Annotated in this window: 58 protein-coding genes and 1 pseudogene (1 of these 59 only partly in view); 36 read left to right on the top strand and 23 right to left on the bottom strand. The window is 43.4% G+C overall.

Features of this window, described 5'->3' with window-relative positions:
* The first annotated feature begins 164 nt into the window (after positions 1–164).
* Positions 165–1,892, top strand: coding sequence for a ribosomal protection-like ABC-F family protein (abc-f, locus tag AS030_RS02400; RefSeq protein ID WP_061967972.1), 1,728 nt, complete (start codon positions 165–167; stop codon positions 1,890–1,892).
* A 25-nt stretch (positions 1,893–1,917) separates the two neighbouring features.
* On the opposite strand, the gene AS030_RS02405 is transcribed toward abc-f, so the two are convergent.
* Positions 1,918–2,409 carry a hypothetical protein gene (locus tag AS030_RS02405; RefSeq protein WP_061967974.1) on the bottom strand — a complete coding sequence of 164 codons (492 nt, stop codon included), beginning with the start codon at positions 2,407–2,409 and terminating at the stop codon, positions 1,918–1,920.
* Between the two features lie 187 nt (positions 2,410–2,596).
* Here AS030_RS02405 and AS030_RS02410 point away from each other — a divergent pair, with 187 nt between their 5' ends.
* The 8 genes from AS030_RS02410 to AS030_RS02445 all read left to right on the top strand — a co-directional run bounded on the left by AS030_RS02410 (position 2,597) and on the right by AS030_RS02445 (position 8,514).
* Complete coding sequence (locus AS030_RS02410; protein WP_061967977.1) at positions 2,597–3,148, top strand: tyrosine-type recombinase/integrase; 552 nt, start codon at positions 2,597–2,599, stop codon at positions 3,146–3,148.
* 44 nt (positions 3,149–3,192) lie between these two features.
* Complete coding sequence (locus AS030_RS02415) at positions 3,193–3,678, top strand: cation:proton antiporter regulatory subunit (protein WP_061967979.1); 486 nt, start codon at positions 3,193–3,195, stop codon at positions 3,676–3,678.
* 13 nt (positions 3,679–3,691) lie between these two features.
* Positions 3,692–4,918 (top strand): cation:proton antiporter, encoded by a 1,227-nt coding sequence (locus AS030_RS02420; RefSeq protein WP_061967982.1) that lies wholly within the window; start codon positions 3,692–3,694, stop codon positions 4,916–4,918.
* Positions 4,919–5,124: 206 nt separating this feature from the next.
* Positions 5,125–5,469 carry a PadR family transcriptional regulator gene (locus AS030_RS02425; RefSeq protein WP_240482193.1) on the top strand — a complete coding sequence of 115 codons (345 nt, stop codon included), beginning with the start codon at positions 5,125–5,127 and terminating at the stop codon, positions 5,467–5,469.
* Positions 5,456–6,436, top strand: coding sequence for an HAAS signaling domain-containing protein (locus AS030_RS02430; protein ID WP_061967987.1), 981 nt, complete (start codon positions 5,456–5,458; stop codon positions 6,434–6,436). The genes AS030_RS02425 and AS030_RS02430 overlap by 14 nt, the downstream gene beginning before the upstream one ends.
* A 312-nt stretch (positions 6,437–6,748) precedes the next feature.
* The gene (locus tag AS030_RS02435) at positions 6,749–7,240 is read left to right on the top strand and encodes a DUF2243 domain-containing protein (RefSeq protein WP_061967989.1); all 492 of its coding nucleotides are present in this window, start codon (positions 6,749–6,751) and stop codon (positions 7,238–7,240) included.
* Positions 7,230–8,042, top strand: a complete 813-nt coding sequence (locus AS030_RS02440) for a cytochrome c oxidase assembly protein (RefSeq protein ID WP_061967991.1) — start codon at positions 7,230–7,232, stop codon at positions 8,040–8,042. Before AS030_RS02435 ends, AS030_RS02440 begins: the two co-directional genes overlap by 11 nt.
* Before the next feature lie 34 nt (positions 8,043–8,076).
* Positions 8,077–8,514: a VOC family protein gene (locus tag AS030_RS02445; protein ID WP_240482194.1), complete on the top strand. Its 438-nt coding sequence runs from the start codon at positions 8,077–8,079 to the stop codon at positions 8,512–8,514.
* 37 nt (positions 8,515–8,551) lie between these two features.
* Here the strand turns inward: AS030_RS02445 and AS030_RS02450 are convergent, their stop codons facing one another.
* Positions 8,552–9,070 (bottom strand): DUF3231 family protein, encoded by a 519-nt coding sequence (locus tag AS030_RS02450; protein WP_061967994.1) that lies wholly within the window; start codon positions 9,068–9,070, stop codon positions 8,552–8,554.
* A 211-nt stretch (positions 9,071–9,281) separates the two neighbouring features.
* Between AS030_RS02450 and AS030_RS02455 the strand changes: the two genes are divergently transcribed.
* The gene (locus tag AS030_RS02455; RefSeq protein WP_061967996.1) at positions 9,282–9,590 is read left to right on the top strand and encodes a WGxxGxxG family protein; all 309 of its coding nucleotides are present in this window, start codon (positions 9,282–9,284) and stop codon (positions 9,588–9,590) included.
* Positions 9,591–9,631: 41 nt separating this feature from the next.
* On the opposite strand, the gene AS030_RS02460 is transcribed toward AS030_RS02455, so the two are convergent.
* From AS030_RS02460 to AS030_RS24635, 3 genes are all read right to left on the bottom strand, one after another.
* Positions 9,632–10,390, bottom strand: a complete 759-nt coding sequence (locus tag AS030_RS02460) for a MerR family transcriptional regulator (protein ID WP_061967998.1) — start codon at positions 10,388–10,390, stop codon at positions 9,632–9,634.
* A gap of 110 nt (positions 10,391–10,500) precedes the next feature.
* Entirely contained in the window at positions 10,501–11,448 is a 948-nt protein-coding gene (locus AS030_RS02465) for a nucleoside hydrolase (protein WP_061968001.1), read from the bottom strand.
* 339 nt (positions 11,449–11,787) lie between these two features.
* Positions 11,788–12,234 carry a CBO0543 family protein gene (locus tag AS030_RS24635; RefSeq protein ID WP_061968003.1) on the bottom strand — a complete coding sequence of 149 codons (447 nt, stop codon included), beginning with the start codon at positions 12,232–12,234 and terminating at the stop codon, positions 11,788–11,790.
* Positions 12,235–12,384: 150 nt separating this feature from the next.
* Between AS030_RS24635 and AS030_RS23390 the strand changes: the two genes are divergently transcribed.
* The gene (locus AS030_RS23390; protein ID WP_156412549.1) at positions 12,385–12,561 is read left to right on the top strand and encodes a hypothetical protein; all 177 of its coding nucleotides are present in this window, start codon (positions 12,385–12,387) and stop codon (positions 12,559–12,561) included.
* 550 nt (positions 12,562–13,111) lie between these two features.
* On the opposite strand, the gene AS030_RS02475 is transcribed toward AS030_RS23390, so the two are convergent.
* Positions 13,112–14,632, bottom strand: a complete 1,521-nt coding sequence (locus tag AS030_RS02475; RefSeq protein WP_061968006.1) for an FAD-dependent monooxygenase — start codon at positions 14,630–14,632, stop codon at positions 13,112–13,114.
* A 41-nt stretch (positions 14,633–14,673) separates the two neighbouring features.
* Entirely contained in the window at positions 14,674–15,873 is a 1,200-nt protein-coding gene (locus AS030_RS02480) for a YhgE/Pip domain-containing protein (RefSeq protein ID WP_061971456.1), read from the bottom strand.
* 168 nt (positions 15,874–16,041) lie between these two features.
* On the opposite strand from AS030_RS02480, the gene AS030_RS02485 reads away from it, so the two are divergent.
* From AS030_RS02485 to AS030_RS02525, 9 genes are all read left to right on the top strand, one after another.
* Entirely contained in the window at positions 16,042–16,680 is a 639-nt protein-coding gene (locus AS030_RS02485; protein ID WP_061968008.1) for a TetR/AcrR family transcriptional regulator, read from the top strand.
* Between the two features lie 432 nt (positions 16,681–17,112).
* The gene (locus AS030_RS02490) at positions 17,113–18,999 is read left to right on the top strand and encodes a glycoside hydrolase family 3 protein (RefSeq protein ID WP_205728265.1); all 1,887 of its coding nucleotides are present in this window, start codon (positions 17,113–17,115) and stop codon (positions 18,997–18,999) included.
* Positions 19,000–19,135: 136 nt separating this feature from the next.
* Positions 19,136–19,510, top strand: a complete 375-nt coding sequence (locus AS030_RS02495) for a PaaI family thioesterase (protein ID WP_061968011.1) — start codon at positions 19,136–19,138, stop codon at positions 19,508–19,510.
* A gap of 231 nt (positions 19,511–19,741) precedes the next feature.
* A complete protein-coding gene (gene gndA, locus AS030_RS02500; RefSeq protein ID WP_061968014.1) occupies positions 19,742–21,157 on the top strand; it encodes an NADP-dependent phosphogluconate dehydrogenase in 1,416 nt (471 codons plus the stop codon).
* A 180-nt stretch (positions 21,158–21,337) separates the two neighbouring features.
* On the top strand, positions 21,338–22,357 hold the full coding sequence (locus AS030_RS02505; protein ID WP_061968016.1) for an ROK family transcriptional regulator: 1,020 nt from the start codon (positions 21,338–21,340) through the stop codon (positions 22,355–22,357).
* 13 nt (positions 22,358–22,370) lie between these two features.
* Positions 22,371–23,603, top strand: a complete 1,233-nt coding sequence (locus tag AS030_RS02510) for an MFS transporter (RefSeq protein ID WP_061968018.1) — start codon at positions 22,371–22,373, stop codon at positions 23,601–23,603.
* An 85-nt stretch (positions 23,604–23,688) separates the two neighbouring features.
* Complete coding sequence (locus tag AS030_RS02515; protein ID WP_061968021.1) at positions 23,689–26,856, top strand: DEAD/DEAH box helicase; 3,168 nt, start codon at positions 23,689–23,691, stop codon at positions 26,854–26,856.
* Between the two features lie 270 nt (positions 26,857–27,126).
* On the top strand, positions 27,127–28,374 hold the full coding sequence (locus tag AS030_RS02520; protein ID WP_176716372.1) for an MDR family MFS transporter: 1,248 nt from the start codon (positions 27,127–27,129) through the stop codon (positions 28,372–28,374).
* A 113-nt stretch (positions 28,375–28,487) separates the two neighbouring features.
* Positions 28,488–29,264 carry an alpha/beta fold hydrolase gene (locus AS030_RS02525; protein WP_061968026.1) on the top strand — a complete coding sequence of 259 codons (777 nt, stop codon included), beginning with the start codon at positions 28,488–28,490 and terminating at the stop codon, positions 29,262–29,264.
* Positions 29,265–29,309: 45 nt separating this feature from the next.
* On the opposite strand, the gene AS030_RS02530 is transcribed toward AS030_RS02525, so the two are convergent.
* Positions 29,310–29,489 (bottom strand): hypothetical protein, encoded by a 180-nt coding sequence (locus AS030_RS02530; protein WP_061968028.1) that lies wholly within the window; start codon positions 29,487–29,489, stop codon positions 29,310–29,312.
* 108 nt (positions 29,490–29,597) lie between these two features.
* Entirely contained in the window at positions 29,598–29,849 is a 252-nt protein-coding gene (locus AS030_RS02535) for an anti-repressor SinI family protein (protein WP_241840666.1), read from the bottom strand.
* 540 nt (positions 29,850–30,389) lie between these two features.
* On the opposite strand from AS030_RS02535, the gene AS030_RS02540 reads away from it, so the two are divergent.
* Positions 30,390–31,052: an O-methyltransferase gene (locus tag AS030_RS02540; protein ID WP_061968032.1), complete on the top strand. Its 663-nt coding sequence runs from the start codon at positions 30,390–30,392 to the stop codon at positions 31,050–31,052.
* A 3-nt stretch (positions 31,053–31,055) separates the two neighbouring features.
* Here the strand turns inward: AS030_RS02540 and AS030_RS02545 are convergent, their stop codons facing one another.
* Entirely contained in the window at positions 31,056–31,577 is a 522-nt protein-coding gene (locus AS030_RS02545; protein ID WP_061968034.1) for a YfiT family bacillithiol transferase, read from the bottom strand.
* Positions 31,578–31,726: 149 nt separating this feature from the next.
* Here AS030_RS02545 and AS030_RS02550 point away from each other — a divergent pair, with 149 nt between their 5' ends.
* Positions 31,727–32,323 (top strand): kinase, encoded by a 597-nt coding sequence (locus tag AS030_RS02550; protein ID WP_061968036.1) that lies wholly within the window; start codon positions 31,727–31,729, stop codon positions 32,321–32,323.
* 14 nt (positions 32,324–32,337) lie between these two features.
* On the opposite strand, the gene AS030_RS02555 is transcribed toward AS030_RS02550, so the two are convergent.
* From AS030_RS02555 to AS030_RS02565, 3 genes and pseudogenes are all read right to left on the bottom strand, one after another.
* Complete coding sequence (locus tag AS030_RS02555) at positions 32,338–33,081, bottom strand: alpha/beta fold hydrolase (RefSeq protein ID WP_061968039.1); 744 nt, start codon at positions 33,079–33,081, stop codon at positions 32,338–32,340.
* A 323-nt stretch (positions 33,082–33,404) separates the two neighbouring features.
* Positions 33,405–33,723, bottom strand: a pseudogene (locus tag AS030_RS24890) (transposase); the annotation flags it as partial.
* Positions 33,724–34,157: 434 nt separating this feature from the next.
* Positions 34,158–35,483 (bottom strand): Nramp family divalent metal transporter, encoded by a 1,326-nt coding sequence (locus tag AS030_RS02565; RefSeq protein ID WP_061968044.1) that lies wholly within the window; start codon positions 35,481–35,483, stop codon positions 34,158–34,160.
* An 86-nt stretch (positions 35,484–35,569) separates the two neighbouring features.
* Here AS030_RS02565 and AS030_RS02570 point away from each other — a divergent pair, with 86 nt between their 5' ends.
* From AS030_RS02570 to AS030_RS02595, 6 genes are all read left to right on the top strand, one after another.
* Complete coding sequence (locus AS030_RS02570; RefSeq protein ID WP_061968047.1) at positions 35,570–35,959, top strand: hypothetical protein; 390 nt, start codon at positions 35,570–35,572, stop codon at positions 35,957–35,959.
* Between the two features lie 329 nt (positions 35,960–36,288).
* Positions 36,289–36,993: a GntR family transcriptional regulator gene (locus AS030_RS02575; protein ID WP_061968049.1), complete on the top strand. Its 705-nt coding sequence runs from the start codon at positions 36,289–36,291 to the stop codon at positions 36,991–36,993.
* Between the two features lie 66 nt (positions 36,994–37,059).
* Complete coding sequence (locus tag AS030_RS02580) at positions 37,060–38,157, top strand: amidohydrolase family protein (protein ID WP_061968052.1); 1,098 nt, start codon at positions 37,060–37,062, stop codon at positions 38,155–38,157.
* A gap of 37 nt (positions 38,158–38,194) precedes the next feature.
* The gene (locus AS030_RS02585) at positions 38,195–39,310 is read left to right on the top strand and encodes an amidohydrolase family protein (RefSeq protein WP_061968055.1); all 1,116 of its coding nucleotides are present in this window, start codon (positions 38,195–38,197) and stop codon (positions 39,308–39,310) included.
* Between the two features lie 7 nt (positions 39,311–39,317).
* Complete coding sequence (locus AS030_RS02590) at positions 39,318–39,755, top strand: Rieske (2Fe-2S) protein (RefSeq protein WP_061968057.1); 438 nt, start codon at positions 39,318–39,320, stop codon at positions 39,753–39,755.
* Between the two features lie 133 nt (positions 39,756–39,888).
* Complete coding sequence (locus AS030_RS02595) at positions 39,889–41,256, top strand: FAD-dependent oxidoreductase (RefSeq protein WP_061968059.1); 1,368 nt, start codon at positions 39,889–39,891, stop codon at positions 41,254–41,256.
* Between the two features lie 274 nt (positions 41,257–41,530).
* On the opposite strand, the gene AS030_RS02605 is transcribed toward AS030_RS02595, so the two are convergent.
* The 9 genes from AS030_RS02605 to AS030_RS02645 all read right to left on the bottom strand — a co-directional run bounded on the left by AS030_RS02605 (position 41,531) and on the right by AS030_RS02645 (position 50,799).
* Entirely contained in the window at positions 41,531–42,244 is a 714-nt protein-coding gene (locus AS030_RS02605; protein WP_061968064.1) for a haloacid dehalogenase type II, read from the bottom strand.
* Between the two features lie 73 nt (positions 42,245–42,317).
* Entirely contained in the window at positions 42,318–44,000 is a 1,683-nt protein-coding gene (locus AS030_RS02610; protein ID WP_061968067.1) for a thiamine pyrophosphate-dependent enzyme, read from the bottom strand.
* Positions 43,997–44,689: a GntR family transcriptional regulator gene (locus tag AS030_RS02615; protein WP_240482195.1), complete on the bottom strand. Its 693-nt coding sequence runs from the start codon at positions 44,687–44,689 to the stop codon at positions 43,997–43,999. The genes AS030_RS02610 and AS030_RS02615 overlap by 4 nt, the downstream gene beginning before the upstream one ends.
* Positions 44,690–45,169: 480 nt before the next feature.
* The gene (locus AS030_RS02620; RefSeq protein ID WP_141687009.1) at positions 45,170–46,507 is read right to left on the bottom strand and encodes a hypothetical protein; all 1,338 of its coding nucleotides are present in this window, start codon (positions 46,505–46,507) and stop codon (positions 45,170–45,172) included.
* Positions 46,508–46,770: 263 nt separating this feature from the next.
* Positions 46,771–47,196 (bottom strand): Rieske (2Fe-2S) protein, encoded by a 426-nt coding sequence (locus AS030_RS02625; protein WP_074440445.1) that lies wholly within the window; start codon positions 47,194–47,196, stop codon positions 46,771–46,773.
* Between the two features lie 36 nt (positions 47,197–47,232).
* A complete protein-coding gene (locus tag AS030_RS02630; RefSeq protein WP_061968072.1) occupies positions 47,233–48,303 on the bottom strand; it encodes an amidohydrolase family protein in 1,071 nt (356 codons plus the stop codon).
* Between the two features lie 316 nt (positions 48,304–48,619).
* Positions 48,620–49,600, bottom strand: a complete 981-nt coding sequence (locus tag AS030_RS02635) for a 2-hydroxyacid dehydrogenase (protein ID WP_061968074.1) — start codon at positions 49,598–49,600, stop codon at positions 48,620–48,622.
* A gap of 259 nt (positions 49,601–49,859) precedes the next feature.
* Complete coding sequence (locus AS030_RS02640; protein WP_162264538.1) at positions 49,860–50,519, bottom strand: phytoene desaturase family protein; 660 nt, start codon at positions 50,517–50,519, stop codon at positions 49,860–49,862.
* A complete protein-coding gene (locus AS030_RS02645; protein WP_061968078.1) occupies positions 50,446–50,799 on the bottom strand; it encodes an NAD(P)-binding protein in 354 nt (117 codons plus the stop codon). Before AS030_RS02645 ends, AS030_RS02640 begins: the two co-directional genes overlap by 74 nt.
* Positions 50,800–50,983: 184 nt before the next feature.
* Between AS030_RS02645 and AS030_RS02650 the strand changes: the two genes are divergently transcribed.
* Positions 50,984–51,247 (top strand): hypothetical protein, encoded by a 264-nt coding sequence (locus AS030_RS02650; protein WP_061968080.1) that lies wholly within the window; start codon positions 50,984–50,986, stop codon positions 51,245–51,247.
* Positions 51,248–51,312: 65 nt separating this feature from the next.
* A complete protein-coding gene (locus tag AS030_RS02655; protein WP_205728266.1) occupies positions 51,313–52,527 on the top strand; it encodes a dicarboxylate/amino acid:cation symporter in 1,215 nt (404 codons plus the stop codon).
* A 60-nt stretch (positions 52,528–52,587) separates the two neighbouring features.
* Here the strand turns inward: AS030_RS02655 and AS030_RS02660 are convergent, their stop codons facing one another.
* Positions 52,588–53,184, bottom strand: coding sequence for a YczE/YyaS/YitT family protein (locus AS030_RS02660; protein ID WP_061968083.1), 597 nt, complete (start codon positions 53,182–53,184; stop codon positions 52,588–52,590).
* 232 nt (positions 53,185–53,416) lie between these two features.
* Between AS030_RS02660 and AS030_RS02665 the strand changes: the two genes are divergently transcribed.
* From AS030_RS02665 to AS030_RS02685, 6 genes are all read left to right on the top strand, one after another.
* Complete coding sequence (locus AS030_RS02665) at positions 53,417–54,631, top strand: MFS transporter (RefSeq protein WP_061968085.1); 1,215 nt, start codon at positions 53,417–53,419, stop codon at positions 54,629–54,631.
* 138 nt (positions 54,632–54,769) lie between these two features.
* Entirely contained in the window at positions 54,770–54,949 is a 180-nt protein-coding gene (locus tag AS030_RS23910) for a hypothetical protein (RefSeq protein WP_061968087.1), read from the top strand.
* 124 nt (positions 54,950–55,073) lie between these two features.
* Positions 55,074–55,238, top strand: a complete 165-nt coding sequence (locus AS030_RS23395; RefSeq protein WP_156412550.1) for a hypothetical protein — start codon at positions 55,074–55,076, stop codon at positions 55,236–55,238.
* Positions 55,239–55,352: 114 nt separating this feature from the next.
* Positions 55,353–55,781, top strand: coding sequence for a VOC family protein (locus AS030_RS02675; protein WP_061968090.1), 429 nt, complete (start codon positions 55,353–55,355; stop codon positions 55,779–55,781).
* 159 nt (positions 55,782–55,940) lie between these two features.
* Positions 55,941–56,765: a pentapeptide repeat-containing protein gene (locus tag AS030_RS02680; protein WP_061968092.1), complete on the top strand. Its 825-nt coding sequence runs from the start codon at positions 55,941–55,943 to the stop codon at positions 56,763–56,765.
* A gap of 77 nt (positions 56,766–56,842) precedes the next feature.
* Positions 56,843–57,671, top strand: the 5' portion of a protein-coding gene (locus AS030_RS02685; RefSeq protein ID WP_061968094.1) for a DUF4003 family protein. The gene runs 164 nt beyond the window's last position; 829 of the gene's 993 nt are visible here — the first part of the coding sequence; its start codon is at positions 56,843–56,845; its stop codon lies off the right edge, out of view.

Here is a 57,671-nt window from a genome sequence, read left to right on the forward strand (position 1 = left end):
GGATTCGGTTTGTCCGTTTGTGTTACGAAGCGGGAGGTAGTCCGTTGTATTTCTTGTATCTTTTTTCGCTTGGCTGAGACCGCAGAAGCTTCTGCGGTCTTTTGTGTATTCAAATTTCATATGTCCACTTAAGCCTGTAAATGATGATACAAAGCGGTGATCGTATGGAACTCATTAAATGTTATGAAGTACAAAAGGAATTCGGTGAGCAGAAAGTGCTCAGCAATGTAACGATGGAGATTGGCCAACACGAAAAAATAGGGCTCGTCGGGGCAAATGGTGCGGGAAAGACCACGCTCGCGAATATTATTTTCGGATCCATGCAGCAGGATGGGGGCACGGTAACAAGGTTTAAAAATTCGCTGAAGGTCGGCTACCTTAAGCAATCCACCTCTTATACAGCAAATACGCTGACAGACATGGCCAATGAACAGAAGGATTTTCTTCAGAACACAAGCCGCCTCGGACTCCAAAAAGTGAATGAATGGAATGAAGAAAGGTATGAGGGTTTAAGTGGCGGAGAGAAGACCAAGATGGCCATCGCTCATATTTGGTCCGATAATCCGGATATTTTGATTCTTGATGAGCCGACCAACCATCTTGATTTTCAAGGAGTGGAATGGCTGATCAAGGAGCTGAAATCGTTTCAGGGAGCCGTGCTGATTATATCCCATGACCGGTACTTCCTGGATCAAACCGTGGAGCGGATCGTTGAATTAATGGATGGCCAGTCTCATGATTTCATCGGGAATTATACCGAATATCGCAAAGAAAAGGAACGACGGTATCAGGCACAGCTCCATGATTACGAAAATCAGAAAAAATATGAGCAAAAAATTCAGGAAGAGATCAGCCGTCTGAACAACTGGTCCTCCAAAGCCCACAAGGAAGCCGGTAAAACCGGAAAGATGGCGGATATGCGCGGGACAAAGGAATTTTACCGAAGCAAAGCGAAGAGCATGGATAAACATATCAAATCCAGAATTAAACGGCTGGAAAATTTGGAGCTTGAAGGTGTCGAGCGTCCAAAAGAGGAAGCGAAGATCCAATTTGGGTGGGAAGATCCCGAAAAGCGGGGGAAACGTTTGGCGGCGGCATCCGACATCTCAAAATCCTTTGGAGAGAGGCTCCTGTTCCAAAACAGCTCTTTCTATATTCAACGCGGGGAACGGATTGGCTTAACAGGGCCGAACGGATGCGGAAAAACAACGTTCCTTAACATGCTGACAGGAAAGGAAACTTCAGATTCGGGCGACCTTTGGATCAGTCCCACAGCGAAAATCGCGTATCTGACCCAAGACGTGACGGATCTTAAACCTGAAAAGACAGTGCTTTCCCTCATACAGGATCTCTTTGAAATTCGGTCAGAGGCAGCGAAAGCGAGAACACTTCTGGCCAATATGGGATTTCATGAAAATATGCTGAAACAGCCCATCAAGACGCTAAGCCTTGGTGAACGAATGCGTGTGAAGCTCGCGCTGCTGATCCTGCAGCAGCATGATCTGCTAATTCTTGATGAGCCCACCAATCATCTGGACCTGGCGAGCAGGGAGCAATTGGAGGAAGCACTGCTTTCATTCAGCGGCACTTTGCTGGTTGTGTCACATGACCGCTTTTTCCTCGAAAAAACATGTGAGAAGCTGTTGGTTTTCCGTGACCAAACCATTGTCAAAACGGAAGAAGGATTTAAGGAATATATTGAGGGGAAGCGTCAAAGCCCTCGTATTAAAAAGGAAACAAACGATGAAAAAGAGGAAAGGAAAATGGTCATTGAGACTCGGATCACAGCCATATTGGGGGAACTCAGTGTGCTAGTGCCCGGTCAAAAGGAATATGTGCAATTGGATGAGGAATTTAAAGAATTGATGGCTGAAAAAAGAAAGCTTCAATAAGCCTGGGCGCCTGCCCGGGCTTTTTTTAATCGAACGGCAACGGCTTCTTTAAAAAGGTCAAATGATCCGATACAGTAATCACTTCATCGTGATATTCTGAATCCTTTGTTTGCCAGGAGATGTAAAACTCCGTGTTGTGGAACCACTGTTTGATTTCCTTGTTGGAGGTGCTTTTTGTATATAGCAGTACGTTGGCCTCATAGATATCTTGATCGTTTACGTTCTTCCAATAAGATCCGGTCACGTAGTTTTTTCTGGGGATGCTCCTCCGGATGATAAAAGGATTTATGTCAAGGTCTTTGATTAAATCTCGGTTCACAATTTTGATTTTCAAGATGAGCCTTCTGTAATCTTTAGCTTTGTACTTAAGACCTGCTTCTATAACTTCCTTTTCGGATAAAGGGCGAACCTCAAATGTTGGCATTGAAAAGGGTTTAATCAGCTTGGGAACTTCACAAGAAGTTAAAAGGGTGCTTAACAGAGCAAGCAGTACGATTATTTTCAACCATCTCTTCATACAAACTCTCCCTTTTCAGTGGAAATTAGTTTCTAATTATTCTATTGTCTAAAATCGTGCTTATGACAGAGAATACCAATGAAAAAAAGAAAATGTTATGAAAATGTGACAGATAATGCAAGTTATTTAATGTTACATAATCATATGTTAAAATGATATTAAGTAACATAAAATAAGGTGATGACTAATGGAATATGTAGAAGCGTTACGGGATGTTAAACAGATCAACATGATGAAAAGGTATTTGAAGAAGCATTCGGAGAGGGATTATGTTCTGTTCGTCTTTGGCATCAATACCGGCCTTAAGATTACCGAGATGCTGGAAATCAAGGTAAAAGAGGTAATGGAGGAAGGCAAGATGCTCGACTTCTTCCGGCTACCAGGCAGCAAAGCAGAAATTTATCTCAACCAAAAAGTGAAGAACGCGCTGCTCCACTATATTGAAGCCAGTGACCTTTCGGGAGACAGCTTCCTTTTCTCGTCAAGAAAAACAAAGCTTCCGATTACCCGCCAGCAAGCATACCGGGTCATTCATCAGGCCGCTGAAGCTGTGGGAGTCAAGGGGAAGATCGGAACCAACTCGATGAGAAAGACCTTCGGCTACCACGCGTACCGACGGGGAGTAGCGATATCCTTGCTGCAAAAGCATTTTCACCATGCAACTCCCTCGGAAACGCGTAAATACCTTGGCATCCAAAAAGATGAAAACATCCGTACCACAATTGATGTCAATCTGTAGTGTATTGCCTTAACTGTGTTACACCATTACAAGGAGGAATGAAATTGGATATTCGAGAGGGCGAGTTACCGGGTATTGGACGGAAATTTGAGATTATTACTAAAGCGGGAGAAAAAATTGTGGTTGTTATTCATGATGACGGGCGGCGTGAGCTGTACCATTTTGACTCCGATCATGAAGAAAGCATCTCAAGTGTGACTTTTAATGATTCGGAGGCACGGCAGATTGCTTCCATCATTGGTGGTATGGTCTACAAGCCACAGGCAATCGAAAGCATGGAAATGGCGCTTGAAGGCCTGGTCATTGAGTGGTATAAGGTTGAAGCTCAAGCGTCGGCTATCGGTGCAACGATCGGCGGAATCGATATTCGCAACAAGTATAATGTTACCGTCATTGCGATGTTAAAGAAGAACATGAAAAAGCTGTTCAACCCTGGCCCGGAAACCTTTATTGAGGCAGGGGACATGCTGGTTCTGTCCGGAGAAAGGCATGATTTGAAAAAGCTGATCAGTGATCGATTATCTACTTAAGGGGTGATAACTATTGGATCATTTAGTATTTGAAGTCGGAACGGCTCTGTTATTGGTAGCATTTGCGGCCATCATTGCAGGCAAGCTCAAGTTTTCCATCATCCCGTTTCTGATTATCATCGGAATGCTTGTCGGACCGCATGCGCCGCATATTGGTGTGATTAGCCTGAAATTTATCGAAAGTGAAGAGATCATTGCGTTTCTTGGCAGGATCGGCGTATTGTTCCTGTTATTCTACCTGGGCCTTGAATTTTCAGTGAAAAAGCTCGTGAAGTCCGGAAGATCCATTGTGGTCGGAGGAACCATCTATATTGCGATTAATTTCACGATGGGTGTATTGTATGGAATGGTTATGGGCTTCCCGCTGCTGGAAGTTTTGATCGTTGCAGGGATTATCACGATTTCTTCGAGTGCAATTGTTGCAAAGGTTCTTGTTGATCTCCGCCGGACGGGTAACAAGGAAACCGAATTGATCCTGGGAATTATCATGTTCGAAGATATCTTCCTCGCCGTCTATCTGTCCGTTGTATCCGGGCTCGTATTGGGTGACTCCACCTCGCTCGGTGGCTCTGTTATCTCCATTTTAACTGCACTTGGTTACATGCTCTTATTTTTCATCGTCGCCAGAAAAGCGACGCCGCTGCTCAATAAATTATTAAACATTTCCTCTAATGAAATCTTTATCATTGTTGTGTTTGCCGTATTGTTCTTTGTTGCTGGTTTTTCAGAAACCATTCATGTCGCAGAAGCCATTGGTGCATTGCTCCTGGGTCTGGTCTTTTCAGAGACCGAGCATAGCGACCGCATCGAACACCTTGTTGTTCCATTTAGGGATTTCTTTGGAGCCATCTTTTTCTTCAGTTTTGGACTGAGTATTGATCCGTTCGCCCTTGGAGGAGCGGTGTGGCTCGCGTTGGGTGCAGTTTTCATTACCATCCTTGGTAACTTTATCGCAGGAATGATTGCCGGAAGGAGAGCCGGTCTTTCGCATAAAGCGTCAGCGAACATTGGATTGACCATCGTTTCACGAGGCGAATTTTCCATTATTATGGCCAACCTGGGTATCGCTGGAGGCCTCATGCCAATGTTGAAACCATTCTCCGCGCTGTATGTCCTGATCCTTGCAATTCTTGGTCCGCTCATGACAAAGGAATCGAAAAAAATCTACCTCTTTTGCGATAAAATCTTTAAATGGAGTAACAAACAAGAGAAAAAGAAAGCAGAACCATCCTCTTCTTAAGGGAAGGGAGCGAGAAGTGAAAAAGAAAGAGGAAAGCCTCCAGGCTTTCCTCTTTCTTTTTTGTTTTGTGAAATGGGGGTAGAAAAAATAGGTAAATTCTGTTGTTTTAATAGTCACAATAGTGTATGAAACACAGTATGATATAGTGTACGATATACAGTATCGTTAGTCGTACTACATTAAGTAACAAAGAAATGAGGTGTCCTGTGACATTACTTCAATCTTTAACAACAGAACTAAGAAGAGGAACACTTACACTGGCCGTTCTTAGTCAGCTCCGGAAACCGCAGTATGGCTATTCTCTCGTACAATCGTTGGAAGCATCAGGAATCAGCATTGATCAGAGCACATTATATCCATTGCTTCGCAGACTGGAGAAGCAAGAGCTTGTCACTAGCAGCTGGGACACATCAGAAAGCAGACCGCGCAAGTATTACGTGTTAAGCGAGTATGGAACGGAGATCCTTCAGCAGCTGAAAGAAGAGTGGAAGAAAACATCAGATGAACTTTCGATATTGTTAAAAGGAGAGGAAGAGGATGAATCTGATTGAGCTTTACATTCAAGAAGTGACCCGCCGGCTTCCGGAAAAAAGCAGAAAAGATATTGGGTTGGAACTTCAGTCAACCATCGAAGATATGCTTCCTGAAGATTTTACGGAGGAGGATGTAAAAGAGGTATTGAAAAAGCTCGGAAATCCTGCTGTGCTGGCAAGCGGATACCGTGATCGTCCACAGTACCTCATCGGACCGGAAATCTATGATATTTATATTTCGCTGTTAAAAATGGTTCTTCCCATAGCAATAACCATTTCCGTTATGGCATTGGTGGCAGAGAAGGTAATGGGCTATTCGGGCAACGAATCGGTCATGCAAGTGATCCTTTCCGTAATCGGAAAAGGGATATGGAATGCCATCTCCACCGGTATGCAAGTGTTTTTCTGGATTACACTGGTCTTTGCGATCCTTGAACGTACCGGTACAGGTATTGCCCAGTATTCGATGACAACATGGCAGAAAGAATGGAAGCCGGAAGATTTAAAGGATATCCCATATGTCCCAAAGAAAAAAGCCATCACCAGATGGGAGGTCTCAGGAAGTGTGATCTGGACGGCGATTTGGGGAAGCCTTTATTATTACGCATCAAATTTGGTTGGTGTTTATAGAAGCGGGGACAACGGGCTCGAACTGACCACTCCAGTCTTTAATGAACACGTTCTTCACTCATATTGGCCGCTGGTGGTCATTGCCATATTGTTGGAACTCCTTTTGGCGATCTCCAAATTCAGGATAGGAAAATGGACGATGCGATTGGCCTTTTTCAATCTGAGCACCCAGTTCATCGCCTTTGTCATATTAATCATCATCTTTACCAATAACCAAATTTTTGCCACAGCGTTCATGGATTTATTGTCCATTGTTTCTGCGGGACAAAAGGAACTGATCGGTGCTGTAATTATCATCTTCGGTATATCTGCTGCCATCGATGTATTCAGCGGATTCAGGAAAGCAAGAATTTAAAATGAAAAAAGTCAGGAGCCTTTCATGAGCTTTCTGACTTTTTTGGTTTACCATGTGATTATAAAAGGCAATCACAGTGGAGATAAGCTTTAGTTTCGTGATTTATTTAAAGGGTATGAATACCATATACATCAAGATGACGAAAGGGATTCTGTTTCATGTGGTTCTTTGGTATTTTACTCGTGATTTTATCGATATTCTTTGTCCTTTATGAGGAGTTGTTTTTAGCTGGGGCTTCATTTTTATTTGGTTTATTTGAAATAGTGAAAAGTAAATTCAGATAAAATTCTTTACAGGTAAGGGGAGGATACCATGGAAGGTGAGCAGTTTGTACATAATAATTATTTAACACGAAATGTTTGGTCGGGTGTGTTTTTTGGCCTTGGCCTGATTGCCTTTATTGATGAAGGGGTATTTCATCAACTGTTGCACTGGCATCATTTTTATGATAAATCCACCTTGGAAGTCGGCCTTGTGTCTGATGGTTTTTTTCATGCGTTCAGCTGGTTTGCTACAATTGCAGGACTGTTTATGGTAGCGGATCTCCGCCGGCGCCGAGTGTGGATCGTCAAACGGTGGTGGGGCGGCGTTCTTTTGGGTGCCGGCCTTTTCCAGCTCTATGATGGTCTCATTCAGCATAAAATATTTGGTCTGCACCAGATCCGTTATGTGGATAATGTTATCTATTATGACTGGGTGTGGAATGTGATAGCCGTCATCATGATTGCAGCAGGAGGGATGCTCCTGAAGGCGACCGGCAAAATGCCTCAGAATAAAAGGGAGAAGAAGGTCCATGGAGCATGAGCATTCGTTTCTCTGGAATTCAGGAGATACACTCATTCTGTTATTAGCCGGGATCATTTGGACAGGCTACTTTATGGCCGGTATTGTATCAAACAGACATAGGAGCCTTCAAAAGTGGCCTCGTTACCGGTATGTGTTATGGACCGCTGGAATCCTTTGTGCCGGAGCAACGGTGGTTGGGCCTCTTCCGAAGCTTGCTCATCATGATTTCACCTTACATATGGCGGGGCACTTGCTTTGGGGCATGCTGGCACCACTGCTAATCGTGCTGGCTGCGCCAATCACCTTGATGCTGCGTACACTTCCGGTTTCTATGGGCCGGCGTTTGTCCCGGCTCTTGCAGCTTACCTATTTTCATTGGGTTATCCATCCTGTTATGGCTGCCCTTTTGAACACCGGTGGACTTTGGCTTTTATATACAACAGATTTATTTATGTTAATGCATAAGAAAGTTTGGATTAACCTTTTGATCCATTTCCATGTGTTTATGGCAGGTTTTGTCTTTACAATGTCCTTCATTTACATTGAACCCGTTTCCCGCCGCTATAGTTTTAAGTACCGTGCGATTGTTTTAGTGACAGCGCTTGCGGGGCATGGCATTTTGTCCAAATATTTGTATGCCCATCCACCTGCAGGGATAGAGAAAACGGATGCGGAGACCGGCAGTATGCTGATGTACTATGGCGGGGATGTGATTGATGCATTGCTGATCATCGTATTTTGTTATCAATGGTATCAAGCAGCCCGCCCACGGGTATATGAAAATTTCCCTTCTCAGCAAAAGGAGGCAAAAACAACATGACTGCCATAACCCACATTGGATTAGCGGTGCCGATTTGGAAGGTGCCATCAAATGGTATGAAGAAGTATTGGGCTTTACGCTGCTCGAAGGACCCTACATGTTTAACGCAAAGACCGCCGGAGAGCCAAACATGACGAATGATGTATTAGGTGCGCATATCAAAAAAATGAAAAACGCCCATCTGATGTCTGAAAATCAAGTGGGCATTGAGCTGTTTGAATTTGTGGAGCCAAAAATGCCGGAAACTAAAAACGGGGTATACAGCGGTTTTTTTCATGTGTGTGTCATAGCGGAAGACCTTGAACAAAAGGCGGAAGAGATTGTTGCCGCTGGAGGGAAGAGACGCAGTGACAGATGGAATACATGGAAAGGGAAACCGTACCACCTGATCTATTGTGAAGATCCTTATGGAAATATTATCGAATTGTACAGCCACTGTACGGCCGTGATGTATGCCAATAAAGACGGATAAAAAAGAGCCCGCAACGTTAGTAGCGGGCTGTTTTTTTTTATGCGTGGATTGCTTCTGGCATTTCCATGTGAAGCGGTGGAGGGATCAACCATCCTTTTTCTTTCATGATACGAAGAAGTCGAACTCCATATTGGGCTTTTGCCATGTGAAATTGGCCAAACATCGCTCCAATGTCTTCACGGATGGATTGTCCCATAATCTGGCTGCATGCAACAAGTCCGGCTGCACCATCCTTGGCAACAGATGCTGCAATTTCCGCGTCATTAAAACGGGCACCGGCAGGAATGCTTTCCAAGGATGCAGTTGGACGTTCAGGTGGAGCTGGAGGCAAGGCGATACCGTTAGCTTTTAAGATTTTTTCCACCTGTTCAATTTCTTGTTTCATGGCTTGAACAGAATCTTCCAGGAATTTTTTCAAATCACCGTCACCGGTATGGTTGATCAGTGTTTCGTATCCTGCGACATATCCCTTATTTCCTGCAAGATAGCTCCATAATGCGAAAACTTCTCCGTAATGCATTGGTTCATTTTGTGGATTTCCGCTTAAAATGCCCATGATTGTCCTCCCCATAGAGATCAAATTAGTTGCACGCAATGTGGACCACCCTTTCTGTTTCGTCGTTTGGCCACAATCTTTAGATTGTCTAAATGCGAGGAGACTATCCGCAGAATGCCTTCTAAATAAAAGGTAAATTTTATGTGGCTGGCTGCCGCATAAGTACTCTTTTTCAGGAAAAATTAAGGCGTACGGAAGGAGGGAAAATCACATGTCAAAAGTAACAGCATTGGTGTGTATGCTTATGGTATCTCTATTCATGTTCAGCATGCCGGCGTTTGCCGATCGTGCAAGTGACATGGTGGACCGCGGAGACCGGATCACTACGGACCGTGGAGCGGACTTGAACAACGGCAACCTCAACTATAATGATACTAATTATAACGACCGCGGCCCTGCGACACGGAACGTGTCCACCGCAAATAACAACGATGATGACACGAACTGGGAATGGCTCGGTCTTTTAGGGCTGGTTGGCCTTTTCGGCCTTAAGCGCCGGGACAGGGAAGAAGTCCGTTAAAATAAAATCCCTTGCAGCCGTTAAGTCTGCAGGGGATCTTTCTAGTTGCTTGTATAAACATGAATAGCATCTCGTAAAAATTCCGCAGTTCCTGGCTGGTTCTTGTCATAATGCTGTTTGAAACGTTCATCGTCTACATACATTTGTGCGAGTCCTCTATGGGCTTCTTTGCTGTAGCTGTCCCAATAAAAACAAAGCCATTTCTTGTGGAGTTCTGCTGCTTTTTGTGCGAGATCTCCAGCTGGATCACCTGTTTTGAAGGCCTCACCCAATGTTTCATAAAGTTCGTCAGCCAGGCGGGTAAGTTCCTCATGTTCGTGTGCGGTCATCCTTTTTAGTTTATCGTTGGAGCGGTTAACCGCATCCTGTCCATATTTTTCCCGGATTTCTTTTCCGTACAATTTTTCATTCTCCTCAATGAGCTTCTCTTTGAAGCCTTCAAACTTCTCCTGGTCGGTCATCGTTATTCCCCTTTCGTTTGCAGCAATGGACTTCTCCACATTTGCAATGAGAAGGTCAAGCTGCTCCTTTTTGTTCAGGAGGTTCTCATGATGATCTTTTAATGCCTTTGTACTGTCAAAATCTGGATCGTTCATAATATCGCGGATCTTTTCCAAATGGAGTCCAAGTTCCCTGTAAAATAAGATTTGCTGGAGCCGGTTCACTTCTTGCTGGCCATAAATACGATATCCCGATGAATTGATCCTTGCCGGCTTAAGGAGCCCAATTTCATCATAATACCTGAGGGTCCGTGTACTGACACCTGCGAGCTGTCCCAGTTTTTGAACAGTATATTCCATGTCATCACCTCCTGACAGTTTAACCTTACACGTTGACGCTGCGTAAAGGTCAAACCCATTTTTATTTAAAATATTTAAAACCCGTTCTTTTCTGGAGCGGGCATCGGATATTACATGAGTTCACCGGTCATGATTGACATAAAATCATGATAGAAGACTTGATAATCAAAATTAAAGGCGATTCTGTGTTTGCTTTCCAAATTATTAAGAGTAGCATACGGCCGGATATCAGCAATGGTCTGTCCCTTGGTAACGGTGCCATTTGGGCTAACATGAACTGGAAGCGATTGGTACGAACACATCGAGGGTTTGATGGTTGCCATCAAAGTAAGAGCATCATGTACAGGACTTCCCTTTATCGCGGGATTTCGTTTTTTATAAAACTCATAATAAAAGTCGAGAAGAGGCTTAATGATCTTTGCCTTGCCCTTGGATTGAATATAATCCACCATTCGAGGGGTTACAATCGCGCGTTCCGTGACGTTCAACGGGATAATGGTCAGGTTTCTGGCGTAACGGAATACGATATTGGCCGCAATCGGATCACCATGAATATTCGCTTCCGATACAGCGGTAACATTGCCTGGTACCCAAAACGCGCCCCCCATAACATATACTTCTTTCACTTTTTTCATGAGATCATTGAACAAGATATACATACTCGCAAGAGAGGTAAGCCTGCCGGTGTTCACAATGACGAGTTCTCCTGCGTACTGGTTGATTAAATTTACAACTTCATAGAAATTTTCGGTAAACCCGCCTTCTGGCAAGTCCGGTGGCTTGATGTATCCTAGTCCGTACTGACCATGTATCTCTGGGTAGAATACGGGGTCTTCGCCCGTCATCGGTTTCTCAGCTCCGAGGACCACTTTTGTCTGATTGGCTATATTGAAAAGGTTAATTAAATACGAAATATTGCGCAAGCCCATCTGCCGCGGGACATTGCCATAATCCGCCACCACTCCGATCAGATCAACCTGTCTGCTCAAACATCCATAAATCAGAGCGATTGTATCATCGATCCCCACGTCAGCGAAAAGCAGTACCTTCTTGGCCATATTATCACCTGTTTAAAGAATTTATACAGCTTATGACCGTTCGATATGTAAAAGAATGGGAATTGGAAGAAGTGTGTCTTTTAGCCTGTATTAGGAGGACACCGAAAGTTCTGTTCGTTTCGGTTCCTATTACAGCGACTGCAAGCGAACGAGAAAAAGCATCTGAAAAAGCGGTGCATATGTAGCACTCGGAGATTCCAGCACCGTAGGAGGTAACGCCATATGGTGAGATCGGTTAAAGCTACTCGATTTTCATCAAGAACTTCACTTTTAAACAAAATACATTATCGTACATTGTATGTATGATTATATCTATTTTCTTACATAACGAGCCTATCCCTATAGTATTTTATATTTTCGCAGTAGTTTATAATAAATAAATACGACCAAATATCCAATGAAATAACTAATTGCCGTGAAACCGATATTCCAGCCGTTTCTATAGATAATTTCCCCTTCTTTTAAAGCCCAGAATTCAATCAATGTAGTGAAAATTGTAAACAGGATTAGCGAAAGAAATGTATTAAGTTTCGTGTAGTGAATCGAGCTTATGAACAAGCATCCCAAAATGGGAAACAACCCTATATTATATGGGACAGAAGCGAGCGATAAGTTTTTATATGAATGTTTCAATCTCCAGAAGTAATTAAAACCCCAATCATTAATTAAAAATGCAGTTGAAATGCCAATTGGAACAATCATTAGCATAAATTTAGGTTTCTTAAAACAAAGATAAGTACCCACCATCCAAGGAATGATAAGACCTACGATTACTTGATATATCATTTCTTACACTCCTTTATTTGAATGTTAACTATTATGTCCCTAATTTCTTGGTTGGTGTACCATCATTAAATAAATTTAATTCGACAATTAATCAAGATTTAGGATACTATTACAGGGTATTACATAATGAAGTTTATGGAGTGTTTAAACATGATAAAAGTTCAAGGAGAAAGAATCAAAGGGTTTTTATATGATTCTCTAGAAACTGCACAGAGTGACTTAGAGGTTAATGAAGTCATTGTCACGAATAATCCTGGCACGTTTGTCATTATTAATAGGATGGATTTAGATAAGGTAAAGACTATTGGATATGCAGAGGTATACTAAATCTAAATCTTGTATTCCTTTTTCCTATATAATGTATTTAAGGGAAATTACCGATTGATCCCAACGGGTGGCAATAAAGGGTGAAAGAGCTCTGGATCACCTCCCTTTCTTTTTTTAAATCCTATTTTTAATGACTTATATACATGCTTTTGTAGCTGTTGATTGGGCATTAAGCAGTAATCATTTCATGATGGATGAAATTAAAAACAATTACATCTTGCGTTTGGGCTTGTGCAAATACTTCCTTATAAGGCGAATTTAGAAAGGAGAGTGCACTGTTAATGCACCTGGGGGTTTTACAGTCGAGGTTTTATGTCCAGCTGACAATATTCCAAACTAGGTAAATATATAAATGGTACAGTACTTGAAATAGATGGAGGCATTTTATTTTAATTGAAGTAGGTATGTACTTTGACGTACAGATGACGAAAATCTTATGAGGACATCTTGTCAGCCGCCAAAATGATCACTCGGATGGAGAGTATCCCGAAAAACGGTGAGTAAATTTTAAAAAAGCACAGGCGCGGTCAGCCTGTGCTTTCCTATTTCTTTAAAAAAGAGAAGAAAGATTAAATTCTTTAAGGTATTGCTGCAACACCATGAGATCCTGTGCGCCATCCGCAATGGCAACATAGCCGTCGGGCCTGACGAGATACGCTGCATTTCGTTTCAGGTCTGCCTCATCCATTGATGCTTCCCACGGAAAGATGTGAAGGGGAAGGCCGGCGCTTTCACAAAATCTCTTATAATCGGGTTTTGCTTCTCCATACACGTGGACCTGCCAATCCAGTGACCGAAGAGCATCGAAATTGTTTCCCTGGATGGTCCGGCACCAGGGCAAACGGTCTCCACCATGTACTTTTCCAGCTTTGCCCTTGCTTAATGCGCTGTCTTGATATTCGATCCCGAGCTGGGAAACCATGCCGAAAAAGATTCTTCGCGTCATGCTGAAGCCAAACAGAAGGGGAGCGGCGTACGGAATCAGGACAGTACGGGCCAATCTATTGGGAAAGTTCTTGCCCACCATAACCTGAAATGCGCGGTCCGTAGTGGAAATCAGCGTGCGGGCAAATGCAATCCTTTCCGTTTCATACGTATCCAGAATAGAAGGATCCGCTTTCTCCTGAAGCACCGCTGCCAGTTTCCAGGCTAAATTAATAGCATCGGAAATTCCTGTATTCATACCTTGTCCGCCGGCGGGACTGTGAATGTGCCCGGCATCTCCGGCAATGAAGCAACGGCCTTTTCTGAAATGGTCACTGACCCGATGATGCACGCGGTACGTCGAAAACCAGTTCACACCGGTCACCTGGATCCCAATTTGTTTCTCGGCGACAGGCTGGACATCCTGAAATTGAAGGGATTCCCGGTCCTTCAATTCCGGGGGAACGATGCCGATCAGCCGCACCATCCCAGTTGTCCTTACCGGCATGAAGATGCACAGGCCATTGTTGCTTAAATGAACTTTTAACGCATGTTCTTGCGCTTTTACATCAGAGGATTCCACATCGGCCACGTAAAAAAGTTCTTCATAGGTTCCACCCGAGAAGCCGAGTCCGAGACCTTTTCGGACGATGCTGTGCGCCCCGTCGCATCCACAGAGATAAGCAAACTCCGCCTCTTCCTTCACTTCATTCTTGATTAAAACCGTCTTTACGCTTCCGCCTTCATCAGAAAATGAATACAGCTCGGTGTTCCATTCGATTGTGATTCCCATTTCGTCCAGCTTCTTCACAAGGTATCTTTCATGAACATCCTGTGCCAGACAAAGAGCGAACGGGTAGGGGCTGATGTCCTTTTTCAAATCACTGAATTTCAACTGAGCTTTTTCCTTTAATCCTTCATGAAGCTGCACCGAATCCAACGGAATTCCAAGGTCAATCACTTCATCTGTAATGCCAAGCTGCCGGTAGAACTCCAGAATACGGGAATGGACGACCAGGGCCCGGGAAGCTTCCCCGGGTCCGGAATGTTTTTCAACGATACGAAAAGGTATGCCAAAATGGGCGAGCTGCAGAGCAAGGACAAGGCCGGTTGGCCCTGCTCCGGCAATAAGTATTTTTGAATTCATGATATCGCCCTCCCTCAATTTCTTTGATTCCTCTCCCGCTTTTATGAAACGGAAACCTTCTCTTCGGCATCAGCCGGGATTTTTTGTTTTTCATTTTGAATCAGGGCTGACAGCAGCAAAAGTACAAGGCTTGTGATGCCGATCCCGCAAAGGACTTGCACGCTTTGATCCCAGCTCAGTCCGTTTCCAAAAAAGAAAAGGTCTCTTAGCCCGTCTGTCATATAACGCATCGGGAGCCATGGATAAATCCAGTTCTGATAAAACTCCGGCATGATTTCCGGTGCCATTGACAGCAAGGGAGCGCCAAAAAACAGAAGAAGCGCAAAGAGCGGAAATCCTTTCATTCCAATCCATGATACGACTGCGAGCATCATTAAAAGAAAGCTGAGATACGCCATCGATAAAAAGATCGCCGTGTCCATTTTGGAGGGGATATCAAGCTCCAGAATCCCATCGGCAAACCATGTAATTCCCCATCCGGACAATGCGGCCAAAAAGATGCCAACAAGGAACTGTTTCGTGATGAACTGAAACTTTTCCTTTCTACTGATGAAAACTGTTTTTTTCATCACCACAAACAATAAAACAGCCCCAACAAGGCTTCCCATCCAGAGTGGCTGAAAAAGGGAAACCGGAGAGTTTCCATTTGCACTGTGAGTACCGAATGCATTGACATTCATGGTTTCTTTTTTGATCGGTGTGGCGAGAACTGAAACAGTATCAATGGAAAGTGGATCTTTTTTCTGTTTCAAACCACTGATGATTTGTTCCCGCACCTTACCATTAATTTGATCGACCACTCCGTTCAGCAGTTGGCTTGCCATGGCTGAAGCAGAACTGTTCATGCCCTGATTCACCAGAATTTGCAGCTTGGGGGAAGAGGGAGAAGCAGTCTGCAGTGAAACAAGGTTTTTGCTGAAATCCTTCGGAAGAATGAGCGCACCGTAATACTCTCGCTCGTTCATCCCTTTCATGGCTTTACTTTTCTCGTTAAGCTTAACCCATTTAACAGGTTGCTGGCCTTCTTTTTGAGAGAACGCCTTTTTTGACATGGCAGTCACTTGATCACCCATATTGATGTTGGATTTGTCAGGGAGCACAGCGCCCTCATCTTCGTTCACCAATGCAATCGGTAGTTCACGGGGGACAGGGTGAATCGAAGGGAGACTGGCAAGGCTAAACAGCAAACCCACCGCAAGAGTTATTATTGGCGACCATAACAGCAGCTTGTTTTTTAAAATCATTTATTGGACACTCCTTTCATTATTGAACAGACTGTTGATTAGTTGATTTAGAGTTTATTATAATGACATTAGAAGGAATAACAATAATCAATATTTCTCAACCTGTTCCATACTCAACAGATAAAGCGAATGTGTTGAGTAATATTAAAAAAAGGAGTTGAAGGGATGTCGTTGAACAACACCGACCGGCGGATCCGGCGAACCAAACAAATGATCAGGGATGCGTTAACCGAACTGATGGAGGATGTAGGGTTTGATGCCATCACCGTCAGAGATTTAACGGAAAAAGCGGATATCAACCGGGGAACCTTTTATTTGCACTATAAGGATAAATTCGATTTGCTCGAGCAATGTGAGAGAGAAGTGCTGGATGAGCTGGCACAAGTTCAGGGACATGTAGAGGGACTTCAGCTGGAGAATTTCTACGAGCATTTTAACAGAGGCGAGCCCTTGCCTTTCATTGTAAAATTATTTGAGTACTTGAAAGAAAATGGAGCATTTATGAGGGTGATTCTGGGACCAAAAGGAGATCCCTTGTTTCAAGTGAAGTTAAAGGAAATGCTGGCTGAACACCTGCTGAAGCACATGGTAAAGAAAGCGAGAATCGAAATGGCTGTTCCTTTTGACTATTTTAAAGCGTACGTCATTTCTGCTCACCTCGGCGTCATCCAGGAATGGCTGTTCAGAGGGATGAAGGAATCACCAAAAGAAATTGCCATGACCGCGTTTAAGCTGACCTTTCTGGGACCGAGACGGGCAGCCGGCCTGATATCCGATGAACAAAATGAAAAAAACTCGCCATAAAAGAACTGTCAGACACCAGACCGTTCTTAGGGCGGGTTTTTTATTTTTTATGAATCATGGTTCCGCCAATGATAATGAGAAACAAACCGGCTAAAGCACTAAGCAAAGGGTACAGGAATGGAAAGAAAAGAGCAGGATAGAATTCAACAGCGTTACGTTTATATCCAAGGGTTATGGGTGAAATACTGCCAGCATTAATGATATCCGTATGCTGAGAGAAGGAAGAGCAAGATTCCGAGTAAAAATGGCAAATTTGTTTTCATAAATAAGCCTCCCTCTTCAGAATAAACAAAAACCCAATAAAAGGAAATGAGAACCACAAAATAATCCAGAATTTTGCAAAAAAGTACAGATGATGAGTGAATTCTTTTCATTTTTTAAATGGTATTCTTTTTGTAAGCGTATTCAACCCATCTTATAGGAGGGCAAAGAATGAAAAGACATTCGGCGATGTACAAAGTTCTTACCTGCCTCATGATTTTTGCATTGGCGTTCAGTGTGAGTCTTACCGGAAGCAAGAATAATGCAAACGCACAAGGAACGAAGCCTCTCTACAAAAATCCAGATTATCCAATCGGCATCCGGGTGACTGATCTATTAAACCGGATGACCCTTGATGAAAAAATCGGGCAAATGGTTCAGCCAGAGCGTACTTCTGTAACACAGGATGACATCCGTGATTATGGTATTGGCTCTGTCTTGAGTGGCGGTGGTTCTGTTCCACAGCAGAATACGCCACAAGGCTGGGCAGATATGGTCGATAACTTCCAAAAAGGCGCGATGACCTCCCGGCTCGGGATTCCGATCATTTACGGAGTAGATGCCGTCCACGGACATAACAACGTAAAAGATGCTGTGATCTTCCCACACAATATCGGTCTTGGAGCAGCGAACGATCCTGCGCTGATGAAGAAAATCGGAAGTGCGACAGCAGAAGAAGTGCGCGCAACAGGTATCAGCTACACGTTTGCACCATGTCTCTGTTCTCCGCAAAACATCCGCTGGGGAAGGACATATGAAGGATACAGTGAAGATCCCAAGCTTGTTGGAAAATTGGGAACTGCCATAGTGAAGGGACTGCAGGGTAATCAAAACAGCAAAGGATTCTTGAAAGGGGATAAGGTCGTTTCCTCGATTAAGCATTTTGTCGGTGACGGTTTGACTGAAAACGGACAGGATCAGGGGAATGTAACGGAGTATTCCGAAAAGGAACTTCAAAAGTACATCAAGCCTTACCAGAAAGCGATCAAGGCCGGGGCACGAACCGTGATGGTGACCTACAGCAGCATCAACGGCCTTAAAACCCATGGTGACCGCCACATGATTACGGACGTTTTGAAAAGAGATCTTGGATTTACAGGATTTGTGATCTCTGACTATAACGGTCCGCAGCAGGTTGTCCCTGGAGATTTCAGAGCATCCATGAAGCAAAGCATTAACGCAGGTATCGATATGTTCATGATCCCGAATGACTGGAAACAGTTCCTCACTGTTACAAAGGATCTGGTCCAAAAGAAAGAAATCTCCGTGAACCGTATCAATGATGCTGTAACCCGGATTTTGCGCGTGAAATTTGAAAACGGTCTGTTTGAAGAGCCGTATGCTGACCCCGATCTGGTGGCTAAAGGGGTCGGCACACAGGAGCACCGTGAAATCGCACGTGAAGCCGTACGAAAATCACAAGTGTTGCTCAAAAATAAAAATAAGTTCCTTCCGCTGAAAAAGGACGGACAACGCATTTTTGTTGCCGGAAAGAAATCCGATAGCATCGGCTACCAGGCTGGAGGATGGACCATCAGCTGGCAGGGCGGATCTCCGAACTGGGGAGGAGCACCGGAAGCTGATCTTACTAAAGGTACAACCATTTATGAAGGGATCAAAAACGCAGCCGGTAAAAACACCACAGTGGATTACAGTGCAGATGGAACCGGAGCAGCGGGCCACGATGTTGCCGTAGTGGTCATCGGTGAACCGCCATATGCAGAAATGTATGGAGACCGAACCGATCTTGGTCTTCTTCAGGAAGACATTGATTTATTAAACAAGGTAAAAGCTTCAGGTGTGCCAATGATTGTTCTTTTGCAATCCGGCCGCCCGATGATCGTTACCGATCAGGTAAAAGATTGGGATGCATTTATTGCTTCCTGGCTGCCAGGAACAGAAGGCGATGGAGTGGCAGATGTCCTCTTCGGCAACTACCAGTTCACAGGCAAGCTTTCTTACACCTGGCCGCGCAATATGGAGCAAATCAACACACATGACAAGAGCAACCCTCTCTATCCAATTGGATATGGATTGACAACTAAAGGAAGGAAATAACGAAAAAAGGAAAGACAAGGATTTTTTAATAAAAACAGGAATTTTCATTGTGAAAATTCCTGTTTTTATTTGAAGGGAATTGGGTGAAAGAGTCGAATTCCCCATCAGGAAAACGTAAAAAAAGAGGAGTGCATCCATGTTTATTAAGCAAGCATTAGACGAGTTTTTAGGGTTTGAATATACAAGGCTGAATGAAACGCAAGTACAGCTGCGATTGCCTGTACAGGATTTGTTTGTGAACTCGGCAGGTGTGATTCATGGGGGAGTAATCTCCTCATTAGCTGATGTTGCCATGTCCAATCTGATACCAGCGACAGGGAACGGGATTCAGCAGGCGTTAACGGTCGATTTAAATGTTTCTTTCTTAAAAGCGGCAACCGGGGAATACCTGATTGCTCATGCGAAAATAGAGAAACAGGGCCGAACGCTCATCCATACAGAATGCGAGATTTTCAACGATAAGGAGGAACTGGTAGCGAAATCCAGAGCGATTCTTTTCCGAAAGGTGTGAGCTTCCTTTTTAAAATCCAGCCGCTTCTCAGCTAAGCCTCAAATAATACAAAAGTACAGGAGGCTATGAAATGAACCACTATACCAAGCATTTGAACCCGTTTTGCTCCAACTCGTATAAAACACAGTTTTTTCAATGTTTTCAGAAAAAGGACCTTGTGCTCAAGAACGATTATGGTATAGTCAAACAAAAGCTTAACAGGCTTAACCAATAATGAAAGGATAAGTGATCATGGCCAAACAACAAATCGGAGTAATCGGATTAGCAGTCATGGGAAAGAACCTCGCACTTAATATTGAAAGCCGGGGCTATTCTGTCGCGGTGTTTAACCGTTCCTATGAAAAAACAGAAGATTTTTTAAAAAATGAGGCAGAAGGCAAAAACTTTTTTGGTGCGACTTCCATTGAGGAATTCGTAAATGCACTGGAAAAGCCACGTAAAATTTTGCTCATGGTCAAGGCAGGTGCGGCAACGGATGCGACGATTGATTCGTTAAAGCCTTACCTCGATAAGAATGATATTTTAATAGATGGAGGAAACACGTTCTTCAAGGATACGATTCGCCGTAATCATGAGCTCGAGGATTCAGGTATTCATTTTATCGGGACAGGCGTTTCCGGAGGAGAGGAAGGCGCACTGAAGGGACCTTCCATTATGCCTGGCGGTCAAAAAGAGGCGTACGAATTGGTTGAGCCGATTCTAAAAGCCATTTCTGCCCAAGTCAATGACGATCCTTGTTGTACATATATTGGACCGAATGGCGCGGGCCACTATGTAAAAATGGTTCACAACGGCATTGAGTACGGAGATATGCAATTAATCTCCGAAGCTTATTTTATTCTGAAAAGTGTTCTGGGATTAAGCGCAGAAGAGCTTCATGAAGTGTTTGCGGAGTGGAACAAGGGAGAGCTCGACAGCTACCTTATTGAAATCACAGCTGACATCTTCACGAAGAAGGACGTGGAAACGGGCAAGCCTCTTTTGGATGTGATTCTTGATACAGCAGGCCAGAAGGGAACAGGAAAATGGACAAGCCAAAGTGCCCTCGATCTCGGGGTTCCGCTTCCGATCATTACCGAGTCTGTTTTTTCCCGCTTTATTTCCGCCATGAAGGAAGAGCGAGTGAAAGCAAGCAAAGTGCTGTCCGGACCAGAGCGCCAGGCTTTTGCAGGGAACAGGGAGGAGCTCATTGAAGCGGTCCGCAAAGCGTTGTACATGAGCAAAATTTGTTCGTATGCACAAGGATTCGCCCAAATGAGAGCAGCATCAGATGAATATGACTGGAACCTTCAATATGGAAATATCGCAATGATTTTCCGGGGTGGCTGCATTATCCGTGCCCAGTTCCTGCAAAAGATTAAAGAAGCGTACGACCGGGATGCAGGTCTTACCAATCTATTACTGGATTCTTATTTTAAAGATATTGTTGAAAACTATCAGGGCGCATTGCGCGAAGTGCTCAGTCTCGCCATTCAATCCGGTATTCCGGTACCTGCCTTCTCAAGTGCACTGGCGTATTATGACAGCTACCGCACAGAAACGCTGCCTGCCAATCTATTGCAGGCTCAGCGCGATTATTTTGGTGCCCACACGTATCAGCGGTTGGACAAGGAAGGAATCTTCCATACCGAATGGCTTCAAAAGTAATGAAATGAGGTAAGGGACTGGCTTTTGGTCAGTCTCTTTTTTCTTATCTTTCTTGTGGCCTATTGTTGATGAAAATGGAATATGCTATGGTAAACAGGGCTTATTAAAGGCGTTTAATAAGTTTTATCATAAACACTTATTAAAGACGTTAAAAAAGTAATAGAACAGGAAGGAGAAGCAATGGAATCCCTATTTACGACTCCGGAATCAAAGAAAAAAGCCATCCTGCTTGGGATTCGCAAGGCACTTCTGGACATGGGAAGCGCCACCAAAGCCGAACTCAGCGAGAAGCTGGGCATCAGCTTTCCAACCGCGAGCAAATTTCTTTCGCAAATGGTAAAGGACGGCGAAGTTTTAGCGATGGGGCTGGATCACTCCAGTGGCGGAAGAAGAGCGCACCGTTACCGGTATAATCCGGAGCACATGCTCGGTTTGGCCGTGTTTTTGGAGAAAACAGAAACGGTCTATACCATATTTAATTGCCTCGGTGAAGTGAAGGAGCAGGGAACTGTGTCCAGCGTACTCTCCGAATCAGCACTGGAATCATTTACTCATTTGTTGAATGGACTCCTTCAAAAGCATCCCAAAATCAGTGCGATGTCCATTGGTGTTCCCGGTGCGGTTAACCAGGGGCATGTCATTTATATACCGGGCTATCCACCGTTTCAAAATAAGGATATCAAAGGATATTATGAAGAACGTTTTTCCATACCGGTTGTGGTGGAAAATGACATGAACGCAGCGGTGCTCGGGTATTCCAACACGAAAAAAATGATAGATAATCCGTCACTTGTGTATCTGTGCTTCGGTCAAAATGGACCCGGTTCAGGGATCTTGATCAACGGTGATGTGGTGAGAGGCAGCACATTTTTTACAGGGGAGATTTCGTTTGTTCCGCAATATGATCATCAAAACTTTCTGCAGGCTCTCCAGAACCAGGAACAGAGAATTGACGCGATCAGCCGGCTGATTGCCTCATTTACAGCTATTCTTAATCCGCACAGAATTCTGTTCAGCCAGGAGGAAATGACATCATTCATGCTTCGTGACATCCAAGAAAGAAGCTCACGCTATATTCCGGGGGAGCACCTGCCAGAGCTGGTTGTTAGTGATTGGAAGCAGGATTATTTGAATGGACTACAAAGTCTTGGGCTTGAACTCATGATTTTTACTACTTCTATAGGAACCAACACTACATAAAAGGAGGCACCACATGGCAACATTTTTCCTGGTCATTATTTATTTGGCGTTTATCAGTTTAGGTCTTCCCGACTCCCTGTTGGGCGCTGCCTGGCCTGTTATGCAACGCGATTACGGCGTGTCCCTTGACACTGCCGGTTTGCTGTCCATGTCAATGGCAGGGGGTACAATCATTTCAAGCCTGGCGAGCGGAAAAGTTATTGGCCGTTTCGGAACAGGCAAGGTCACCTTTGTCAGTGTGCTCATGACCGCTGTCGCACTGCTCGGTTTTTATTTCTCGCCCTCGCTTGTTTGGTTATTCATCTTCGCGATTCCGCTCGGTTTAGGGGCAGGATCGGTGGATGCCGGACTGAACAACTATGTCGCAACTCACTACAAAGCACATCATATGAGCTGGCTTCATTGCTTTTGGGGTGTAGGGGCAACGATGGGTCCAATCATCATGTCGCAGTTTATCTCCACACAGAATTCATGGAGAAACGGTTATCTGACGATCTCTCTTATCCAGTTCGCGCTTGTTGTTGTTCTCTTTTTAACTCTTCCTTTATGGAAAAAAGTCGGCGGGGCAGGGATGGTTGACGATACAAAGGAAGTACCAGCTACCACTCCACAAGAACCGGGTGAACAGCTGAAAAAGGCAAACCCGCTGCGCATCAAGGGTGTAAAGCTGGCGATGGTCTCCTTTTTGCTGTATTGCGGTGCAGAAGCTGCTGCAGGCCTTTGGGGAAGCAGCTTTCTTGTGGCGGTGAAGGATCTGCCTGCAGGTGTGGCCGCACAATGGGTTTCCCTCTATTATGGGGGGATTACAGCGGGACGGCTTATTACCGGTTTTATTACGTTTAAGATGAGCAACATTGCATTAATCCGTTCAGGTCTATTGGTCGCCATGTTCGGTGCCGTGCTTGTCATATTGCCGCTGCCGTCCGTTTTTCTTCTGACTGGCTTTATTCTGATTGGCATGGGATTCGCCCCTGTTTTTCCATGCATGATCCATGAAACACCCGTCCGGTTCGGCAAGGAACATTCCCAGGCCATCATCGGCTATCAGATGGCATTGGCCTATACGGGAAGTACATTCATTCCTCCTTTACTCGGCTTGATGGCAGCCCACATCACCATTGGAATCTTTCCATATTTCATCGCCATACTGGTTGTCGCTCTGTTTGCCTGCTCAGAGAGATTGAATATTCTTGTGAAAAAAGGGATACTTTTTAAGGGAACAAAGAGAAACACGACGGCGATGTAGAACGTGCTGCTCGCAACAGACTGCAATTTTTACTATGATAAAGGAAGAACTCAAGAATCTCCCTCAGGAAAGGAGCCGAAGCCAAGTGAATATTAAGGTAAACCCATCCATCATCAAAGAGCGGTGCGGGGCGGTCTCCTTTAAAAAGGGAGACTCTTTTTATCGCAATGGAAAAGTAGAGATTACCCGTTTTGAACCAGATGTTTGCGAAGCGACGGTAAGAGGCACAGAAGACTTTCATGTGACGGTCGAACAGGAAGGTGAAGCAAGCTTTCGCACTACCTGTTCTTGCCCCAAGCTTGCTTCCTTTCAAAAAGAATGCCAGCACGTCGCTGCTGTTTTGCTGAGTGTAGCTGAACGTCAAAAGACGGGCGGCAATGAGAGGCTGACAGAAGATTTTCTGAACTTGTTTGAAAACAAGAGAAGAATCTCTAGCGGCCAACAGCTGTATTTTGAAAAAAGAAAAGTACTGAATGCGGTCTTTACCTGCAGACCGGTAAGAGTGGATCAAGATCAGCATTTGATGGAAGTTGAGGTTAAGGTGGGGCCCTACCCGGTAAAAAATATCCGTGAGGTACTCAAGGAATGGAAGAAAGGGGTTCCAAGCCCCATTTCTCTCTCGTTCACCTTTGATCCCCAACAGCATTGTTTTGAAAAAGAGACGAATGAAGTTATCGAGCAGCTGATCCATGTCATGCAGGATGAACGGGTGTACATGGAAAGCATGGGATCATCCAGAATGGCACTTCAACCGGACACGCTCGTTATACCGCCGTCTTCCTGGGCGAACCTGCAGCCGCTGCTGGAAAAAGCGCCCTATGTGAAGCTGCAGCATGCCGTTACAACCTATGAAGGTATAAGGACAGTGACCGAACCCCTCTCTTTATCGTTCGTATTCTCCGAGTCAGAAGGCGGCCGGTATCAGCTGAAGATTCAGGGGTTAAAACAAATGGTGGTGCTGAGTGCCTACGGGCTCGTTTTGTCGCACGGTAATCTGTATTCGTTAAGCGAAGAGGACTGCCTGCGCCTGTCAGAACTTAAGCGCATGATGAAAGCTTCCGCGACAGAAATCATTCCCATTCCCAAACCACAGATGGCCATGTTTTTGGAAAAAGTAGTTCCGGGGCTGAAGAGGCTGGGGGAAGTGAAGCTGTCAGACGCTCTCGCCAAACAGTTCGCCAAAACTCCTTTGACGGCGAAGCTCTACTTGGACCGGGTAAAAAACCGTCTCCTGGCGGGAGTGGAATTTCACTATGACCATGTGATCATCAACCCGCTGGAAGAAAACAGTCAAAGAGAACATTCAACTATCATCCGCGATCTTGAAAAGGAAAATCGAATCCTTAAGATTATGGAAGAGAGCCAGTTTGCCAAAACTGACGGCGGCTATTATTTGCACAATGAAGAATTAGAGTATGAATTTCTCTATCGCGAGATGCCCCGGCTTCAAAAGTTTGTCCAAATCTATGCGACCACGTCGGTACGAAACCGAATCATTCGCAAAAGTCCGCCACCCCAGATCCGGGTGAAGCATAAAAGGGAGCGGACAAACTGGCTGGAATTCAAGTTCGATATTGACGGCATCCCGCAAAAAGAAATCAGTGATATTCTTTGGGCACTCGAAGAAAAACGAAAATATTACCGGCTGAAGAACGGGGCTCTTCTTTCATTAGAAACAAGGGAATATGAAGAAATCCAGCGGTTTTTGCATGCTGTTCCTGAACAGAAGAAAGACCTTGAAAAAGGGTTCGAAGTCCCGGTGATCAAGGGGCTGCAGCTGCTCGATGCCGCTGATGACTCGGCTTTTGCACTTGAAAAGTCGTTTACCGATTTTCTTCATCATCTGAAAAATCCGGACCGGGATCTATTCGATCTGCCAGGAGGGTGGGAAAGCGTTCTGAGGGATTACCAAAAACAGGGCTACCGATGGATGAAAACGCTGGCCAGCTTTGGGTTTGGCGGTATCCTTGCCGATGATATGGGGCTGGGGAAGACGATTCAAAGCCTGGCGTTCATCGTTTCAGAATTGCCAACGATCCGGAAAACGAAGAAACCAGCACTCATCGTCTGCCCGTCCTCTGTAACCTACAACTGGCTCAATGAATGCCGAACGTTTGCCCCAGAGTTTAAAGCGGTTTGCGTGGACGGCAGTCAACAGGAGAGAAGCTGGATCCAAAAAAACACCGACGGCAATGACGTAATCATTACTTCATATCCACTGCTGCGCAAAGATATCGGATGGTATGAAAAGCAGAGCTTTCATATCGCGTTTTTTGATGAGGCACAGTACTTTAAGAATCCGATCACCCAAACGGCACGGGCAGTTCAGAAGATTAATGCGAACCACCGGTTTGCCTTGACCGGTACGCCCGTAGAAAATTCAATCGAGGATGTATGGTCGATCTTCCATATCATTTTTCCGGAGCTTCTGGGCGGATTGAAGGATTTCAGCCACCTTACGCGAAAGAAAATGTCCCGGCGGATTTCACCGTTTCTGCTCAGGCGGATCAAAGAGGATGTTCTTGCCGAACTGCCTGGAAAAGTGGAATCAAGTGCGGCATCTGAATTGCTGCCGGAACAAAAGAAGCTCTATGCCGTATACCTGGCCAAGCTTCGCCATGAAACACTGAAGCATCTGGATAAAGATACCTTCCGGAAGAACAAGATCAAGATTCTTGCGGGACTTACGCGGCTTCGCCAAATATGCTGCCATCCGGCCCTGTTTGTGGACGGATATAAAGAGTCGTCCGCAAAATTCAATCAGCTTCTTCAGATCGTGGAAGAAGCGAGGGTTTCAGGGAGACGGGTGCTGATCTTCTCCCAATTTACAAAAATGCTCGATTTGATCGGCAGAGAGCTGGATACCAGAGGGCTTTCCTTTTTCTATCTGGACGGACAGACTCCGTCCATGACCCGGGTGGAATTGTGCAATCGGTTCAACGGGGGTGAGAGGGACATGTTTCTCATTTCGCTAAAAGCCGGAGGAACCGGTCTTAACCTGACAGGTGCGGATACGGTCATCCTTTACGATCTTTGGTGGAATCCGGCGGTGGAAGAACAAGCGGCAGACCGTGCCCACCGGATGGGTCAAACTCAAGCCGTGCAGGTCATCAAGCTTGTTGCCAGAGGCACAATCGAAGAGAAAATAAATGAATTGCAGGATAAAAAGAAGAACCTCATCGAGGAGCTGATTGGTGAGAAACCGTCAGCCTCCCTTACCGAAGAGGATATACGGGAGATACTGATGATCTGAGCAAAAAGCCTGGAAAGTGATTGTTCATCAACTTTCCAGGCTTTTTTAGGCATAAAAAAAGCACCCTCCAATGAGCGTGGTTTTGTATTAAAAGAACACATGTTCGTTTTATGTAACATTTAAACGACAAGGTCGTACCCTTGACTTTCATATTAATATTATAAATCATCTGAAATTATAAGTCTATTTCTTTTTGAAAAATTGTTCTATAGTATCTATACCTGGCCGGGAAACGTATGAATGACGCTGCATCAGAAAAGAGGGGTTTTTGTGGGGAAGTTTATTTGGGATACTAACCTGAAAGTCAGATTAATCGGTGAAGGGCTGTTCAACCTGCTGTTTTGGATGTACTTTCCCTTCATCACCATGTATTTTGGGGAAGCGTTGGGATATCAAACGGCAGGTTTGTTAATGGCCGTTCCTCCTGTGTTCGGTATGCTCGGAAGTCTGCTCGGTGGAGCGTTGGCAGACCGGCTGGGACGGCGTCCGGTCATGCTGATCGGAACTGTGCTTCAAACGTTGATGTTCGCCTGCTTTGCGCTGTCACCGTCATATTGGATCGACTATATCTCATTCATCGGTATCGGAATTGGAGGCGCGATCTACCGTCCAGCCAGTTCTGCCATGGTCGCTGATCTAGTACCGGCCCAACACTTGCGCCGGGCCTTTGCCACGTTTTCAACTTCAAATAATGTGGGAGCTGTCCTTGGGCCCGTGCTTGGAGCCATCTTCTTCTTTCATTACCGCCAGGAACTTTTGTGGACTTGTACCGTCATATTATTTTTATATTTTATTGCGATCAACCATCTGGTTCATGAAACATGTCCTTCCTCTTTAAACAAAGAGCGTGAACCAAGTTCTGTTTTACACGTTTTTAAGAAACAATGGCATGGATATGGCATCATTTTCCGGGATAAAGTGTTTTTAGTTTATATTGTTGCCGGTATTTTTGCCCTCATTCCGATTATGCAGCTGGATATGTATCTGCCCGTGTACGTGATGGAGCACGTGCCCCCACAAGCAATGTTCTTTTGGAAAGGAGATTCCTTTATGCTGAGCAGCAAGGAGATCTTCGGATGGCTGGTAGGGTTTAATGGTCTGCTTTTTGTACTTTTCATCCTGCCTGTCACGAAATGGTTCCAGCATTGGAAAGAGCGGAATGTATTTATCCTGTCCTCTTTGCTGGCAGGTGCAGGAACATTCCTCGTTGGGGTGAACAGCAACATATGGTATCTGTTTTTTATCACCATCATTTTTACCTTCGGGGAAATGGTCCGTTCACCCGTGACACAAAGCTTCATCAGCCGCTATGCCCCGGGACACGCAAGGGGACAATACATGGCAGCTGACAGCCTGCAGAACACCATCGGTAAGTTCTTGGCACCCATTACCGTTTTTCTCTCCAGCTGGGTTCCGCCTATGGGAATATTCAGCCTTATCCTTGGCTTTTCATTGATTAGTATCATGTTATATATTCAGCTGTTTCAAATGGATGTGGAGCGAGGAATCAGTGTATAAAATGAATGGTTTTCTAACAGAAAAAACGTCCCACTTGCGGACGTTTTTTCTGTGAACCGCATGATCTTTGGGATTATAATGGAAATGAATTGAAAACCAGAGGAGGAGATGAAATGCCGGAAATAAACGTAAACGGAGTACAGCTGTATTACGAAGAGTACGGCAGCGGGGAACCGTTTATCCTGCTGCATGGGCTTGGTGGCGATCATCATATGTTCGAGGGCGAAATCAATGCGTTAAAGAAATCGTATCGGGTCATCGCTCTGGATTCCAGAGGGCATGGCAAGTCGGAGAAAGTTCCTTATTATACGCTGGATGATCATGTCCAGGACGTCATTGCGTTTATGGATGAACTGAACATCGAGAAAACCAATCAGTTAGGTGCTTCCATGGGAAGTTATGTGGCGCAGGGAGTAGCAGTTTCCATTCCGAATCGGATAAAGAAAATGATTCTGGTTGTAGCAAAAGCTTATGGAAAAACATCATCCACCGCAAGGCTTCAGGCTGAACATGCGGATGAACTAAAAGGCCTCACGGAGGAAGAACAGATGTATGCCCTCTCCAAGTATATTTTTCATAACCTGGAGGCGGTCGGGGAATGGTCACAGCGGGTGGCCGTTGATGTGCCTGTCCTTACATCTGAACAACAGGAAGCGGCCAGAAAAGCACTGGTGAACTTCGATTTTCGCCCCCAGTTACATAAGGTTACAGCAGAAACGCTAGTCATTAATGGGAGATATGATGGACTTAATCCGCCAAAGGAGGGCAGGGAAGTTGTCAAATTCATACCACACGCTACGTTTGTTGAATTTGAACATTCAGGACATGCGCCGAGTGTGGAGGAACCGGAAAGATTCAAGCAAGTGGTTACGGCATTTTTGGCTGGGTAGTAAGAAAAGGCCGCATTAGTGCGGTCTTTTTTGTTGGATATGTATTCAATTACTTATAGGCTTTACAGTCATCAGTACCATAAAAAAAACAGCCGCAAAGAGTGCCCCTTGGATAATGTAATGATTTTTCGGCTTAATGCCTTTCTTCCTGTCCCCAAGATAGGAAATGAACGGAAAAAGAATACCTCCAACGATCGCTGTAAAAAGCGTTAGCAATATGACCATGGACTCTCCTCCTTTCAAGAAGAACGCTTTAGCATTGTATCACAGATTGAATATGAAGAATGTCGGTTCGATAAAAAAAAAAAACAAGACCTGATGGCCTCGTTTTTTTTAATGGGTGGGGCATTGAATGAAGGAGCGGACCTCATCAAGGCTCAGTCCCATCTGTTTTGCTTCATGAATGAGTTTTACCCACTCCCGATCCAAAAACAACTCAGGTTTTTTTCTTATTTTATAGGCTAACAATCTGGAATGCTGTGCAGTAGTTTTGTTGATTGACAAAAGGCGATGTGATGGTTGGGTGGCCACTATTAACTTCTTATGTAGAGCTTTTGTTTTTGCAACCATATACTGTTGTTTCATCACTGGTTTTACTTCCTTTCGTTTTAAAGGGTTAGATGGTTTTATAAGGTATTGCTTATGATATGTGACTCCCGAAATCTCTCTTTAAAACTGGTTTCTCTGGCACTTTCGTCAATCTTCGTAAATTCTTAATAGGACTTTCTGCCTTTTCTAATAATAGATTAGCATATATGGAATGTTTTTGAAACTATTAACTTTTTATGTAAAAAATGAAATTGATAATTTATACCTATAAAATTCGGATTTGTTAGGTATATAGCGTTATTTCGGTATCATCAATGAATAAATTAATAGTAAGTTAGACCTGATTTAATTGCTTTCTACTGTTTTTGAATAATTGGTAAAAAGGAATAAATTTGCGTGATTAGCGAATAATTGAGCAATTTTATTCAACTTTACAAAAATATTAAACATTGAATATTCGCTAAAATTAATCACAAAGACCTATATGCCGACAAATGTAGCTTTTTTGTAAAAAGAAGGAAACGTAAGAATTGGGAGCGAATGTATATGAGTTGCGGTAATAAAGGAGGGAGCAGAATGAGAGAAATATGGGGCAATGTGGATGAGTATTTCATATCAAATCTCCACCCACAGGATATGGTTCTTGAACATGTCCTGCAAGCCAATCATGAAGCCGGCCTGCCATCGATCGATGTTACGCCCACCCAGGGAAAGTTCCTCTATTTGCTGGCAAAATTAAAAGGAGCAAAACGTATCCTTGAAATTGGTACACTTGGTGGTTACAGCAGTATCTGGATGGGCAGGGCACTTCCTGAGGATGGGAAGCTGGTTACGCTGGAATACAGCCAGAAACACGCAGAGGTTGCGAGGGAAAACATCAAAAAAGCGCGGTTGGAACCCAAAATTGAAATCATGGTGGGACCAGCTCTTGAATCGCTACCCACGTTAAAAGATAAAGGATATCCCTCTTTTGATTTCATTTTTATTGATGCCGATAAACCAAACAATCCGCACTACCTAAAGTGGGCTCTTGCTTATTCGCAGCCAGGTACCGTTATTATTGGAGATAATGTTGTTCGAAACGGAAGAGTGGCAGATCAGAACAATGAGGACCCTGATGTAAAAGGATCTCGCGCCCTCATTGACCTATTAGCCAAAGAGAGCCGGATTGAAGCCACAGCCCTGCAGACGGTTGGAAGCAAGGGCTATGACGGTTTTGTGATGGGGATTGTGAAATAAAGGTTACCATCCTTCACGTGTACAAAGAGAAGTAATATGGGAAATATGATGCCTGCTGTGCCAGGAATAGAGACCAATATTTTGGGCGAGTGTTACCACACCCGAATCCGGATGAGTAAATGTTTTGGTCAGATCATGTGGTGATAGTGATTTGAGAAGCACAACCCACCGGGCATGCAGGTTTTCAAGTAAAGGAAGCGAGATTTCTATGGGAAGCCTGGAGTCAGGAAGTTCCGCCCATAAAGCCTCTTCGTAGGGTTTAATCACAGGATTCTCTTCTGTAAGTGCAAGCTTGAAACGGATATAGCTGTTCAGGTGGCTGTCTGCCAGATGGTGAACAACTTGCCTTACTGTCCAGCCGCCGGGACGGTAGGGGGTATCCAATTGAAGGCCGTTCAGGTTTTTAACCGCTTTTTTCAATTCTTGTGGAGCGGATTCAATGTCTGAGGTCCACTGGTTAATCTCTTTTGACGTGATTTCCTGGTTTATATTAAACAATCCAATCGGATAACGCAAATCCATCATTTGAACGTCTCCCTTCTCTGATCAAATATACATACCCAGGGCCATCCGTTGTGACCGGCTGGGTTTTTGATGTTTGCTTGCGGTTCAATTCGAATATCATTAGTTTATCATTAAAAGCTGATACAGAGCAGGGGGCAGAACACGATAGAATGAACGCCTATTTACAGGGGCTTATAGCTCATATACCACCATTAGATAAAGGCCAGCGGTTTATTCTTGGAATTGATGGATTAAGCCGTTCAGGTAAAAGCACACTAACCAGGGCGTTGGAAGAACAAATGCACAAAAAAAATATTCCGTGCTTTACCATACATATAGATGATCATATTGTTGAGAGGAAACATCGCTACAACACGGGGCAAAAGGAATGGAGAGAATACTACTTTTTACAATGGGATATAGTTGGGCTCGCTGAAAACTTGTTCCATTTGGTTAAAACTGAAACTCAATTAACTCTTCCTTTTTACCATGAAAAACTCGATTTGCAGATTATGCGTGAGGTAAGGTTACCTGACAAATGTGTAATTGTTATAGAAGGTGTGTTTTTGCAAAGAAAAGATTGGCGGTCGTTTTTTGATTTCGTTGTGTATCTTGAATGTGATAGAGAATTAAGGCTATCGAGGGAAGCGGAAGAAACAAAAAAAAACATTGATAAATTTTCAAACCGTTATTGGCCGGCTGAAGATCATTATTTGGCTGAAGAGCAGCCTTTACGCAAAGCTGATTTGATTTTCAAAATAGGTTAAAGAACCAGCGTTCATCAACGCTGGTTCTCTTTATTAAGCCAGGAGAGAATGGTTTTAAAAATTTCCTCCTGCTGTTTTTTATTTGAAATCTTGGCTTTTTTGTCACCTGCTTGTGTACCGTACATTCCGAACTGGGCGTGGTTTCCGCCTTTTATTTCATGATAGGTGGTATCGGTGGGATTGAATTTTTTGCTTCCCTTAATTTTGGCCGGTGTACTGAGGCCATCCCGTTCTCCCGTAATCGAGAGGAGAGGGAAGTTAGCTTTTGATAAATCCGAGCTTTCGGTCGTGTATGAACCTAAGAAAATCAAGCCCTTGATCTTCTCCTGATGTTTTAGGCTGTAGGAGGCAGATGCAGGACCACCGAGAGAGTGACCGCCAATATACCATTTTTGGATGGAAGGGTACAATTTCATCGCCTCTTCTGCTTTATTTTTCCCCAATAGCGCCAGATTCAGCGGCATTTCAGGGATGATCACGAGATAGCCTTCGTCTGAGAGTTTTTTCGCCCAATAGGAATACGCTTCAGGTTCTACCTTAGCTCCGGGATAAAAGATAAAGCCGTCTTTTATGTCTTTGGATTTCGGCTTGTAAATATATAGATCGTCTTTATGCTGTACTTCCTGCTTTAGGTTGACCAGATGGTTTAGCTGCGAAGTCGGTTTAAAGGTCTGTTTTGACCAAATTAAAAAGCCGCCCGCATAGACAATAAGCACAACCAACACAATGATTAACGCAAATTTTAGCTTCTTATTCAAGTGAATCCTCCAGATGTTCTTCCACTTAGGAAAGTTAATACCTATTCTAGTATGGACAAAATTCAAACTTCTGACAACAAAAGTGTCCAATTGCCGAGGCTATCATGAAGTGCCGACACGGAAACTTTTAAAGGCGGAGTTATCATTAAAAACGTCTGGTAATTGTATAATGTTATTCAACTCCCCCGGTAACTAAGTACTAACGGAACGGGTCTTAGCCCTTTTGTTGAATACACCCAGTACTCCGTACATATTTGAGATTCTGCGAAAACATCAATATTCAATAATATAGTGTTTGTCATTCACTTAAAATAAAGATAGTTTTAAGCAGCTTGTAAGAGATGTATCTTTTCCGGATTATAAACTTTTTGATTCTTGGCATTCCAACGAGAATACGAGCGAACTTACCAAGCAGCTTCATCAACGATTTCAATCTGCGCATACCCCTTTCTTGAACATTATAGATATGTCTTGTTTTGAACTCCTGATTGTTGTTGGTTAAATTCATTGTAGCCATGTAGAGAACCTTCGTAATCGTGACCGTCCTCTTTTAGAAATTACCGTTTGTTCACGCCACTTTCCTGAACTGGCTTCCACAAGATTGAGTCCGGCAAGTCTTAATAGGGCATTCCCATGAGAAAACTGAATAAATATAATGAGGACATAACTTGAAAAAGTCACAACTTGTCAACCTTGACATAGGATAGTTAATAGGAGAAAACACGCAAAAATAAAAGTTCGCTACCTTCTATTTTTAGAGCTTCATTTATATATTTCCCAACGCAAAAACCCTGAATTCAGGCTTGTTCCGCCGAATTCAGGGTTTTGTTTGGTTGTTGCATTTTAAACCAGAGGTAAGTTTAATATTATCATAAATTTGATCTAACGCTCTGGGAGTAACAAATCAAGATCACATTATCCGCTTGAAGAACATGTCGACGGTAAAAGCAGTGTTGGCTATATCTAAGTCTTCTCAAAACTAGTAGAAAACCACCGCCTTATTAGCATAAGGCGGTGGTTGCGGTACGACTATTTTTGTTTAATTACGATGATCTGAACGACACCTCTCAGGGTATTTAACTTAGAAAATCAATAGCCAGTTTGATAGAGGACCAAAGGGCAAGAACGGTACAAGCGACTAACAGCACATTTTCATACCATTTGTTGACATACTGCCCCAATGACTTTTTCTGATTCGTCATAATCAGAAGGCCTATGGATATTACTGGTAAACCAACCACGGATAGTATATTTATAAATACGACCAAACTAACGAACCCAGGCATACCTGGAATCGACCATATGACCGGAGTAATAAGGATAAACATACTAAACCATTTGAACAATGGATCGTTTTGGGGTTTGTCACCGTATTTTTTCTTACGTTCTTTATTCGCGGTATGAAGACCATCAATTGCGACTTTCGGAAACACCGTAGCAAAGGCAACCGCACTACTAAATAACCCGCCGATGACACCAAGGTAGAACACAACAAATCCGAAAGTGCCTAGATGAACAGCAAGGGCTTGAGCGAGATCTTGAAGACTAGTGATTCGAATACCGTTTGGTTTTAATACCTCCGCTCCAACCACCCATACGGCCAGGTCAAGAACGATAGCCACACAAATCGCGAATAACAAGTCTCTACGTTGAAATTTTAAATGAATAGGTTTCGTCCATCCTTTTTCCTTAAAACCATATGGGTAGATAAAATTCGCAATAGAGCCAGATACAGCACCTACAAGTGAAATCGCCATTAGAAAGGCACCATATACACCAACATCTTTAGGGATGCTAAAACCAACTGTTCCTTTTGCAATGGCACCCACATCCGGTGTCGCCATAATGGCTACCAGAATTAAACAAAAGGTTTTGAGTGCGAGTAATAACTTCATCCCATTTTCAAGCGTATTATATATACTACGTCCAATTAGAATAAAACCAGCAAGAACGACAATAATAGCCCACATAAAGACATTGCCAAAGCCTAAAAGATGCGTTAATCCCTCAGCAGCACCTTTGATCATGTAAGAGTTAAATAAATGGCCCATAATGAGGGCATATCCTCCAAGGAAATAAGGATAGAACTTGTGAAGGCGGCTGAAACCTTGTATAAGAGTAAGGCCTTCTACGTTACATAGTGTGTACCGTGACATGATGGAGACGATTACATAACGAATGATTAAAGAAAGTGCGAGGACCCACATGAGGGCATATCCGTAGTGGGCTCCAGCAATGGAAGAGTCAACGAGGTCGCCGGCTCCAAGCCATGCTAGAACAGCAATAACGCCCGGTCCAAATGAAGCCAATAATTCTTTAAATCTTTGTAATCTAGATTTCGCTGGAAATGCGGTTGACGTTTCAGGCGATAACTCAAGATTCGAATTTGGCTGATTTTCCATTCAACTAATCCTCCCTAAAGTTGATGTTCTAACCATATTTTTTTTCAAACTCTTGAAACCGCTTTCAATTTTCAGGTGGTATTAAAATGAATTTGTACCTACTCAGCTCTACAATCTACATTAACAAAATAGAGGCAATTACAGAGACAGAAAGAAACTCAGCAAGCCAAAAATGGTCAGCGTATGCAGATACGGTTCGTTTTGGATATGAGCTTAAACTTCTTCTGGAAACGCCTTACGTTCATTCTCATTGCTTTCTATTTCAAAGTGGAGAAGAGGTAAAACAAGAATACAAAAGAAACTACCTGGAAGAAGTTACAATATCTATGTATGTTCTAAAAAGAGTGTTTGATAGATGTACGCTAAGTCAAGCCATTGCCTGGCTTGTACCCTTTCGTCTGGCACGACCATTTTTAATGATGATGTATAACTTCTCTTGTTTTTCTTCAATATCTGATGATATCCCTTTTTACTGAATGGTCACAAAGCTAACTTGGACCCCTCAACCCCTTTTCTGTAACCCCCTTTCGTTTAAACATACGAAAACACTGAGCTTACGAACGTTTCTACTTCCTAAAACAGGGTGTTAGAGTACGTCATCGCAATCATGACAGTTACCCGTCTTCACTGATTAGTAGTAGACGTTTACATAAACCATTGCAAATAGTCGTGATGTCTTGTATACTTGTACTCAAAGTTTATTTTATATTCAGAATATTGTCAAATTAATATTTTTTTTGGAATTTTAATTGCTGAGTTCAAGATATTCAATAGCAGATTTAGAAAAGGTGGGAGGAAGCTCACAATGACGAACAGCCCTTTTAAACTGAATTATACAGAAGACCTTAACCTAGACCCTTTAGATCATAATCAAGCGTTTATCCCCCTTGGTGAAGCCGTGTATCAAAAATTGAAAACAGCCATTGTACAAGGTCACTTAATACCAGGACAGCTATTAAGCGAAAACAAGATTGCAGAAAAGTTAGCTGTGAGTCGTACACCTGTCCGTGAAGCCATTCGAGTATTGGGATCTAAAAATTTAATTACGTTTCTGCCAGGGAGAAAAGTTATTGTCTCGATCCCGACGGTCCAAGACATTAAAGAAGTTTTCGAAATTCGCATGCTTTTAGAAACAGAAGCATTGAGGAGAATAACGAACCAACATACAAAAATCATCGAACAAATGGATGAGTCCGTCCAAATGGGGGAAGCGTACCGTAAACAAGGGGATCTTGTAAAAATGGGTGAGATGAACACTCGTTTCCATCTCACCATTATCTCTGCTCTTGAAAACCAAAGAGTGCAACGCTTTATCGATTCACTTCATGAAACCATATCCCGGTTACGTTCTTATTCGCTAACAGCAGAGTGGAAGATCGATAGGGAAAAAGAACATAAGGAAATTGTTACGCTCGTAAAAAAGGGCTTTACGGAAGAAGCAGTATCCGTCTTAAAGCAGCATTTAACCACCTCTCAAGAAAATTTACTGACTTTATTTGCGCAGAAATAAGAGGAAAAAGCTGTTTTTAGTTGTATACATGTATACAAATTACTATAGAGCAAAGGAGAATAAAACATGGATGATGCCATAACACTGGAAAAGGAAACCTTGGGCAACCGAGCCAAGACTGCTGTAATCGACTGTGATGTACATAATGCCGTTCCTTCCATACAGGCTCTTTTCCCCTATCTACCGGACAGGTGGCGCGATTATGTGGTGGAACACGGAATTAAAAGCTTAGAACCCAATTATTACCCAAGGGGAAGTTCCTTATCTGCAAGGCCCGATTCGGTATTGCCAAACGGCGATCCTCCGGGTTCGGATCTTGAGGTTTTGCAACGACAGGTGCTGGAACCCTGGAATATGGAATATGCGATCCTTAATTGCCTTTACGGCGTACAGATGATCCACAATGAGGATTGGGCGGCAGCCATGGCCCGCGCGGTAAACGATTGGCAGATCGCTGAATGGTTGGATAAAGAACCAAGGCTGCGTGCCTCAATCGTCGTTGCCAGTCAGAATCCGGAGCAGGCGGCGGAGGAAATTCACCGGTTAGGCAAACATCCCGGTTTCGTACAAGTTCTTTTGATGGTACGTTCCGAAATGCTCTACGGAAAAAAACATTTCTGGCCGATTTACGAAGCAGCCCAGCAGTATGGGTTAGTGATCGGAATTCATGCGGGTGGGGTTACCGGTTATCCAACGATGCCTGTCGGTTGGCCTTCTTATTACCTTGAGGATTACGTCAGTCAATCACAAGCCTTTCAGTCGCAAATCGTCAGCTTGGTATGTGAAGGTACCTTCCAAAAGTTTCCTCGCCTTCGAGTCGCGCTTCTTGAAAGCGGTTTCACCTGGATGCCCGCACTGATGTGGCGATTGGATAAGAATTGGAAGGGCCTACGCCGAGAAATTCCATGGGTGGACCGGTTACCGTCAGAGATTATAAGGGAACATTTTCGGTTGACGATCCAGCCGCTAGATGAATCACCAAAGCCCGAACACTTGCTGCAAACGATGGAACAAATGCGTTCCCAAGACATGCTGCTCTTTTCAACCGATTATCCACATTGGCACTTCGATGAGAAAGAAGAGGCTCTCCCAGCCAATCTCCCGCCAAGCCTGGAGAAGAAGATTCTATCGGAAAACGCCCGCTCTTTTTACCGTTTTGATTGATAAATAAAGGGATTATCCCTAGTGAGGAGGAACATACATGCCCATTGTAAATACTAAGTCGATAGAGGACAAGCGAAAAACCGGAATCCGTTTCATCGACTGTGATATTCATAATGAAGTTCCGTCAAACGAGGTGCTTAAACAATATCTTCCGACACGTTGGAAGAATTATATGGATATGGTCGGCCTGCGCGGCTACCATGGCTTTGTTCAAAATATTCCATATCCAAAAGGGAATCCGGGTGGGACACGGGCAGACGCCTGGCTGCCGAACGGTCAAATCCCCGGCTCCGACCTAAAGTTCATGCAAGAACAGCTATTGGATCCTTTGAATATGGAGATCGGTATCTTAAACTGCCTGTATCGTGTCGGGGAACAGCTGAACGATGAATACGGAGCAGCACTGGCCCGCGCGGTCAACGATTGGCAGATGGCCGAATGGCTGGACAAAGAACCGAGGTTGCGCGCATCCATTGTCATCCCGTACGAGAACGCCGATCTGGCGGTAGAAGAAATTAATCGGCGCGCTAGCCATCCTGGTTTTGTGCAAGTGTTATTCATGCCCCGTACCCGGGAACCGATGGGTCGTCGCAAATATTGGAAAATCTTTGAGGCGGCGGAAAACCACGGACTACCAATCGCGATTCATTTTGGAGGTTTGGGTGGAAACGCAATCACCTCTTCTGGATTTCCTTCATTTTATATCGAGGATCACACCGACATGGCTCAGGCGTTCCAATGCCAGGTCATTAGTATGGTTTGTGAAGGGGTGTTTGAACGGTTTTCCAACCTGCAAACTGTGATGCTCGAAGGCGGGTTTGCTTGGGTGCCTTCCTTGATGTGGCGGCTCGACAAGCACTGGAAGCGACTGCGTGAAGAAGTCCCTTTCTTGAAGCGAAAGCCATCCGAATACATTCGAGGGCATATGCGATTTACCACCCAGCCGATAGAGGAGCCGCCGGTTCAGGACTATCTCCTTCAGGTAATCGATCACCTGGGATCCGATGACATGCTCATGTTTGCTACTGATTATCCGCACTGGGATTATGATGCACCCGATCATACCTTTCGAGGGAAGTTTCCAGAAACCCTAAAACAGAAAATCTTTTATGAAAACGCTCGTTCTTTATACCGATTTCCGGAGAAGGAGTGATGAATCTATGAAAAAATACTTTGTGGCAACTGTCGATGAGATCCCACCCGGTCACCGAAAGATCATTTCTATTGCCGGGAGGTCTATCGGTATTTTTAACATAAACGGTGAATTTTTTGCCATTCGAAACCGGTGCCCACATGGAGGGGCCCCGCTTTGTGAAGGAGAATTGTCCGGTTTTGTTCATTCCCCAGTCCCGGGGGAATACACCTACACTCGAAAAGGAGAGATTATCCGCTGTCCATGGCATCAATGGGAATTCGACGTCAAGACCGGACAATCATGGTTCGATCCAGTCAAAACCCGTGTTCGTTCTTACGACGCGAAGGTCGAACAAGGATGCGCTATCGCTGAATCTACCGGGACCAAATTGGAAGAAGGGCCCCACGTGGCGGAAACCTTCCATGTTTCCCTGGACAAAGATTATGTAGTGCTTGAGATGTGACCTTAAACGTTAAAGGTGAAATTTAATGAAGGTTCCATCGCGTAAACCGTGGGGTTTGGAGAGATTTTAGTAAGGAAGGTTATAACGGCTTACTAGCATACTGTTTTGAAAATAAAAAAGGAGGTCACAAATTATGTTGGACATGGATTGTGATGTATTAGTTATTGGAGGTGGCGTAACAGGCGTAGCCGCGGCGACCGCTGCCGCACGCAATGGTGCCAATACGATTCTGCTTGAATCCAAACCGTTTCTGGGTGGTAATGCGACAACAGGACTTTGCTTACATAATTTTATTACACGATACGGTCGTCAAGTTGTGTTCGGAATCGCCCAGGAAATTGTGGATCGATTGATTAAAATGGGAGGCGCTGTCGGACATATTCCATATGGGGGATTTGTTCATTCTGTCACTCCAGTGGATGGAGAACTATTCCGAATCCTATCCACTGAGTTATTAGATGAAGCAGGGGTTACTGTATTTTTAGGGGTAAATGTAGTTGGAACTGTGCGTGACCGAGGAAATGTCACGGGCGTTCAAGTTGCGGTAAAGGGTGGGATACGAACCATTAGAGCCAAAACGTACATTGACGCAAGTGGAGATGCTGATGTTGTAGCAGCTGCCGGCGCAAACTATACGAAGGGCGATCGAAAAACTGGAAAAATGCAGCCTGTTTCGATGGTCCTTCGCTGTTATGGAACCAACAATAAGGAGATCGCTCAAGCCATCGCCGTCTCTACACCTGCAATGGCCACACGAGCTGACCATCCCGAACCGATTCCTGTTTACTTTAATGGGGCATTCAGTCAATGGAATGATATCATTCGTGAGAATCAGATCTTCCCGAATGAAGATCACAAAGTGTTTTTTAATACGGTTTGGCCGAATCACATTAATGTTAACACTTCTGCGGTGGTGGGTATTGATGGTACGGATCCCCTTTCGTTATCCCGCGCTACCGTTGAATTAACAAAACAAGTATATCGAATTAGTCAATTTCTAAAAGAAAATGTTCCCGGGTTCCAAAATGCCTACTTTGTTCCTTCGGCATTTGCAGGTGTAAGGGAAACACGAAGAATTGAAGGACTCTATGAGATTACGGACGAGGATGTTACCATAGGACGAAAATTCGAAGATACCATCGGACAAATTTGCTTCCCTGTTGATATTCACGATCCCGATACGGGTCAGGCTTCTTTTTACCAAATCGGAGACGATGGAGCATTTGATATTCCGTTCCGGGCATTAATTCCAAAAGGCCTGCAAAATATCCTGGTGGCAGGGAGATGCGTTTCAGCTACATCTTTTGCCAACGGAGCCACTCGAAATATGGCGCCGTGTTTAGTAATGGGGCAGAGTGCCGGCGTCGCAGCCGCTATGGCATCTCAGCAAAACCTGACTTTTACACAATTGAACATTCATAAACTTCAGGAAAACCTTGAGGAACAAGGTGTCTATTTAGGAGAACGAAGCAACAAAAGAGTCACACATCCCACCATCTGACTTAAAAAGTAAAAAAGGAAGATAGGTAGTCTGTAAAAGACAAAAAGGATAGAATTGAGGATGAATCACACCATCTTTTGTACTCTTTTTTTGCAAGTGGTAGATGATTACAGTGGGAGGCCACCAAAGCCGTTTATACAGTATAGGGAGGACAAGCTGATTGGAAGGGGAAAAGGTCCTCCATTTTTCCAGCTCAGCAAATCCGAACGAATAATAGATACTGGCAAAACAACAATCGAGGAACCATTATTGGTTCCTCGATTGTTGTTTTGATTCAAGCACCTAATTGTTGGGCTAAATCGATGAAATCTCTTGCTACCACATCATAGTTTTCTTCAGGCATTAGATTAGGGATTGCCTCACATCCATACTCCAATGGTCGAAAAACATAAGCTGTTTTCATCCCTAGCTTTTTGGCTGCCTGTAAGTCATGTTGATGCGCCGCAACCATCATGACTTCATTGGGTTGAAGATCAAGAAAGTCGATAGCCATGTGGTAAACGTTTGGATCGGGTTTGTAACTTTTGATCATTTCAGGGGACAAGATCAAATCCCAAGGTAGTCCACTATGTTTTGCCATATTGGTGAGTAAAGATACATTCCCGTTTGATAGTGGACTGATTATGAATTTTTGTTTCAAGCGTTGAAGACCTGGAACCGCATCACCCCATGGCTCCAAACGATGCCAGACTCGATTGAGGTGAATGATTTCTTCCTCTGTTAGATGGTTGATCTCAAATTCATCAAGAAGCTTTCGTAATACCATCAAATGCAATGAATCCAAATTCATCCACGAAAGCTCGCCGCTTAGAATACGATCCAAGTTGGGACGATAAGCCCCTCGCCAGGCATCAGCAAACTTCGGCGAATTCAGCTCAAGGTCTTTCATCTCATTCAATTTTTCGCATTCTTTAATGATCGATGATCGATAATCTACAACCGTTCCAAACACGTCGAAGATAAGTGCTTTAAGCCCGTTAGTTTTCATGTCATCATCACCATCCTTTTATATGAATAGATCCATACATTAACAATAAGTATAGAGATGTTTCACTCTATTACTACGCTTTTAATAACTGCACCTTTGCTTTTCGTAAATCCTCTATTGTAGCGGAAACTGAAATTTGTTCAGGGCTTATCGCCACTTCAATAATGGAAGGTTTACCTGACTGGAGTGCTCGAGTAAACGCTGCCTCAAATTCTTCGTTAGAATCGATGTACTCACCATGGCCACCAAACAATTTAGCCAATTGGGCGTAGTCAGGATTTGTGAGCAACGTCCCGGAAATTCGCTCAGGATACTCGCGTTCTTGGTGCATCCGAATGGTGCCGTACATATTGTTATTAAAGACTAACGCGATAACAGGAACCTTATAACGAACGGCTGTTTCAAATTCTTGCATGGTCATCATAAAACCGCCATCACCGGATAAGGAAACCACAACACGATCGGGATGTGCTAATTTAGCTCCAACTGCAGCGGGAAAACCATAACCCATGGCACCATTTGTCGGGCCAATATAGGTTCCAGGTTGTTCAAACTGGTAAAATTGGTGTAGCCAGCCACAAAAGTTTCCTGCATCGTTTGTTATAATGGCATCTGCAGGCGTTAGACGCTGAAGATCGGCTAAGAGTTTCTTCATATTTAATTTGCCACTTTGATCTAATTCGTCATGAATCCATTGACCGTACAAACGGCGACGCTCGGAAATCCAATCCAGACGTTCTTTTTTAGTTTCTGGTTGATATTGGTTAGAAGCTTCAACTAACGCATTTAGTGCTTCTCCTGCATCTGCTACAATACCAAGAGCTGGATTATATACTTTACCGATACTATTTGGGTCAATATCAATATGAATAATCGTTTGCTCCTTTGAAAATAACGAGTACCCTTGTGTGACAATTTCTGAAAAACGCATCCCCACTGCCACAATCAGATCAGCAGTTTTCACTGTTTCTAATATATTCTTAGGCGTACCCAGTCCAATATGGCCTAAATACTGCGAATGGTGGTTTGGAAATACATCATGGCGGCGGAAAGACGATAAAACAGGTAAAGCCATGGATTCCGCAAATTGAATCAATGGTTCGTGTGCGCCGCTACGAACTACACCGCCACCAGCAATCATAATAGGATGCTTGGCCTGAGAAATGAGAGAAAGTGCCCGAGCCACTTCATCTTTGCCTGGAGCTGGCTTTGGAATAGTGATGACTTGGCCTATTTCCATTTCCACTTCTGCATCGATGACATCCACTGGCAATCCGACCACAACCGGACCCGGTCTACCGCTTTTAGCAATCCGAAAAGCCCGTTGAACCAGCTCCGGAATTCGATGGGTGTCCGTAATTTCAATGGTCCACTTTGAAATCGGTGCAAAAAAGTTTTCTTGATTGACCTCCTGGAACCCTTCCCGTGTCCGAAAATGACTATGTACTTGTCCTAAAAACACCACCATAGGGGTTGAATCTTGCATAGCGGTATGGACACCGATAGAGAGGTTCGCTCCGCCTACACCTCTTGTAGCCATACAAACGCCGGGCTTATTGGTTGCCTTCGCATATCCTTCTGCCATAAAACTGGCTCCGCCTTCGTGGCGAGCGGAAATCAGGTTTATTTCCTCCGTTTCATAGATTGCATCTAATACACTTAGATAGCTTTCACCTGGCACACAAAAAACTTGATCCACGCCTTCTCTTCGAATACATTCAACCACCGCTTGAGCACCAGTCATTTTCTTTTTCATGTTTCGTTCACTCCTTGTTTGTTCTCTTTGCAAAACGAGAGGGTACGTCGTATATGGTCACGCATCGCTTCTTCAGCACCATCCGGATCGTTTGAACCAACTTTGGTAAATATTAAATGATGCTCTTCATAGGCACGGTCAAGTTCATTGACATTAGCTAATGCGTGCTTTCTAACGACATTAGCAAAGGCCTTTAGGGAAGTTATCTGTTTTTCGATATAATCATTTTTCGCTGCCTTGATAATGAAGTGATGGAATGCTTCATTACTTTTCCTTAATCCATCGCTGTTTTTAGCCACCGTATAAACTTCCATTTGTTCTATGATGGTACCCAGCTGTTTTTTTTGCTCCTCTGTAATCTTGGACGCGGCCAAGCGGGCAGCTACTCCCTCAAGCGAGGATCTCGCTAACGTGATCTCTTCCACCGACTTCATAATTTGGGTGGAAACAAAGGTACCCCTTCTTGGACGAGTATAGACCAACCCTTCCAATTCCAGCCTGCGAAGCGCTTCTTTTATAGGAGTTGTACTAACGCCCAATTGTTCCGATAACGCTCGTTCTTTTAAATGCATTTCTGGTGAAAGTTGTTCAGACAAAATGCCGTTTTTAAGCGTTTCATAAACAACGTCTCTCACTGAACGCGTTTGTTTATGTATGGTTTCATTCATCTTGAAATTGTGAGCATTCATGTTTATCGGTCTCCTTTTTAAAGTCATTCAACAACCAAAAACCTTATCTTCATTGCGTAATCCATGAAAAACTGACTGGATCTAAGATGCGAGTATACATATCTTATTTAAATGGCTGAAAACGGTGTGACTTATATTTTGTTTACTTGTTTTCAACTTTTTAAGAAACTTGAGGTCTGATATATCAGTCTTTTTATTGTAATGGTAAGCTCAGTAAAGTTAAGGTGTCAACTGAATATTTTTTATTTCTTAAATCTTTAAATAAATTAATGCTTAATCAAACAATAAGGAGTTTTAGAATGAAATTCAAATCAAAAACGGGATTACCGACGATTTAAAATAAATACCCGCCGAATCACAGCACATACATATTGGCTTTTTCCACTTTCATTGCACTTTAAAATAAGAGTGGGCCAGGAGCGGAACAGGGCTAAACCCTTTGAAGATATTGTTTAGGACATGTTTACTAGATACAAACCTTCACGAAATAAAGTAATTAATGATCGTTAGGAAGGTGGTACTAAACAGCATGAATCCAAACGCATAGCCGGCGTTCATCAATAAACCGATTTGTACAGGTTTCACATTCGCCAAACGGCTTATGATCATATTTGCAGCAGAAAAGGGAGAAATCATGGATGCGAGGGACCATGAAATTAATATCACCATCGCATAAATGACCGGTTGAATTCCGAGCTGTTGCCAGTGAACAGAAGCAGTAAATAGCGTAATGGTCACTAAATGATGAATGCCAAAAAAGGCTATAAACACGACAAAAAAAATAAAGAGAAAAATGAACAGCCAAATATAACCGAGGGATACACTCGACCAGGCGGGCAGTTGTACCTTCCAATCGAGCCATATAAGGGTATGTGAGAAGAAACCAACCGAAATAAATAATAAAGCTTCAAATCGTATATTGGGTAAATCCCGCTTAGCAAAATGACGGAGTCCATGTAAAAACTCTTTCACCGTTCCCTGTAACAATGTCCAAGAAGCGGAATAGAAGATACTAAGGAGACAGATGATGGCAATGGTGTTTATCGGCGTTATATACTCTATGAGCAACAAACTGCCGATTAATAAACCGTAAAAGGATAATAAATGTACTATTTTAGAATTAAATCGGATTCTGTTACCTGGAGGAATATCTTGTTGCTGTTTTAGTTTCATTAGCCCGGGCATGACGGTAGCAAGCAAAATAATACAACATAGCGTTAAGCCAAGCAAAATGAGGGATCCCGGATTTCCCTTGCTATAGGAAATGGCTACTGAAAAAGCAGCAAAGTAAGGGGTCCAACAAACTGCCAAGTTAAATGAGCGGTTCAGATAAGCGCCATATTTGTTTGGGTTCTCATTCATTCGGCTATCTTTAAACTGGTCAACCAGCCGTATAGAGGCTAAATTTAAAAAAGAACTCAGAAAAAAATTAACCGCAGAAATGGCATAAATAAAGAATCCCTTGTTTTTTACTGTTAATAGATTCCTGATTTCCTCTAAGTAATTTCCTTGATCAATAGGTATTTTAAGAAGCGGTATACAAACAAACAATGAAATAAATATGGTATTCGAGTTTAAATGATCAACAGCAACGGAATAAGGAATATGATAGTGCCAGGTTAAAAAAATACTCATGATAAAAAACAAACTATAAACAATCCTAGGTATTCCATTGGTACAAAACAGAAGAATGACAAACATAAAAAGGACGCTAATCCCCAACATGATTTTAATCAAAGAAAAATCAAATAGGGATAATACAATGCTTAACGCAGCGATTACCAGAAGGAAGCAAGTATGTAGTTTATTTATCATCATTCCATCTCCCTCAATTTAAACAAACTCTTGAAGAAAAAAGCAAAGAATGCCATATTTGAATCCAAACATGGCTTCCCTGACTCCAGGGCTGTTCTAAAAACAGCCTGGATAAACATTTTTTAGCTGTTCCAAAAGAGGACCGGCTTCCCCTGGAAGACTGATGTTAACCGAAATTTTTTCATTCCATTCCGAGATAGCGCTTAAGATAAGGTTTTAGTTCCATCTTAAGAAATGAATCATAGGGACACCGCAAACTTGATTATTTATGTATGAACAATGATAGAATTGAAGTTGACCGTAACAGGATACGTTTCTACCTGAGCAAGTGCCTTTTCTGATTCCATTATCCCTACAGTTACCTTATAGGTTTTTACCAAACAGCCATCTGGATCAAATATGGATTTCCCCGTTTTAATATCAAATTCCCAACCATGCCATGGACAACGAAGAATTTCACCCTTTTTTATAAATTCAACCTCACCCAATTTCCCTGTGTTTTTTTCCCTACAAACCGTCATGCCACCAACACTCCCTGAACACACCGGTGCTCCTTGATGTGGGCATACGTTCCGCAATGCGTAAAACTCCCCGTTCACATTGAACACAGAAATTGAACGTCCTTCTATTTCTACCGTTTTACTCTGGCCAACGCCGACTTCGTCAATGGATGCCACAACATGCGCACTCATGTATCATCACACCCTTCACCAAATCTATTTTATTTTTTAATCCAGGTTATACAATGCCCGTGCATTCTCGAAAAAAATACGTTTTTTTAACTCCTCCGGTAATTTAGGAAACGACCTGGTCGGAGAATCGAAATCCCAATGCGGATAGTCTGAAGAAAACATAAGAATATTTTTGGCGTCCATCATTTCAAACATCTGCAAGAGATGCTCCCTATTATCCGGATTTTCTAGTGGTTGAGATGTAATTCGGACGTGCTCAAGAATATATTCACTCGGTCGTTTTTTAACCCATGGAACTTCTTCCCTCAACGGTTTCCATTCGGCATCTAAACGCCAGAGAAGGGGAGGCAACCAAGCGGATCCGCCTTCCACGAGAACGAGTTTTAAACCTGGAAAACGTTCAAATACCCCTTCAGTAATAAAGCTGATGAGATGGGCTTGAAATGAGAGCATTAAGCCGGTGTGCCATTCTATGTAAGTAGTAGGGTATCCAGGTGTCATTATTTCATTAGGACCGACACCTTCGGTTCCGGGGTGAAGGGCGATGGGAAATCCATTGCGTTCACATGCCTCGTATATCGGGTAATATTGTCTTTGTCCAAAAGGAGCGCGTGCTCCGGAATCCATCATCACTTGTACCATGTGGGGGTGTCCTGCCCAACGATCAATCTCTTTAGCCGCAGCTTGGGGATCTTGGTGTGCAACTGTGATCGACCCTTTGCAACGGCCATCTTCGTTGTTGTTATCCAACCAGACATCTGCCAGCCAATCATTAAAAGCGGATGCCACCACCGTAGCAAAATCCGGACTCGGGTATTTTGTCGCAAACGCGCGAGGTAATAATATGGCATAATTTATCCCATATTCATCCAGTAACTGTTCACGCATATATGATGGATCAGAACATGGATATCCACCGTGGGGTGTTACTGAATCTAATCGGTTTACATGTATGGGATTATCATATATGCCCCTTTTCCCATTCCCATTAAATCGGCTACGCCAAGGTTCTGACATATACGACTTTATGACATTATAATCGCTTGGATGTGGATGTACATCACAGTCAATAATATCGTTTAATTTTTTCACGTTCGACTTTTTCATACAGCATACCTCCTGAATTTCCCAAAATAAATGACGTATCTTATTCCATTTTTGCTGATGGCCGTACAACATATTTTGATAATATTGAAATTTGAGGTCTGATATTTCACACTTTATGTTTTTATCATAAATTTGGAAATAAGGTAATGTCAACATTAAATTCAGTATTTTTAGAATTGTTTTTATTTTGCGTCAATTTTGATTTAAAATCAGGGGAGGTAAAAAATCCTATAGTCAACTTTCAATCGAAGAATTAACCATTGACAGAAAACGGAAAGGGAAGATATTAACTTAAGTATTTACCGTTTTACGCGTGTTATTTTGATAAGACATTGGCATTTACTAGATTTTTTGGGATGTCTCCTAATAAAGCTGTCAGTAAATTCTCGGCGGCCAAACGGGCCATCTGCATGCGGGTGTGAAAACTGGCACTTCCAATATGCGGGAGTGTTACGACATTGGACAAGGTAAATAACGGATGATCCATGGAAACTGGTTCTTGTTCGAAGACATCGAGTCCGGCTGCCCAAATTTCCTTTTCTTTCAAAGCGTCATACAATGCTTCCTCATCGACTATACCTCCGCGAGCTGTATTAATCAGCACAGATGTATTTTTCATAAGAGACAGTTCCTTACGTCCGATAAGGTGACGTGTTTCTGGAGTGAGGGGTGTCAAGATACAGATAAAGTCAGATTCCTTTAAAAGCGTTTCCATGTCAGTATATTGGATACCTAATTGTTTTTCTGCTTCTAGCTTTCGACTGCGATTGTAATAAAGAACACGCATATCAAATCCTTTGGCGCGTTGAGCCACTGATTCTCCAATCTGACCTAATCCGATAATACCAAGTGTTGAGCCATATACGTCCTGTCCCGTAAGCAACATAGGAGACCACGTTTTCCATTCACCCCTGCGAAGAAAATCAGATGATTCCACTATTCGGCGAGATGTGGCCATTAATAACGCAAACGTTAAGTCAGCCGTTGTTTGGGTTAATACACTAGGTGTATTGGTGACCATGATTCCCCGTTCGGAAGCCGTCTCGATGTCAATGTTGTTATAGCCCACTGCCATGTTGCTTATCACTCTGAGTCTAGGGGCATTATCAAGCAAGTCACTGTCGATGTTTTCTGTTAAAAGGCAGTATAATCCATCGGAATCAGCCAACTCCTTTTGGAGAACAGGCCTTGGGACAGGAATGTCTTCTTCTTCCCACATTCTCACATAACAGACTTCAGCTATCTGTTCTGCCACTTCTTTCGGAATTTTTCTCGTTATATATACCTTAGGTTTCACTTTTTTGAGCTCCTTTCATCCATTATGAAGATAGATTTATAGCCAGCATGTTCAATCTGTTAACGCTAATTTTGTTAACTAGTTGGATGAACAGTCATTAGTGATCATTTTGAACTCGTACCGGTTCGACAATAATCTTCTATGCAAGTTCCAGATCTCCTTCAGATAAAAAAATTTAACATCATGACATAACTGCTCCTTTCTACCCTTTATAAGGTTGAGAAAAGATGATATGAAATATGATAAGAATTTTCCAAAGTTACAAATATAATGGAGATGCCAGTATGATTAACACTGAAACCGAACGACTGATAACAGAAGAGCCATCTTCGCTTACGGATGCCGCCCGGGATTGATTGGTAAAGAGAATATGCTGATCGATGCCAATGGCGAATTGTTCATTAGGATGTGGAAGATGACGTAAAGAGACATCAAGACAGGCGGCATAAACGGGTTTGACGCGTTTCTTCCATGTATCTAAGGATGTTTCTTCCGCTCCTCCCACTAAGGAGGACGTTTGTTCAGGACCAACGGTTGAAATCACGTAGGAAGCATCAAGTTTCTCCCCGTTATTTAGGGAAAGGATAAACTCGTTTTTTTTTACAGAATCTACGGATTGATGATTCATAACAATTACACCAGCGTCGATGGCCAATGTTTTTAACGCATCAGCCATGGTTTGCCATCCACCTTCAATGTACAGCACTCCTTTTAATCCTTTTTGCACCCGGGCAAGCACATTTTTGGCTCTCAGTCTTTCCGGTTCAATGCAATAGGTGGATGTTCTGCATAAAGCGTAAAATGTATGTCTGACCATGGGATCGGTTATTTCAGTCTCTGCCCATTCACGCAGGCTTATTGTGCCGACCGCTTCCCGTATTAATTTGGTAAGTTTCATCATCACTTTGCCAAATTCCATTATGCCGATCCAGGAAAAGAGCTTTGTGAAAAAAAAGGGAAGAAAGGTGATGGGGCAGTGGAAGGATGGACTGTTTCCAAATGCCGCTTTCCTTCGTTCCTGGCATTCCTCCGTAAGGTTTAATTCTAAGTTCATGCAATATCGCTTCCGCTTCGCCTCCTTTATAAAGAGCATGTGCCCCGAGATTTAGATAAGCCCCTTTTTTCTTCACGGTTTGTGCCCGGCCTCCCACGTCTTTTCCTTTTTCAATAATAACAGTGTGAATACCGGCTTTTGCCAAGTTAAACGGCTGCCGTCAGCCCGGAAAGCCCTCCGCCAATGATGCTATTTTTTCAATATAAAATACCTTCTTTCTGTTTTATAAATAAGACGAGAAAGAAGGGATCGTTGTGACACAAGAAGGAAACTTTTTTCGAGGTACGGGTAAACTATACCCATCAATCATATTGAACGGAGTGTGGATTATGGAGATACACGGAAACATTCTTTTGGGAGATCTGGATCAGGGGACAAACGAGTTTTCACTGCAGCAGGTAAAACACTTTATGACGCAATCGATACTATCTTCTTCTCAGCTCGAGAAACTTTACAACTATTTGCAAAAACACCAGAATGATGCAGGGGGCCAGGTGATCTCGCTGTATGATTCTATGCTGGTGAGACTAAGCCAGCAGGAAATCAGTATGCTGTTGAAGGATTTGGAGAACATTCAGTCGCATTATCATTGATAAGCACTTCTGTTGGAGGAATGCTTCGTTTATTGTATAGTAATCCTATGATTTAACTATGAATAGTGGAGGGAATAGAACTGAAATTATCAACAAAGATCCTAGCGGGGCTCGTACTGGGTATTATTGCAGGTGCTCTGTTAAATGCCTTTTTACCTGGACAAGTGAAAGCAATCGATCATTATGTCCTGTCACCGGTAGGACAAGCATTCATTCGTATCATTCAATTTATTGTTGTGCCCGTCGTTTTTACATCCTTGATCATCGGATTAACCAGTCTGCAGGGCACAGGAAAAATCGGCTCATATACTCTTAAGCTGCTGCCCTTATATATCATTACAAGTGCTGTTGCCTTGGCGATCGGCATGGTTACTGCGTATCTGTTAAAACCGGGTACTGGAGTTTCCATCACCGATGTTGGTCAGGGACCTGGCAAAGCACAAAAAAGCCAGTCATTAGTGGATTGGCTCGTCAGCATCGTACCGACCAATCCGTTTGAAGCATTGAGCACGGCCAACCTGCTGCAGGTGATCATTTCAGCGATACTCATCGGGGTGGCCATGAATCTTGTAAAAGAGAAAGCCAAGCCCTTTTTGGCTCTCGTTGAAAGTGTTTATTCGATTGTCGAGAAAATCCTGCAAATCATTCTAAAGGTGGCACCACTCGGAGTGTTTGCGCTCATGGCTTCAGTAATCGCTACTCAGGGCTTTGGAGTAGTAAATAAGCTTTTAATGTATATTCTGGGGCTTATTCTTGCTTTAGCCATCATGGGAGTGGTCTATTATCTAATCCTTCTCATGGTTGGAGCACGGCCAAACAACTTCTTTAAAAGCTTCTTTCCGTCGTTTTCCTTGGCGTTTGGAACAGCGAGCTCGAATGCCGCTCTTCCTGTAGCGATGGATAATGCGGGTAACCGTTACGGGATGAAACGGGAGATTGCCAGCTTTGCTCTGCCGTTTGGAACCGCCTTAAAACGGGATGGAGCAGCCATCTTGCAGGGCTTCAATGCCTTGTTTGTTGCTCAATTTTTTGATGTGCACATCACTGCTTCACTTATTATTGCTGTATTTGTCAGTGCACTTTTGGTTTCCTTTAGCACAGCAGGTGTACCGGGAGCAGGGATTATCATGATGACAACCGTTTTAACCGCAGCCGGACTCCCGCTCGAAGGCATTGCGATCGTAGCCGGTGTTGACCGGTTAACCGACGGGTTCAGAACCGCGTTAAATGTAATCGGAAATGTGGCCAATGCCGCAGTCATTGACCGCTGGAATAAATGAAGTCATTAAAAAAAGGCCTTTTCGGGCCTTTTTTTGTGTGCTGCGGCAGAATCTCGACCTTTACCCCCGATACAGTCTTTGAGCACGCGGCATAAAAAGAGAAAGAATCCAGCCGTTGAATAGAGCGGTCATTAGGGTGCCGACTCCAATCGGCCCATGGAGGAAATAAGCGAAAGAAAGCACAATCATACTGATCAGGAGGCGGGAGGTGCTAAGGGTGAGGCCGAGTTTTTCCTGAAGAATTAGCATGAGCCGGTCCAAAGGGATGGGAGCGATATTTCCCTGTAAATAAAGGGCCGTGCCTATGCCGATCAAAAGCATGCCCAATACGAGCAAAAGAAGCTTGATAAGAACAGTGTCTGCCAACATCCACCCCCTTAGAGAGAAGTACCAGGCATCGATTCCTGCACCAGTCACAATCGCAGTTCCAAGCGCGAGGAATTCCGGTCGTTTCCGCAAAAGAACGCCGTTCATGCCCATCATCACCAAAGCGATAATAATCTCCCAGGAACCAACAGTGAGACCAATGGTTCTGAATAGACCAACCAGGAAGGCATCATAAGGGGAAGTACCGAGATTCGAAATAATGGATAAGGCAATCCCAAGCGTTAAAATTAAAATTCCGATGAAATAAAAAATGAAGCCTTTGCAGGTCATTTGTCCGCTCCTTTAATGAAAAAAGACCCTGAAAACAAATGTCCAAGGTCCTTTACCTCAATCTATGCAAATAGCTGTTAACACTCACTCATCAGATGCGGATTTATTAACCCAAAATTGTTACCGTATAAACATGAGAATTATGATTCAAAAGACTATCCTGATTCTCAGCTTCTCATGCTAAAATATGGTTGTTGTTTAAATTGAGGGTGTGGGGAAGAGGGGAAGCGAGATGTGGGGCAATAAAAACTTTTTATTATTAATGTTTGGGGTAGCGGTTTCTAGCACAGGGTTATGGGTTGGGATTATCGGTAACCTGGAATTTTTGCAAAAGAACGTAGATTCCTCGTTTTTACAGGCGCTGATCCTATTATCGGGATTTCTTGTCGGCGTGTTTCTAGCTCCGATGGCAGGAAGGATCATTGATCGGGGAGACAAAAAGAAAATCCTGATCTATTCAGGTTTTGCCAGGTGTCTGGCCATTGGTTTCATGTATTTGGCAATCGCTTACAACAATGTATGGTGGATGCTGATCTACACATTCGTGATCGGTATCTCAGGAACTTTTTCCAATCCGGCAATGCAGACCCTCATCCCGTTGATTGTGAAAAAAGAAGAGCTGCTGCAGGCGAACGGAGTATATATGAACCTGTTTACAGGGGCAAGGATTGCAGGGACGGCACTGGGAGGAGTCATGCTGGTTGGCATGTCACTATCTGCTCTATACACTGTGACACTGATTTCCTATGTTATATTGCTGATTGCCACGTTCTATATGAAAGTGGACGTAACACCGAGAGAGAAAACGGAAGGCGGCAAAAAGGAAAGTTTCTTCGGCACATTAAAGGATCTGTATCCGATCGTGAGGGACCAGCACAAAGTGGTGTATGGCATCCTTTTATTGATTCCTCCCTATCTGTTTCTTTCTGGATTCAATCTTATGGTGATCGAGATCAGCCAAATCCAGCACTATCCGGGGATCAAAGGGATTCTTTACACCACCGAGGGATTGTGCGTATTTCTGGGGACGTATCTCGCCAAGCGGTTTTTAAAAGAAGCAAAACTGCCCTATTTATTTGGCATTGTTTTTATAAGCGCTCTGGCCCATATTTCTTTGTTTATGGCCAGCCATCTGGTGATGTCGGTCATTTCATTCGGTTTCTTTGGCTTGGCAATGGGGCTGCTGTTTCCGGTCACAACCACTATTTTTCAGACCGATATTCCGGCAGAATACCACGGCCGTTTCTTCTCAATTAAAGGCATGACTGACAACATTATTTTCCAGATTTTAATGCTATTAACCGGTCTGTTTCTTGATACGATTGGATTTGAAAAGATGGTCATCACGTTTGGCGTTTGTTCGTTTATCATTGCTTCACTTATCTATTTGCAATACCGAATCCGTGAAAAGCAGAACAGCAGAAAACCGGTTGCGGCTGCAAAATAAATTTGTTTTCAAGAAGGAAGATGAACAAAAAGAGAGAAGATTAATAATGCAATAAAAAGCAATAAGGTAACAGGAAGTTGGGGCAGCATGAAATTTTTGGGGTTATTTCTTGGAATGACTTTTTTAGGTTAATTTTTAATGTTTCTTACCACCCACTCTGAGTTGGGAATCGTTCTCTTTTTTGCATTCTTTTCAGCCTTGCTCCTTCGCATCATGATCATGCTGTCGGATATTAAAAGGGAGATAGGCAGACAAAACAGTATGCTGGAAGTTGCCAACAAACGACGAGTGAAAGTGGAGAGGAAGTTGAACCAGTAGAAGTTGAACCAGTAGTTTTAAAAGGAGCAACGTTGCATCAGTTAAGAGAAACCAAGCGTTATATCGCTGCCCGGGAACTCATATGCATGTTTAGTAGGAACATTATTAATGAGGGGGTATTCTTATGCTTTGGTTATTGCTATTGTTGGTTGCCGCTGCGGTTATGGTCGGAATTTTGGTGCGTATAAGCAAAAGCCACCAAGACTCGGAACCTGAAACTCTATCCACTCCATTGCTTGAAACTGAAAAAATAGAAAGCAGCAGCACGCTGAGCGGAGGACCGATGTAAGATCGGTTCTCTTTTTAAGGTGAAAAATGAAAAAAGTGGTTGCTTACATAGTAAGTGTGTAGTAAACTGGTAAAGAACACATGTTCGTATAAAAACTTAAAATGAGGTGTCGTGATGATTAAAGGTATTTATCCTTATTTGGTGACGAATGGAAACGGTCAGGAAGCAGTAAAGTTTTATGAAAAAGCGTTAAACGCAAAGGTGCTTGGAGTCCAAACGTTTGGTGATATGCCGGATAACCCGGAACACCCAACACCGGAAGAAGCGAAAAATCGCGTAATGAATGCCCATCTTAAGGTAGGCGATACAGACTTAATGCTATCCGATACATTCCCTGGAATGCCTTATCAAACAGGAGACCAGGTAACGATTGCCTTGATCACCGACGACATCCCATCATCGAAAGAAATTTTTGAGAACCTTCGTGAAGGCGGAAACGTCATCATGGAAATGCAGGAAACCTTCTGGAGTCCTTCATACGGCCAGATCACGGATAAATATGGCGTCACCTGGCAAATTTCAGCCATGGGTTCAAATCAATAAAAGATTATGAATAAAAAAAGCTGCTTCGGCGGCTTTTTTTATTTGAGAAGAGGAAACGGGGCTTAAGCTGAAGAATGTCTCTTGGAATCAACTACTTTCGCTACTTTTCAAAAATTTGGTAAGTTGGAGAAAGAACCAAGTAACAAAGGAGTGCCTGATATGATTCATCATGTAAAGGAAAGTGCAGAAGGACTTGAAGAGTTAAGGGCTGATTGTGATCAGTGCTTTGGGCTCTGCTGTGTGGCCTTGCCCTTTGCCAAGTCTGCTGATTTTGCCCTAAACAAAGACAGTGGAACGCCATGCCCCAACCTTCAGCACGATAATAAATGCGGCATTCATCAAAATTTAAGAGAAAAAGGCTTTAAAGGCTGCACTGTCTTTGACTGTTTTGGTGCAGGACAAAAAGTCTCCCAATTGACGTATAAAGGACTGGATTGGCATAAGGACAAGGAACGTGCGCAGGAGATGTTCAACGTTTTCCCGGTTATGCAGCAGCTTCAAGAAATGCTCTATTATTTAAAGGAAGCACTGAACAGGGAAGAAACCCAATCCATAAAAACGGATTTACAAGACCGCTATGAAACGATCGAAAGTCTTACAAATATGAAGCCTGAGGCTTTGTTGCTCCTGGATGTACAGGCTCATCGATCCCAAGTGAATGATCTTTTGCTTTGTACCAGTAAACTGGTAAGGAAGGGAAAAAATGCATCAAAAAAGAAAAGCATCAGTTATTTGGGTGCAAAGCTGCGAAAAGCGGATCTTAAAGGAAGTGACTTTAGAGGTACGCTGCTAATTGCCGCTGATCTGAGGGATACGGATTTACGAAGATGTGACTGGATTGGTGCAGACCTCAGGGATACAAACTTAAGTGGGGCGGATATAAGAGGAAGTATTTTTCTTACGCAAATTCAGGTAAACGCCGCAAAAGGGAATCGTAAAACAAAGCTTCCTCCTCACTTAAAGCATCCGGAGCATTGGATGTAGTTTTAATCCGAAAATTGGAACTTATGGATCTGTCCGATCGTTATAGGATTAGAAGGAATAAAGAGAGGAGATGACAGATGGTCCCCCCATTTCTGGAACAAAAACTTCAAGCTTACCGTGATACATATGAACAGTTAAAAGTAGCGCTTAAATGGAAGGTCAGTGACCAGCGAACGCTGATGATGATCGCTTCCATGTATGTGGTCAACAACAAGCCTTTTCATTTACAACAATTTTTGAAGGTAAGTGACTATATCAAGGATAACGTCGGTGCTTTTAATACACTGAAATCAACACCCCGATTTACCATTGGAGCTATGTTGGATGTGTATTTTGACGAGCCGGAAAAAAAGTTTCACGAACTAATTGAGATTTACGAGCAAATGGTCGATGAACGGTTCAGCCGCGGAGCTTCCACCTACCTGGCAGCACAGGTGTTACTTGGTCAGAAGGAAGAAGGCAATTCCATTCCCATTGATCGTGTGATGAAGGTGTACAAAGGGATGTCGTCCCATCATTTCTTCCTTACCTCAAGTACCGATTACCCGCTTGCGGTCCTGTTGGCCGGAAGAGATGGAACCGTGGATGAAATAATGGATCATGTAGAGCATTTTTATAAGGAGCTCAGCAAGAATGGCTTTTCAAAAGGAAATGACCTGCAGTTCTTAAGCCATATTTTATCTATTGATAGTGAAACAAATCCAGACGAATTGGTCCGGCAATCCATAAAGGTATACGACACCTTTAAAACGTCATGGAAGAGGCCAAAGGGAATGCATTACCCGCTGGTCGGTCTTCTCGCTCTGCTAAAAGACGGGGAAAATGAAGTGCTGACCGTTTTAGAGGCCTCCGACCGTTTAGGCAGCGAAAAACCGTTCAGGTGGCATAAAGATATGAACCTGATCA

The organism is Fictibacillus enclensis, from assembly GCF_001457035.1.
GTDB classification, from domain to species: domain Bacteria; phylum Bacillota; class Bacilli; order Bacillales; family Fictibacillaceae; genus Fictibacillus_C; species Fictibacillus_C enclensis.

What these genes read in the sequence shown, in the direction of transcription:
- abc-f (WP_061967972.1), top strand. Translation starts at nt 165, where the DNA reads ATGGAACTCATTAAATGTTATGAAGTACAAAAGGAATTCGGTGAGCAG.
- AS030_RS02405 (WP_061967974.1), bottom strand. Translation starts at nt 2,409, where the DNA reads ATGAAGAGATGGTTGAAAATAATCGTACTGCTTGCTCTGTTAAGCACC.
- AS030_RS02410 (WP_061967977.1), top strand. Translation starts at nt 2,597, where the DNA reads ATGGAATATGTAGAAGCGTTACGGGATGTTAAACAGATCAACATGATG.
- AS030_RS02430 (WP_061967987.1), top strand. Translation starts at nt 5,456, where the DNA reads ATGAATCTGATTGAGCTTTACATTCAAGAAGTGACCCGCCGGCTTCCG.
- AS030_RS02435 (WP_061967989.1), top strand. Translation starts at nt 6,749, where the DNA reads ATGGAAGGTGAGCAGTTTGTACATAATAATTATTTAACACGAAATGTT.
- AS030_RS02440 (WP_061967991.1), top strand. Translation starts at nt 7,230, where the DNA reads ATGGAGCATGAGCATTCGTTTCTCTGGAATTCAGGAGATACACTCATT.
- AS030_RS02450 (WP_061967994.1), bottom strand. Translation starts at nt 9,070, where the DNA reads ATGGGCATTTTAAGCGGAAATCCACAAAATGAACCAATGCATTACGGA.
- AS030_RS02455 (WP_061967996.1), top strand. Translation starts at nt 9,282, where the DNA reads ATGTCAAAAGTAACAGCATTGGTGTGTATGCTTATGGTATCTCTATTC.
- AS030_RS02460 (WP_061967998.1), bottom strand. Translation starts at nt 10,390, where the DNA reads ATGGAATATACTGTTCAAAAACTGGGACAGCTCGCAGGTGTCAGTACA.
- AS030_RS02465 (WP_061968001.1), bottom strand. Translation starts at nt 11,448, where the DNA reads ATGGCCAAGAAGGTACTGCTTTTCGCTGACGTGGGGATCGATGATACA.
- AS030_RS24635 (WP_061968003.1), bottom strand. Translation starts at nt 12,234, where the DNA reads ATGATATATCAAGTAATCGTAGGTCTTATCATTCCTTGGATGGTGGGT.
- AS030_RS23390 (WP_156412549.1), top strand. Translation starts at nt 12,385, where the DNA reads ATGATAAAAGTTCAAGGAGAAAGAATCAAAGGGTTTTTATATGATTCT.
- AS030_RS02475 (WP_061968006.1), bottom strand. Translation starts at nt 14,632, where the DNA reads ATGAATTCAAAAATACTTATTGCCGGAGCAGGGCCAACCGGCCTTGTC.
- AS030_RS02485 (WP_061968008.1), top strand. Translation starts at nt 16,042, where the DNA reads ATGTCGTTGAACAACACCGACCGGCGGATCCGGCGAACCAAACAAATG.
- AS030_RS02490 (WP_205728265.1), top strand. Translation starts at nt 17,113, where the DNA reads ATGAAAAGACATTCGGCGATGTACAAAGTTCTTACCTGCCTCATGATT.
- AS030_RS02495 (WP_061968011.1), top strand. Translation starts at nt 19,136, where the DNA reads ATGTTTATTAAGCAAGCATTAGACGAGTTTTTAGGGTTTGAATATACA.
- gndA (WP_061968014.1), top strand. Translation starts at nt 19,742, where the DNA reads ATGGCCAAACAACAAATCGGAGTAATCGGATTAGCAGTCATGGGAAAG.
- AS030_RS02505 (WP_061968016.1), top strand. Translation starts at nt 21,338, where the DNA reads ATGGAATCCCTATTTACGACTCCGGAATCAAAGAAAAAAGCCATCCTG.
- AS030_RS02510 (WP_061968018.1), top strand. Translation starts at nt 22,371, where the DNA reads ATGGCAACATTTTTCCTGGTCATTATTTATTTGGCGTTTATCAGTTTA.
- AS030_RS02525 (WP_061968026.1), top strand. Translation starts at nt 28,488, where the DNA reads ATGCCGGAAATAAACGTAAACGGAGTACAGCTGTATTACGAAGAGTAC.
- AS030_RS02530 (WP_061968028.1), bottom strand. Translation starts at nt 29,489, where the DNA reads ATGGTCATATTGCTAACGCTTTTTACAGCGATCGTTGGAGGTATTCTT.
- AS030_RS02535 (WP_241840666.1), bottom strand. Translation starts at nt 29,849, where the DNA reads ATGAAACAACAGTATATGGTTGCAAAAACAAAAGCTCTACATAAGAAG.
- AS030_RS02540 (WP_061968032.1), top strand. Translation starts at nt 30,390, where the DNA reads ATGAGAGAAATATGGGGCAATGTGGATGAGTATTTCATATCAAATCTC.
- AS030_RS02545 (WP_061968034.1), bottom strand. Translation starts at nt 31,577, where the DNA reads ATGATGGATTTGCGTTATCCGATTGGATTGTTTAATATAAACCAGGAA.
- AS030_RS02550 (WP_061968036.1), top strand. Translation starts at nt 31,727, where the DNA reads ATGAACGCCTATTTACAGGGGCTTATAGCTCATATACCACCATTAGAT.
- AS030_RS02565 (WP_061968044.1), bottom strand. Translation starts at nt 35,483, where the DNA reads ATGGAAAATCAGCCAAATTCGAATCTTGAGTTATCGCCTGAAACGTCA.
- AS030_RS02570 (WP_061968047.1), top strand. Translation starts at nt 35,570, where the DNA reads ATGAATTTGTACCTACTCAGCTCTACAATCTACATTAACAAAATAGAG.
- AS030_RS02575 (WP_061968049.1), top strand. Translation starts at nt 36,289, where the DNA reads ATGACGAACAGCCCTTTTAAACTGAATTATACAGAAGACCTTAACCTA.
- AS030_RS02580 (WP_061968052.1), top strand. Translation starts at nt 37,060, where the DNA reads ATGGATGATGCCATAACACTGGAAAAGGAAACCTTGGGCAACCGAGCC.
- AS030_RS02585 (WP_061968055.1), top strand. Translation starts at nt 38,195, where the DNA reads ATGCCCATTGTAAATACTAAGTCGATAGAGGACAAGCGAAAAACCGGA.
- AS030_RS02590 (WP_061968057.1), top strand. Translation starts at nt 39,318, where the DNA reads ATGAAAAAATACTTTGTGGCAACTGTCGATGAGATCCCACCCGGTCAC.
- AS030_RS02595 (WP_061968059.1), top strand. Translation starts at nt 39,889, where the DNA reads ATGTTGGACATGGATTGTGATGTATTAGTTATTGGAGGTGGCGTAACA.
- AS030_RS02605 (WP_061968064.1), bottom strand. Translation starts at nt 42,244, where the DNA reads ATGAAAACTAACGGGCTTAAAGCACTTATCTTCGACGTGTTTGGAACG.
- AS030_RS02610 (WP_061968067.1), bottom strand. Translation starts at nt 44,000, where the DNA reads ATGAAAAAGAAAATGACTGGTGCTCAAGCGGTGGTTGAATGTATTCGA.
- AS030_RS02615 (WP_240482195.1), bottom strand. Translation starts at nt 44,689, where the DNA reads ATGAATGCTCACAATTTCAAGATGAATGAAACCATACATAAACAAACG.
- AS030_RS02620 (WP_141687009.1), bottom strand. Translation starts at nt 46,507, where the DNA reads ATGATGATAAATAAACTACATACTTGCTTCCTTCTGGTAATCGCTGCG.
- AS030_RS02625 (WP_074440445.1), bottom strand. Translation starts at nt 47,196, where the DNA reads ATGAGTGCGCATGTTGTGGCATCCATTGACGAAGTCGGCGTTGGCCAG.
- AS030_RS02630 (WP_061968072.1), bottom strand. Translation starts at nt 48,303, where the DNA reads ATGAAAAAGTCGAACGTGAAAAAATTAAACGATATTATTGACTGTGAT.
- AS030_RS02640 (WP_162264538.1), bottom strand. Translation starts at nt 50,519, where the DNA reads ATGGAATTTGGCAAAGTGATGATGAAACTTACCAAATTAATACGGGAA.
- AS030_RS02650 (WP_061968080.1), top strand. Translation starts at nt 50,984, where the DNA reads ATGGAGATACACGGAAACATTCTTTTGGGAGATCTGGATCAGGGGACA.
- AS030_RS02660 (WP_061968083.1), bottom strand. Translation starts at nt 53,184, where the DNA reads ATGACCTGCAAAGGCTTCATTTTTTATTTCATCGGAATTTTAATTTTA.
- AS030_RS02665 (WP_061968085.1), top strand. Translation starts at nt 53,417, where the DNA reads ATGTGGGGCAATAAAAACTTTTTATTATTAATGTTTGGGGTAGCGGTT.
- AS030_RS23910 (WP_061968087.1), top strand. Translation starts at nt 54,770, where the DNA reads ATGTTTCTTACCACCCACTCTGAGTTGGGAATCGTTCTCTTTTTTGCA.
- AS030_RS23395 (WP_156412550.1), top strand. Translation starts at nt 55,074, where the DNA reads ATGCTTTGGTTATTGCTATTGTTGGTTGCCGCTGCGGTTATGGTCGGA.
- AS030_RS02675 (WP_061968090.1), top strand. Translation starts at nt 55,353, where the DNA reads ATGATTAAAGGTATTTATCCTTATTTGGTGACGAATGGAAACGGTCAG.
- AS030_RS02680 (WP_061968092.1), top strand. Translation starts at nt 55,941, where the DNA reads ATGATTCATCATGTAAAGGAAAGTGCAGAAGGACTTGAAGAGTTAAGG.